The organism is Tsukamurella pseudospumae (genome assembly GCF_001575205.1).
Lineage (GTDB): Bacteria > Actinomycetota > Actinomycetes > Mycobacteriales > Mycobacteriaceae > Tsukamurella > Tsukamurella pseudospumae.
Genome location: NZ_LSRE01000011.1, coordinates 54,308 through 109,567, shown reverse-complemented (window position 1 = coordinate 109,567; position 55,260 = coordinate 54,308). Strand labels below are relative to the sequence as shown.

General features: G+C 69.4%; 48 protein-coding genes and 1 pseudogene (1 of these 49 running past the window's edge). 23 read left to right on the top strand and 26 right to left on the bottom strand.

The window, feature by feature from the left end:
• Together AXK61_RS24315 and AXK61_RS08865 are read left to right on the top strand one after the other, a co-directional pair.
• The coding region (locus AXK61_RS24315) for an ATP-binding protein (RefSeq protein WP_197466779.1) at positions 1 to 277 on the top strand (277 nt) is incomplete at its 5' end.
• Positions 278 to 578: 301 nt separating this feature from the next.
• The gene (locus tag AXK61_RS08865; RefSeq protein WP_231855490.1) at positions 579 to 2,030 is read left to right on the top strand and encodes a PepSY-associated TM helix domain-containing protein; all 1,452 of its coding nucleotides are present in this window, start codon (positions 579 to 581) and stop codon (positions 2,028 to 2,030) included.
• Between the two features lie 185 nt (positions 2,031 to 2,215).
• Here AXK61_RS08865 and AXK61_RS08860 read toward each other — a convergent pair whose 3' ends face one another.
• From AXK61_RS08860 to AXK61_RS08845, 4 genes are all read right to left on the bottom strand, one after another.
• A complete protein-coding gene (locus AXK61_RS08860; protein ID WP_068744871.1) occupies positions 2,216 to 3,460 on the bottom strand; it encodes an MFS transporter in 1,245 nt (414 codons plus the stop codon).
• Positions 3,453 to 4,262 (bottom strand): ABC transporter ATP-binding protein, encoded by an 810-nt coding sequence (locus AXK61_RS08855; protein ID WP_068744869.1) that lies wholly within the window; start codon positions 4,260 to 4,262, stop codon positions 3,453 to 3,455. The genes AXK61_RS08860 and AXK61_RS08855 overlap by 8 nt, the downstream gene beginning before the upstream one ends.
• Positions 4,259 to 5,251: a FecCD family ABC transporter permease gene (locus AXK61_RS08850; RefSeq protein ID WP_414929992.1), complete on the bottom strand. Its 993-nt coding sequence runs from the start codon at positions 5,249 to 5,251 to the stop codon at positions 4,259 to 4,261. The genes AXK61_RS08855 and AXK61_RS08850 overlap by 4 nt, the downstream gene beginning before the upstream one ends.
• A gap of 65 nt (positions 5,252 to 5,316) precedes the next feature.
• Positions 5,317 to 6,345, bottom strand: a complete 1,029-nt coding sequence (locus AXK61_RS08845; RefSeq protein ID WP_082789279.1) for an ABC transporter substrate-binding protein — start codon at positions 6,343 to 6,345, stop codon at positions 5,317 to 5,319.
• Between the two features lie 836 nt (positions 6,346 to 7,181).
• Here AXK61_RS08845 and AXK61_RS24890 point away from each other — a divergent pair.
• Complete coding sequence (locus AXK61_RS24890; RefSeq protein WP_156485617.1) at positions 7,182 to 7,346, top strand: hypothetical protein; 165 nt, start codon at positions 7,182 to 7,184, stop codon at positions 7,344 to 7,346.
• A 169-nt stretch (positions 7,347 to 7,515) separates the two neighbouring features.
• Here the strand turns inward: AXK61_RS24890 and AXK61_RS08840 are convergent, their stop codons facing one another.
• The 6 genes from AXK61_RS08840 to AXK61_RS08815 all read right to left on the bottom strand — a co-directional run bounded on the left by AXK61_RS08840 (position 7,516) and on the right by AXK61_RS08815 (position 14,531).
• Complete coding sequence (locus AXK61_RS08840) at positions 7,516 to 8,541, bottom strand: methionine synthase (RefSeq protein WP_068744863.1); 1,026 nt, start codon at positions 8,539 to 8,541, stop codon at positions 7,516 to 7,518.
• Positions 8,542 to 8,568: 27 nt separating this feature from the next.
• Positions 8,569 to 9,543 carry a putative oxygenase MesX gene (locus AXK61_RS08835; RefSeq protein WP_068744861.1) on the bottom strand — a complete coding sequence of 325 codons (975 nt, stop codon included), beginning with the start codon at positions 9,541 to 9,543 and terminating at the stop codon, positions 8,569 to 8,571.
• Positions 9,544 to 9,765: 222 nt separating this feature from the next.
• Positions 9,766 to 10,719 carry a LysR family transcriptional regulator gene (locus AXK61_RS08830; protein ID WP_068744859.1) on the bottom strand — a complete coding sequence of 318 codons (954 nt, stop codon included), beginning with the start codon at positions 10,717 to 10,719 and terminating at the stop codon, positions 9,766 to 9,768.
• A 374-nt stretch (positions 10,720 to 11,093) separates the two neighbouring features.
• Complete coding sequence (locus AXK61_RS08825) at positions 11,094 to 12,572, bottom strand: class I adenylate-forming enzyme family protein (protein WP_068570698.1); 1,479 nt, start codon at positions 12,570 to 12,572, stop codon at positions 11,094 to 11,096.
• Positions 12,569 to 13,699: a DUF5938 domain-containing protein gene (locus AXK61_RS08820; protein ID WP_156485616.1), complete on the bottom strand. Its 1,131-nt coding sequence runs from the start codon at positions 13,697 to 13,699 to the stop codon at positions 12,569 to 12,571. Before AXK61_RS08820 ends, AXK61_RS08825 begins: the two co-directional genes overlap by 4 nt.
• 37 nt (positions 13,700 to 13,736) lie before the next feature.
• Positions 13,737 to 14,531 (bottom strand): SDR family NAD(P)-dependent oxidoreductase, encoded by a 795-nt coding sequence (locus AXK61_RS08815; protein WP_068570694.1) that lies wholly within the window; start codon positions 14,529 to 14,531, stop codon positions 13,737 to 13,739.
• Positions 14,532 to 14,728: 197 nt separating this feature from the next.
• Here AXK61_RS08815 and AXK61_RS08810 point away from each other — a divergent pair, with 197 nt between their 5' ends.
• A complete protein-coding gene (locus AXK61_RS08810) occupies positions 14,729 to 15,415 on the top strand; it encodes a TetR/AcrR family transcriptional regulator (RefSeq protein WP_231855489.1) in 687 nt (228 codons plus the stop codon).
• Between the two features lie 301 nt (positions 15,416 to 15,716).
• Here the strand turns inward: AXK61_RS08810 and AXK61_RS08805 are convergent, their stop codons facing one another.
• The gene (locus AXK61_RS08805; protein ID WP_068570706.1) at positions 15,717 to 16,292 is read right to left on the bottom strand and encodes a TetR/AcrR family transcriptional regulator; all 576 of its coding nucleotides are present in this window, start codon (positions 16,290 to 16,292) and stop codon (positions 15,717 to 15,719) included.
• Between the two features lie 110 nt (positions 16,293 to 16,402).
• Between AXK61_RS08805 and AXK61_RS08800 the strand changes: the two genes are divergently transcribed.
• A complete protein-coding gene (locus tag AXK61_RS08800; protein ID WP_068744855.1) occupies positions 16,403 to 17,323 on the top strand; it encodes an oxygenase MpaB family protein in 921 nt (306 codons plus the stop codon).
• Between the two features lie 101 nt (positions 17,324 to 17,424).
• Complete coding sequence (locus AXK61_RS08795) at positions 17,425 to 18,039, top strand: DUF1345 domain-containing protein (RefSeq protein ID WP_068744885.1); 615 nt, start codon at positions 17,425 to 17,427, stop codon at positions 18,037 to 18,039.
• Positions 18,040 to 18,055: 16 nt separating this feature from the next.
• Here the strand turns inward: AXK61_RS08795 and helR are convergent, their stop codons facing one another.
• Positions 18,056 to 20,254 (bottom strand): RNA polymerase recycling motor ATPase HelR, encoded by a 2,199-nt coding sequence (gene helR, locus AXK61_RS08790; RefSeq protein WP_197466778.1) that lies wholly within the window; start codon positions 20,252 to 20,254, stop codon positions 18,056 to 18,058.
• 209 nt (positions 20,255 to 20,463) lie between these two features.
• On the opposite strand from helR, the gene AXK61_RS08785 reads away from it, so the two are divergent.
• The 6 genes and pseudogenes from AXK61_RS08785 to AXK61_RS25965 all read left to right on the top strand — a co-directional run bounded on the left by AXK61_RS08785 (position 20,464) and on the right by AXK61_RS25965 (position 25,023).
• Positions 20,464 to 21,108, top strand: a complete 645-nt coding sequence (locus AXK61_RS08785) for an ABC transporter permease (protein WP_068570691.1) — start codon at positions 20,464 to 20,466, stop codon at positions 21,106 to 21,108.
• Complete coding sequence (locus AXK61_RS08780) at positions 21,105 to 22,277, top strand: ATP-binding cassette domain-containing protein (protein WP_068744853.1); 1,173 nt, start codon at positions 21,105 to 21,107, stop codon at positions 22,275 to 22,277. Before AXK61_RS08785 ends, AXK61_RS08780 begins: the two co-directional genes overlap by 4 nt.
• Positions 22,274 to 23,107 (top strand): ABC transporter permease, encoded by an 834-nt coding sequence (locus AXK61_RS08775; RefSeq protein ID WP_082789278.1) that lies wholly within the window; start codon positions 22,274 to 22,276, stop codon positions 23,105 to 23,107. Before AXK61_RS08780 ends, AXK61_RS08775 begins: the two co-directional genes overlap by 4 nt.
• Positions 23,104 to 24,081, top strand: a complete 978-nt coding sequence (locus AXK61_RS08770) for a glycine betaine ABC transporter substrate-binding protein (RefSeq protein WP_068744851.1) — start codon at positions 23,104 to 23,106, stop codon at positions 24,079 to 24,081. The genes AXK61_RS08775 and AXK61_RS08770 overlap by 4 nt, the downstream gene beginning before the upstream one ends.
• 66 nt (positions 24,082 to 24,147) lie before the next feature.
• A pseudogene (locus AXK61_RS25670) lies at positions 24,148 to 24,645 on the top strand (cupin domain-containing protein); the annotation flags it as partial.
• Entirely contained in the window at positions 24,625 to 25,023 is a 399-nt protein-coding gene (locus tag AXK61_RS25965) for a rhodanese-like domain-containing protein (RefSeq protein ID WP_331710553.1), read from the top strand. The pseudogene AXK61_RS25670 and the gene AXK61_RS25965, both read left to right, overlap by 21 nt.
• A gap of 7 nt (positions 25,024 to 25,030) precedes the next feature.
• Here the strand turns inward: AXK61_RS25965 and AXK61_RS08760 are convergent, their stop codons facing one another.
• Entirely contained in the window at positions 25,031 to 26,197 is a 1,167-nt protein-coding gene (locus AXK61_RS08760) for a GAF domain-containing sensor histidine kinase (protein WP_068744844.1), read from the bottom strand.
• Between the two features lie 62 nt (positions 26,198 to 26,259).
• Between AXK61_RS08760 and AXK61_RS08755 the strand changes: the two genes are divergently transcribed.
• Positions 26,260 to 26,529, top strand: a complete 270-nt coding sequence (locus AXK61_RS08755) for a hypothetical protein (RefSeq protein WP_068744842.1) — start codon at positions 26,260 to 26,262, stop codon at positions 26,527 to 26,529.
• A gap of 5 nt (positions 26,530 to 26,534) precedes the next feature.
• Here the strand turns inward: AXK61_RS08755 and AXK61_RS08750 are convergent, their stop codons facing one another.
• A complete protein-coding gene (locus AXK61_RS08750) occupies positions 26,535 to 27,185 on the bottom strand; it encodes a response regulator transcription factor (RefSeq protein WP_068744839.1) in 651 nt (216 codons plus the stop codon).
• 195 nt (positions 27,186 to 27,380) lie between these two features.
• On the opposite strand from AXK61_RS08750, the gene AXK61_RS08745 reads away from it, so the two are divergent.
• The 4 genes from AXK61_RS08745 (at position 27,381) to AXK61_RS08730 (ending at position 32,424) form a co-directional block, all read left to right on the top strand.
• Positions 27,381 to 28,325, top strand: a complete 945-nt coding sequence (locus AXK61_RS08745; protein ID WP_068570311.1) for an acyl-ACP desaturase — start codon at positions 27,381 to 27,383, stop codon at positions 28,323 to 28,325.
• 23 nt (positions 28,326 to 28,348) lie between these two features.
• Positions 28,349 to 29,029, top strand: a complete 681-nt coding sequence (locus tag AXK61_RS08740; protein WP_068570246.1) for a TIGR00266 family protein — start codon at positions 28,349 to 28,351, stop codon at positions 29,027 to 29,029.
• A 107-nt stretch (positions 29,030 to 29,136) separates the two neighbouring features.
• Complete coding sequence (locus tag AXK61_RS08735; RefSeq protein WP_082777859.1) at positions 29,137 to 30,924, top strand: BCCT family transporter; 1,788 nt, start codon at positions 29,137 to 29,139, stop codon at positions 30,922 to 30,924.
• Between the two features lie 9 nt (positions 30,925 to 30,933).
• Entirely contained in the window at positions 30,934 to 32,424 is a 1,491-nt protein-coding gene (locus tag AXK61_RS08730) for a carboxylesterase/lipase family protein (protein ID WP_068570247.1), read from the top strand.
• A gap of 18 nt (positions 32,425 to 32,442) precedes the next feature.
• On the opposite strand, the gene AXK61_RS08725 is transcribed toward AXK61_RS08730, so the two are convergent.
• The 4 genes from AXK61_RS08725 to AXK61_RS08710 all read right to left on the bottom strand — a co-directional run bounded on the left by AXK61_RS08725 (position 32,443) and on the right by AXK61_RS08710 (position 43,056).
• The gene (locus tag AXK61_RS08725; RefSeq protein WP_231855488.1) at positions 32,443 to 33,027 is read right to left on the bottom strand and encodes an N-acetyltransferase; all 585 of its coding nucleotides are present in this window, start codon (positions 33,025 to 33,027) and stop codon (positions 32,443 to 32,445) included.
• A 28-nt stretch (positions 33,028 to 33,055) separates the two neighbouring features.
• Complete coding sequence (locus AXK61_RS08720) at positions 33,056 to 36,280, bottom strand: arabinosyltransferase domain-containing protein (protein WP_068744838.1); 3,225 nt, start codon at positions 36,278 to 36,280, stop codon at positions 33,056 to 33,058.
• Positions 36,281 to 36,289: 9 nt separating this feature from the next.
• A complete protein-coding gene (locus AXK61_RS08715) occupies positions 36,290 to 39,694 on the bottom strand; it encodes an arabinosyltransferase domain-containing protein (RefSeq protein ID WP_082789277.1) in 3,405 nt (1,134 codons plus the stop codon).
• Between the two features lie 110 nt (positions 39,695 to 39,804).
• Positions 39,805 to 43,056 (bottom strand): arabinosyltransferase domain-containing protein, encoded by a 3,252-nt coding sequence (locus tag AXK61_RS08710; RefSeq protein WP_068744836.1) that lies wholly within the window; start codon positions 43,054 to 43,056, stop codon positions 39,805 to 39,807.
• A 103-nt stretch (positions 43,057 to 43,159) separates the two neighbouring features.
• Here AXK61_RS08710 and AXK61_RS08705 point away from each other — a divergent pair, with 103 nt between their 5' ends.
• Together AXK61_RS08705 and AXK61_RS08700 are read left to right on the top strand one after the other, a co-directional pair.
• Positions 43,160 to 43,585, top strand: a complete 426-nt coding sequence (locus tag AXK61_RS08705) for an ImmA/IrrE family metallo-endopeptidase (RefSeq protein WP_156485615.1) — start codon at positions 43,160 to 43,162, stop codon at positions 43,583 to 43,585.
• Positions 43,582 to 44,634, top strand: a complete 1,053-nt coding sequence (locus tag AXK61_RS08700; RefSeq protein ID WP_068744831.1) for a hypothetical protein — start codon at positions 43,582 to 43,584, stop codon at positions 44,632 to 44,634. Before AXK61_RS08705 ends, AXK61_RS08700 begins: the two co-directional genes overlap by 4 nt.
• A gap of 21 nt (positions 44,635 to 44,655) precedes the next feature.
• On the opposite strand, the gene AXK61_RS08695 is transcribed toward AXK61_RS08700, so the two are convergent.
• Positions 44,656 to 45,060: a hypothetical protein gene (locus tag AXK61_RS08695; RefSeq protein ID WP_068744829.1), complete on the bottom strand. Its 405-nt coding sequence runs from the start codon at positions 45,058 to 45,060 to the stop codon at positions 44,656 to 44,658.
• Between the two features lie 120 nt (positions 45,061 to 45,180).
• Between AXK61_RS08695 and aroQ the strand changes: the two genes are divergently transcribed.
• Positions 45,181 to 45,624 (top strand): type II 3-dehydroquinate dehydratase, encoded by a 444-nt coding sequence (gene aroQ / locus AXK61_RS08690; protein ID WP_068744827.1) that lies wholly within the window; start codon positions 45,181 to 45,183, stop codon positions 45,622 to 45,624.
• Positions 45,625 to 45,669: 45 nt separating this feature from the next.
• On the opposite strand, the gene AXK61_RS08685 is transcribed toward aroQ, so the two are convergent.
• The gene (locus tag AXK61_RS08685; protein WP_068744825.1) at positions 45,670 to 46,251 is read right to left on the bottom strand and encodes a TetR/AcrR family transcriptional regulator C-terminal domain-containing protein; all 582 of its coding nucleotides are present in this window, start codon (positions 46,249 to 46,251) and stop codon (positions 45,670 to 45,672) included.
• A 40-nt stretch (positions 46,252 to 46,291) separates the two neighbouring features.
• On the opposite strand from AXK61_RS08685, the gene AXK61_RS08680 reads away from it, so the two are divergent.
• From AXK61_RS08680 to AXK61_RS08670, 3 genes are read left to right on the top strand one after another with little or no spacing between them, the layout of a single operon-like run.
• On the top strand, positions 46,292 to 46,867 hold the full coding sequence (locus AXK61_RS08680; protein ID WP_068744823.1) for a biotin transporter BioY: 576 nt from the start codon (positions 46,292 to 46,294) through the stop codon (positions 46,865 to 46,867).
• Positions 46,864 to 47,559 (top strand): energy-coupling factor ABC transporter ATP-binding protein, encoded by a 696-nt coding sequence (locus AXK61_RS08675; protein WP_068744821.1) that lies wholly within the window; start codon positions 46,864 to 46,866, stop codon positions 47,557 to 47,559. Before AXK61_RS08680 ends, AXK61_RS08675 begins: the two co-directional genes overlap by 4 nt.
• 7 nt (positions 47,560 to 47,566) lie before the next feature.
• Positions 47,567 to 48,142 (top strand): energy-coupling factor transporter transmembrane component T family protein, encoded by a 576-nt coding sequence (locus AXK61_RS08670; protein ID WP_068744817.1) that lies wholly within the window; start codon positions 47,567 to 47,569, stop codon positions 48,140 to 48,142.
• A gap of 24 nt (positions 48,143 to 48,166) precedes the next feature.
• Here AXK61_RS08670 and AXK61_RS08665 read toward each other — a convergent pair whose 3' ends face one another.
• The 6 genes from AXK61_RS08665 to AXK61_RS08640 all read right to left on the bottom strand — a co-directional run.
• Entirely contained in the window at positions 48,167 to 49,831 is a 1,665-nt protein-coding gene (locus AXK61_RS08665) for a TIGR03767 family metallophosphoesterase (protein ID WP_068744816.1), read from the bottom strand.
• Positions 49,832 to 49,917: 86 nt separating this feature from the next.
• Positions 49,918 to 50,940 (bottom strand): ABC transporter substrate-binding protein, encoded by a 1,023-nt coding sequence (locus AXK61_RS08660; RefSeq protein WP_068744814.1) that lies wholly within the window; start codon positions 50,938 to 50,940, stop codon positions 49,918 to 49,920.
• A gap of 75 nt (positions 50,941 to 51,015) precedes the next feature.
• A complete protein-coding gene (locus tag AXK61_RS08655) occupies positions 51,016 to 51,837 on the bottom strand; it encodes an SDR family NAD(P)-dependent oxidoreductase (RefSeq protein WP_068744813.1) in 822 nt (273 codons plus the stop codon).
• A gap of 3 nt (positions 51,838 to 51,840) precedes the next feature.
• Positions 51,841 to 53,724 (bottom strand): galactan 5-O-arabinofuranosyltransferase, encoded by a 1,884-nt coding sequence (locus AXK61_RS08650; RefSeq protein ID WP_082789275.1) that lies wholly within the window; start codon positions 53,722 to 53,724, stop codon positions 51,841 to 51,843.
• A 44-nt stretch (positions 53,725 to 53,768) separates the two neighbouring features.
• Positions 53,769 to 54,530 carry a decaprenylphospho-beta-D-erythro-pentofuranosid-2-ulose 2-reductase gene (locus AXK61_RS08645; RefSeq protein ID WP_068744810.1) on the bottom strand — a complete coding sequence of 254 codons (762 nt, stop codon included), beginning with the start codon at positions 54,528 to 54,530 and terminating at the stop codon, positions 53,769 to 53,771.
• Between the two features lie 28 nt (positions 54,531 to 54,558).
• Positions 54,559 to 55,260, bottom strand: partial view of an FAD-binding oxidoreductase gene (locus tag AXK61_RS08640; protein ID WP_068744805.1) — the 3' end only. The gene runs 723 nt beyond the window's last position; 702 of the gene's 1,425 nt are visible here — the last part of the coding sequence; the start codon falls outside the window, past its right edge; the stop codon is at positions 54,559 to 54,561.

The following is a 55,260-nucleotide window of genomic DNA, read 5'->3' as shown; positions in this document are numbered from 1 at the left end:
CGGCTACCTCCCCTTGCCCGCCGAAGCCGCATCAGCGTTGTTTCAGGTTGTCGCGCAACGGTATCTGAAAACATCGATCGTCATCACCACCAACCGATCGGTCTCCGAATGGGGCGAAGTCCTCGGCGACACCACCGTCGCCGCGGCCATGCTCGACAGGCTCCTACACCGCTCCGTCGTCCTCAAACTCGACGGCGACAGCTACCGACTACGAGACCACCACGCCCGCAACGAAACCCACCGCACAGCAATCGCACCCAGCCGCCGACCGCTATAATCCGACCGCACCCAGGTGAGGAATTTCAATGAGCATCACTGGGGACTTTCGATGAGCCTGATCAAGGACAGCGGTCAGTTCCCGGTCATGCCTACGCTCGCGAATCTGGCCGCCACTCGGACGACAGGTGCCGACGATGAGCACTCGTGCTTGCCGTTCCGGCCCTCACCGCAGGTGCGATCATCGGCGCTGCAGTTCCGCGAACCGGATTCGCTGGGAACTTTCACTGTCGGGCGCCCGACTAACGGTGCATGTACATCTGTCCCGCAGCCCGGGCAGCGTCAGAAGGGACACCGCATCCGTGGTCATTTCCAACAACACCGATGAACACACCGACCCGCCCGAATCAGAGTCAGCGCCTTCCGCTCGGCCGCCTACGCAGCCGGGCCCTGCAGCACTGTGGCGCCAACTGATACTGCGCTGGCACTTCTACGCGGGCATTCTCGTGGGACCGTTCCTGCTGATCGCGGCGATCAGCGGTGGCGCTTATGCAATTGCTCCGACGCTGGAGACGGTCATCTACCGCGCTGAGCTGCACACCGACAGCACAGGGGCGGCCAAGCCGATCGCGGATCAGGTGCGTTCCGCTATGGCAGAACGGCCCGATCTCACAATCGCGGCTGTGCGCCCCGCTCGCGATGCCGGCGAGACCACACGAGTGATGTTCACGGATACCTCGCTGGGTGAGTCGAAGCGCTGGGCGGTGTTCATTGATCCTGTGACGGCGAAGCCCCAGGGCCAGTTGGTGGTGTACGGGAGCAGCGGGTCACTGCCGATGCGCACCTGGATCGACGGCTTGCACCGTAACCTCCACTTGGGCGACTTCGGCCGAAACTACAGCGAAATCGCCGCCTCCTGGCTGTGGATCATCTCCCTTGGCGGGCTCTTCCTCTGGTACCGCCAGCAAAGGCAACGCCGCAGGGACGAGCGCTCGCTCCCCCGAAGGATGCTGACCATCGACCGAAAGGCCGCGGGACGTACCCGCACTTTGAACTGGCACGGTGCGGTCGGCGTGTGGATCGTGATCGGTTTGTTGTTCCTGTCCGCCACAGGTTTGACATGGTCAAAACATGCGGGCGGCAACATCACTGAGCTACGCCAGGCATTGCACTGGACTCAGCCGACAGTTGCCACCAGCCTCGAACCGGCGGCTGCGAAGTCGACGACGAAACCGACGAAGGCTGAGACCGCGGCACTCGTTTCGCACAACGTGGATCAACTTGACCGGGTCTACGACACGGCACTGGCCAGTGGAATCACCGATAAGGCCGAGATCGGGATCCCGAGTGTTGCCAACAAGGCATTCACGGTTACCGAAGTCCGGAACGCTTGGCAGTTCTCCCCGAACTCCATCGCGATCAACGGAGACACCGCATCCGTAACAAGCGCGCAGTGGTTTGCCGACTGGCCGATCGCAGCGAAGATGGCCAACCTCGGCATCGCACTACACATGGGTATCCTCTTCGGACTCGCAAACCAGATCGCGCTAGTGCTCCTAGCAATCGCGTTGGTCACCGTCATTGCCCGCGGTTACCGGATGTGGTGGCAGCGCCGACCGCGCACAGGTAGCCGCCCGGTGGGGCGAACTCCCGCCCGCGGTGCGTTCACCCGACTCCCAGCCAGTGCTGCAGTCGGCATCGCCACGCTGGTCATCACGCTCGGCTATGCGCTGCCGTGGTTCGGGATTCCGCTCGCCCTGTTCCTGGCGGTAGATGTAGCGCGCGGACTGCTCATGAGGGGGCGGCCGATCTAGCCTACTGCTACGGCACGGTGCCGCGCGGAGTCATGTGGATCGCGCTGGCACCGAGCGACTCTGACTCACCAATTCGGGGACGGAGACCCCGTGCGGATACGCCACCGTTGAACTACCCGGCTGTTGCACCCTGAAGTCGGTGGGAAGACTCGATCGTCGTCGATCGCGGCGCGGCGCCAATCAGGCTAAGCGTTACGGGCCTCGCGCTGCTTCCGGTTCGTCACCGTAAAGCACGCGCCGGCGAGGATCGCGCCCGCGGTTGCTCCGATCAGGGCGAGGGTGCCGTGAGGGGAGGTTGTGAGAGCGAGACTGGCGACGAGGGGGCCGATTGCGAAGCCGGCGGTTCGCGCCAACTGCATTGTGCCGGCGACGGTCGCGGTAGCACCGGCGGGCGCGCTGTTCATCACCCATGCCTGGGTGGGGCCTCCGTAGAGGCCCATGCCGACTCCAACCACGATCAGAGCGAGCAACACGACGAGGACGTCTGTACGGCCCAGCATCGCGGTCAGGGCCGTCAGCCCTACTACGACGGTCGTTGCGCCGGTGATCGCTACCCTCGCGGGGCCTCGTGCCTCAGCCAGCCGCCCGGCGAGCACCGATGTCGCCGCCATGACGAGAGCGAAGGCGGTCAGCACCAGAGCAGTTCGTGAGGCCTGCCACCCCTGGGTCTGGAAGACGTAGGACACGGTGAACTGCATGGCCTGCATCGCTGCGGCGAGCCCGAGCGTGCCCAGGAGAAGTCCGTGCAGAGCTCTGGTTGCGGTGATCGACCGTAGCCGCTGGGCCGACCGGAACAAGACGCCGCCGGAGCCATCGCTCGTGTCGGCGCCCGGAGGTGGCGCCGGTGCTCGGGCGGCGGAGGGCAGTGCCCGCAGGATCAGCAGTGCCGCGGCAATCGCGAATGGGATCTTGACCAGAAAGGCGGCCCGCCAACCGGCCGCATCGACGGCGAGACCGCCCAAGACCGGTCCGAGAACCGCCCCGAGAGGGCCGAGGGTGGCGGTCACCGACAGCGCCGTCGGAGCGCGTCCGGCAGGAGCGGACCGGATCGCGAGCATCGGCATCATCACGAACAAGATGGCACCGGCAGCGCCCTGTAGACCACGGACTGCAATGAGCCACCACAGGCCGTGCGCGGTGGGCGCCGCCCATGCAGCAATCCCGCTGAGCCCGAAGACGCCCAGCGCGATAAGCACTACCAGGCGCATCGGACGACGGTCGAGGAGGAAACCGACCGGGATCAAGAGCACCGTCAGCGGCAGCTGGTAGGCGAGAACCACCCACTGCGCAGCCGCGATGGACACACCGAGATCGGCCGCGAGAGAGGGGAGGGCGATGTTGACCACGCCCATCTCCGCCATCGCGGTCAAAGACAGCAATCCGGCAGCGGCCAGAAGTGGCCGGTTGAAACCGGTATCCGTGTCAGTCATGCGGTCCTCCCCGGTAGTCGACGGCGATGATCGGACGCCCGGAGCGGGTATCGGTGGAAACCGTTGCCGTGACCCCGAAGACGGCGTCGAGCAGGTCGACAGTGAGCACGTCGCTGGCTGCGCCGTGCGCGACGATCCGGCCGTGGTGCACGACGAACAGGGTGTCGCACGCCGCCGCCGCGGCATTGAGATCGTGCAGGGTGATCACCGTGGTCGCGGCTCGGCTGCGCAGGATCCGTAGCAGCTGGACCTGATGATTGATGTCGAGGTGATTGGTAGGTTCGTCCAGAACCAGGACCTCGCCGCCCTGCGCGAAGCATCGGGCGAGCAGGGCGCGTTGCTTCTCGCCACCGGACAGGTGCGCGAACGTGCGGTTCTCGAATCCCTCCAGTCCGACATCGGCGATCGCTCGGCGTACCGCGTCGGCATCAGTTGTGGTCGCGCCGCCGAACCGGCCCTGGTGTGGGATTCGCCCTAGCGCGACGACATCGCCGGTGGTGAAGTCGAACTCGGTTCCGCGCTCCTGCGGTACCGCGGCCACGAGGCGGGCTGCCTCTGCTGCGCCTAAGGAACGGATGTCACGGTCGCCCACCAGAACTTTGCCGGCGTGCGGTCGTAGATCTCGGTAGATGGTGCGAAGGAGCGTCGATTTGCCGCTCCCGTTCGGGCCGACGATCCCGGTGATCCGGCCGGGCTCGGCGACGACTGTCGCACCGTTGACGATGGTGGTGCCCGACAGGACTACGTCGACGTGGTCGAGGTGGACGCCGGTGAGTGTGGGCCCGGTCGTGGACGGTGTCACGCAGTCCTCCTCTGATGGCGGCTGACGAGGTAGAGCAGGGTGGGGGCACCTATTACCGCGGCGACGACGTTGATCGGCAGTTCCTGGTTGATGACCCTGGTGGCCAGCCGGCACAGGAGGTCGACTCCCGAGAGCAGCAGAGCCCCGCACAGTGCGGAAGCGGGAAGGAGCTTGCGATGGTCGGTACCCACGAGGAAGCGGGCGATGTGGGGGATGACGAGCCCGATGAACCCGATCGCACCCGAGAACGCCACCATCACCCCGGTCATCAGGCTGGTGATTACGAACACCTCCGTGCGCACCCGCTTGGGCGAGATCCCGAGCGAATTCGCGGTCTCGTCACCGACGATGAGCGCGTTGAGCGGCCGCGCGAGCGCGAACAGTCCGATCGCCCCTGAGACGACGACCGCTGCGACGATCGGGATCGCGGGCCCGATGGCACCCGAAAGACTGCCCATGAGCCAGTGGAGAATCCCCTGGGTGAGATTGATGTCGTCCGCCTGCAGCACCAGGAAGCTGGTGAACGAGGCGAAGATCTGCCCGATGGCCACGCCCGCGAGGATCAACCGCAGTGGCGCGACGGCGGCTCCCCGCGCCCCGATGAGCCACACCACCAGGAACGCTGCCATCGCGCCGAGGAACGCGGTGACCGGCAACGCGAAGGTCGTCGACACGAGGGCCGCGGCGGTACTGCCTCCGAGAACCAGAGTGGCGACCGCCCCGAAGGAAGCACCCGACGAGACCCCCAGCAAGTAGGGGTCGGCCAGCGGGTTACGAACGATCGCCTGCACCGCGACGCCCACCACACCGAGCCCCGCCCCGATCAGCGCCGCGAGAACCGGCCGGGGGAACCGGACACGCCAGATGATGATCTCGTGGCTTCCCTCGACCAAAGGGCGTCCTAGCAACTGATCGGTCAGTATTCGCCAAACATCCGACACGGCGATGTCGGTCGACCCGAACGTCACCCCGAGCACCAATAGGGCGATCAGCGCCGGAACGCCCAGACCCCACAGCAGCAGGCGTCGGGACCCTCCCGGTGCCGCGACGGCCATCATCGAAGCTTGGAAAGCTCTTGTGAGAGAGAACGGATGACTGTCGCGTTCTCCACACCCGGGAGTGTGAAGTCCTCGGCGTAGGCGCGCACGAACCTACCCTCTCGGACCGCGCGTAGGCCTGCGATCCGCGGATCACTCTTCAGCTGGTCGAGCAACGCCTGGTAGCTGCGGTCGACGGCGTCCCGAGACGACTGCCGTGTGACGGCGACGACGATCACGTCCGGATCGCCCGCAACCACGTCCTCCCACGAGCTCGCGAACTGCGCCTTATCGACTGCGCGGAAGATGTTCGTTCCACCGGCGAGCTCGATGATCGCGTTTCCGATCTGGCGGTTGCCGATGGTGCTCGCCTGATCGTTGTTGCGGGCCGACGTCAGGTACAGCACCTTAGGGCGAATCGCGTCAGCGGCTACGGGTTCGGTTCGCATCGACTCGACCAGCTTCTCACCCTCCTGCTGCCGCCCGACCAAGGCTGCCAGCGACCGGATATCGGCCATCACACCGTCGAGAGTGGTGACCGGTGCGGTGAGGGACGCTGTGCAGGCGGACGAGCGGAGTACGACCCGCTTCATCCCCGCTGCCTGGAAATCCGCTGCCGTGGGGCCGGTGATACCCATCATGGTCATGCCCTCATAGGGATCGATGTAGACCTGCGCGCCGGACTGCAGGAGCTTCTCCTTATCGGCTGCGCGGGCCCCCAGTGAGGGCACCTTCTCCGCCTGCGTTCGGACGTCGGCGGACAGCGCACCGGCCCCGTCGGACCACGCAGTACCCACAACCTTGTCGGCAGCCCCCAGACGAATGAGCAGTTCCAGTGCTGCGGTGTTGCCGGTAGCGATCTTCTCGACGGGACGATCGAACGAGACTTCCGTACCGTCGCACAACTCCATCACCGCCGGGGGTGCCGCGCTCGACGACTGCGGCCCCGACTCCACTGAGGAACAACCCGCGAGCGCAACTGTCAGTGCGAGTCCGATGGCCGCAGCGCCGACGCCCGTCCTGAAGAAGGTCCGTGTGCTTTGCATAGGTGCATTGAACACCAGCGCGCGCGACGTGTATACCGCGGTGGGGTAGCTGGCACAGAGGCGAAACAATTGGAGCGCCTTGAGGATAGGGCTGAAACTCGTGGGAACTTTTCGGCACCTTCCGACGACGCGGTAAGTTCCCGCGGCAAGTGATCGACGCGGAAATATCTATACCGGTTATGGAAGTGCTTGGTGGCCGTTGAGCAGTCATCGATGGCGGCGAGTCGTAAGAGATCCTGCCGGGGAACTGCTGGACTGAGATTCCGGCGATCGACGCCAGTGATGATTGACTGGACAAACCGGACGCGGCTCGAGCTCGACGACGTCGCCCCCTTGAGGGGCCAAACGTGGTCGCGGCTCGCTCAGCGATTCCGACGATGGCCCCGCGTTGGGTCCGTCTCTGTCAAGGCACGGGTGATCGAAACGATGACCGACGAACGCCTGAACTGCTCGGTGTCGAAGGGGCTGGCAGGGTCGTCGAACCAGACCAGCGACTGGTCTCCAACGCGGGGCCACCGGCTCACTCTCGTGATCCGGTGAGCAATGCCGTCGTAGTCGAAAGCCCCCGACGGGCTGGCAGGGCCAGGGAGGGCACCCAGCGCATTCTCAGAGAGCTTCTCGCGTCTCAGAGGCACTCGGCGGTAGCTGAGTACGCCCAGCGGCTGCTCCGCGAGGCGACGACGGTCCGGTGGGTTAGTCCGCGAGGACAAGATCCGCTGGGGCGATTACGTGCTCTACCAGACGGGGGGCACACCGCTCTGACGACTGAACTAATCGAAGAGGCCATAGAACAGGGCGAAGCAGCGTGGGAGAGGTGTCAGCCGGATCCTTGGAAAATGGTGCGCGGCAAGTACATCATGAGTGAGTTCGTCTCGACGCACACCGTGATGTCAAGCAAGGACGACTTCGTCACCGCGGTGCTCGCTCGCCAGCCGAAGCTTGCCGCCGTCACCGAACTTGGCGTATTGCTCGAATCCGCGACTCTAAAGGCCCTGCACTAGCGACGACTGGCGCGCTCTGGGCGGCGCAGAGGGACATTGTTGCGCTGGATGCGCTTGCTGCAAGATCGATGGATCTATTCGGCTTGCCCCTCGCGGTGGGCTCGCCCCGAGCCCGGGGTCGGGATGTGGCAACGAGGAGCTGCTGAGCTCAACGGGAACTGCCGTGCGGCTAAGAGATCTCTCGGCGTAGCAGGGAGGCGCCCTTGGCGAGGGCGACCATTTTCTCCCGCGCGACACTGCGGGTCAGCGGTGCCATCCCACAGTTGGTGCTGGCGTAGAGCTTGTCCACATCGACGTAAGGGAGGGCGTTGCGTAATGTCTCGGCGACCTCGTGGGGCGTCTCGATGGTGTCGTTGGCCACGTCGATTGCGCCGAGCATGACGGTCTTGCCGCGAAGGAGTTCGATCAGTTCGACGGGGACTCGAGAGTTGTGACTCTCCAGTGACACGATGTCGATCGACGACTGCTGCAGCAGGGGGAACGATTCCTCGTATTGGCGCCACTCCGAGCCGAGCGTGGCCTTCCAGTCGGTGTTGGCTTTGATGCCGTACCCGTAGCAGATGTGCACGGCGGTCCGGCAGTTCAACCCCTCGGTCGCCCGTTCGAGGGCCGCGACACCCCAGTCCTTGAGCTCGTCGAAGAAGACGTTGAACGCGGGCTCGTCGATCTGGATTATGTCGACGCCGGCTGCTTCGAGGTCGCGGGCCTCCTGGTTCAGGATCGTCGCGAACTCCCACGCCAGTTTCTCGCGACTGTGGTAGTGGGCGTCGTAGAGTGTGTCGATCATTGTCATCGGGCCGGGCAGGGCCCATTTGATCGGCTGATCGGTGGCTGCACGGAGACGCGCGGCATCCGCGGCGAACACGGGCCTCTCGCGGCCGACAGCGCCGACGACGGTCGGAACGCTGGCGTCGTAGCGGTCACGGATGCGCACGGTCTCGCGCCGATCGAAGTCGACGCCGGCGAGGTGCTCGATGAACGTCGTCACGAAGTGTTGACGCGTCTGTTCACCGTCGCTGATGATGTCGAGTCCGGCACGGCTCTGTTCGTGTACCGCGAGCGTCTGTGCGTCGAGCTTCCCGTCGCGTAGTTCGTCGTCGTGCAACTTCCACGGCGACCAGAGCTTCTCGGGTTCCGAAAGCCACAACGGTTTGGGCAGGCTGCCGACGATCGTGGTGGGGAGCAGGGTGTTCATTTGCTCGTCCTCTCGTTGCTTTCTCGATCAGGCGGACTGCTTGGCGGCGGCCCACTGCTTCAAGACGTCGCCGTAGGGCCTCATGAGGCTCACCTCGGTGAACTTCCCCTGCTCGCTCGCGAGCTGGGTGCGCTCGACACGGTCGTAGGTCACTTGTGGGAGCGAGTAGTCGCCGTTGTCGAGCGTCGGCCGGTACACCGCCGACGCGGCGGTGTTCGCGTTGTAGATCTCGGGGCGGTAGATCTTCTGGAACGTCTCCATGGTCGCGATCGTTCCCGCCAGCGCGAGGAACGAGTAGTCATTGAGCAGGTCTCCGACGTGGTAGAAGGCCAACGGGGCAACGGCGCCCCGCGGCATGAAGTAGCGCGCCCGCATACCCATCTTCCCGAAGTACAGGTCGGTGAGCGAGAGTTCGTCTGCGGCGTACTCCACCCCGAGGATCGGATGGTTGTTCGTGAGCCGCGTGTAGGTCCGCGCCGTCGAGACGCTGATGCAGATGACCGGTGGTTGCGAGAACCGCTTGCGGTACTCGTCCGACTCGATGAAGCGCTGGAACACCTGACCGTGCAACTCGCCGAAGTCGCTGAGGGCGCCCGTCGCCCGGTGCTCGGGGAGCCGGACGCTGAAGTCGTAGTCGCGGATGTAGGAGGAGAAGTTGTTGCCGACGATGCCCTCCGTGCGAATGCCCGTGGCGGTCTCGACGATGCCCACGTCTAGCACCTCGATCACGGGGAACACCGCATCGTCCGCGGCCGGACCCAGATGCAGGTCCACCGAGACGATGTCGAGTTCGAGCGCGTAGCGGTCAGCGCGCGGGTTGTCCCAGTGCACCAAGTTGTTCACGCGGGTGTTCATCATCGACACCGCTTTGCGCAGGTTGTCTCGACGATCCTCGCCGCGAGCGAGGTTGGCGAAGTTCGTCGTCCCCCGCGACGTGCTCGACGGAGCGTAGTGCTCGTCGAAGCGCGTGGTGCCGATGCTGAAGACGCATTCGCCCGTCATCGCCGTGTGGTTCCCCTCATCACTGTGCGGAGTCGATAGTGCGTGGTCCCGTACTATCCACTCGCTGAATCAACATGTCTATCCGAGCTTTTCGCGATCGAGCATGGAGCACTCGGCCGCTCGACGGCGTCCGGAAGGAGCCGGAGCAACTCGAATCCGAGTCTAGGGAGACGCGAAGCTATAGCCTAATTACCGTGCTTTATGGCTAGCCATAGGTATGAGCTATGGCAGCAGGGGGACCCCGAACTCCGAGACGACATCGCGCATCTCATCGACGAATCGCTGAGCCTGCGCAGTCAACGAGACCGCGGCGTGGCCGATCCAACCGACCTCGATGCGATCATCGACGTCGAGCGGAACGGCAACGATCGACGGGTCCAGATCGTCGGAAATGATGCCCGTGGAGATGGTGTACCCGCCGATCCCGATCATCAGATTGAAGATGGTCGCTCGATCGCTCACGCGAACTTCCTGTTTCGACGATCGCGTGGAGAGGATCTCCTCGGCAAGGAAGAACGAGTTGTTCACACCCTGGTCGAACGTCAGCCGTGGCAGGTCCTCGAGATCCTCGAGGGTCACCTTGTCCTTGACGGCGAGGGGGTTCGTGCGTGCGATGAAGATGTGCGGTGTGGCGAAGAACAGCGGTGTGAAGACCAGCCCGGCCTCGCGGACCAACTTGTTGATGACGTTCGCGTTGAACGCGTTCCGGTAGAGAACACCGACCTCGCTGCGTAGGGTGCGGACGTCCTCGATGATGTCCCATGTCCGCGTCTCGCGGAGGCTGAACGCGTACTCTGCGGCCTCGGAAGCCTTCACCATCCGGGCGAAGGCGTCGACGACGAACGAGTAGTGCTGGGTGGACACGGCCAGGAGCCGGCGCGACGGGCCGCGCCCGAGGTACCGCTGCTCGAGGAGCTCCGACTGCTCGATGACCTGGCGTGCGTAACCCAGGAACTCCGCCCCGTCGTCGGTGAGGGTCACTCCCCGGGGCGAGCGGATGAACAGCGTCCGTCCCAGCCGACTCTCGAGGTCCTTGAGCGCCGCGGACAGCGTCGGTTGCGCGACAAAGAGCTCGTCGGCCGCGGCACTGATCGATCCCTCCGCGGCCACCGCCGCGAAGTAGCGCAGCTGCTGCAGAGTGATTGCGCGCAACGCTCCTGCAGCCTGCCGTGCCATGGCCAAAGTCTATCGAGGCGGCGTTCGAGGCCGCCTAGAAGGGACGTCTCCGTCGAGTGGGCATTGCCGTCTAATCGAGATGTGTCGACTGTCTGAGGAGTCCGTGAGGCGCCGACGGCGGCAAGAGGTCCGCTCAAGCCAGGTCACGCCTCCCGCGCAGTGTCACAGTGATGAAAGGCGACAAGGGAACCCCGTCCCGGGCCGTCCAGGCCGGCATCGAGTCACCTCCCGCTCTGGCTGCTGGTGTAGGAAATGCCATATCTGTGGGACTGGCGACATGCCAAGTAGGTGAGACAGTCTGGATCGCCGCAGGTCAAGGGTTCTTGAGATGACAAGTTGAACGGGACCCTACAGCTGCCTGCCCTCGGTCCCGGTCAGCCCGACCGGTCGCGCCTCCGCAGTGTCGGTTTATCGATCTTCCCGACGGGGTTCTTGGGGATCTCGTCGAGCAGGATCAGGTCGACGGGGACCTTGACCTTCGCGAGTTCGCCGCGCAGGCCGTCGAGCAGTTCCTGGCCGGTCACCGTGGCACCCGCACGCAGCGACACGTACGCCACGGGCACCTCGCCCAGGACCTCGTGCGGCCGGCCGATCACGGCCGCCTCGAAGACCTGTGGGTTCCGGTACAGCTGCGCCTCGATCTCCTTGGGGTAGATGTTCTCCCCGCCGCGGATCACCATGTCCTTCACGCGATCCACGAGCCGCAGGTAGCCGTCCTCGTCGAGCAGGCCCACGTCGCCGGTGCGCAGCCATCCGTCCACGATCGTCTCCGCCGTCGCGTCGGGACGATTCAGGTAGCCGGCCATCACCACGTCGCCCGCGATGAGCACCTCCCCGGTCTCGCCGGGCGGGACGTCGCGGAGGGCACCGTCGACGATGCGGATCCGCTGGCCCGGCAGCGCGGGCCCGACGGTGCCGGGCTTGCGCGGACCGTCGAGCGGGTTGATGGCGGAAGCGGTGGTGGTCTCCGACAGTCCGTACCCCTCGACGATCGGCACCCCGAACCGGGACTCGAACCGCTCGATGAGGTCGACGGGCATCGGTGCGGCACCGCAGATCCCGAACCGCAGTGAGGAGGAGTCCGGCGCGACGTCCGAGGGCAGAGCCGTGAGCATCGCGTAGATCGCCGGGACCGCGGAGAAGTAGGTGGGACGGTGCCGCTCCACCGCGGGGAAGAACTCGTCCGGGCGGAAGCGGCCGACGATCGTGGTGCGCCCGCCCGCCCGCAGCGGGGTGAGCGTGCCGAGGACCACGCCGTTGGCGTGGAACAGTGGCAGCACCAGCAGGCTGTGATCGCGCTCGGTGAACGAGAAGTGCTCGATGAACGAGGCCGTCATCGCCGCGATGTTGCCGTGGGTGATCATGACCCCCTTCGGCTTTCCCGTGGTGCCGGCGGTGTAGATGAGCAGCGCCAGCCCCTCCCGCTCGACTGCGATCGGCAAAGCGTCCTCGCCGTCGGACTCGGCCAGCAGTTCGTCGCAGAGGAGTGCGGCGACGCCGTCGGGAGTCTCGACCCCTGCCTCGGCGACGAGCACCCGCGCCCCGGCATCCGCTGCCTGATAGGCGATCTCGGGCGGCGCGAGCGCCGGGTTGATCGGCGTGACGGCCGCGCCGAGCCGCCACGCGGCGAACACGGCGACGACGAGCTCGACCCGGTTCGGGAGCAGGAGGCCGACAACGTCACCGGCCTCGACGCCGTACTCCTCGAGCCGGGTGGCCGCCGTCCGGACGGCGGCCGCGAACTCGCTGTTGGACAGGTCGAGGCGGTCATCGGCGAGCGCCGGGTCCGACGGTGCCCGAGCCGCCCGGATCTCCGGGAGCCCGGGCACATCGGGGAGATCGCGCACCGTCATCGGTGCACCGTGACGATGGGCTCGGAGATCAGCCCGAAGGTGCGCAGGACCCCCTCCAGCTCGCGGTGCCCGAACGCCTGGCAGCCGGACGCGAGGCCGACGCGGCGCGGGGGTTGCTGCAGCAGCGAGTACGCGGCGTAGGCCTGCAGTAGGCCCGTCTGCTTGTAGTTGCTGTTGCCGTGGATCACCACGTGCGAGCGCCCGAGCGGCCCGGAGGCGTGCACCGAGTCGAGCGACTTGTTCACGCGGGGATTCTCGCGCGGTGGCATCGAATTCATGACCTGCGCGGCGACGGCGTCGAGCGCATCTGCACGCTCCTCCGGCGACATGTCCTTGGTGGCCTCCAGGGCCTGGGCCACGATCACCGGCACGTTGTTCATCAGCGCTGCGTTGAACACACCGCCCTGCGCCTTGCAGTTGGCCACGCGCGGATCCCGCTTGAACCACACGGGATGCGAGGTGCCGCCCCACGGGAGCGACTGCGCCAGCTCGTGCTGCCCGGGTACTACGAGGGGGACGAGGCCCTGCGCCGGGTCGAACGGGACGTACTGGTTCTGCTCGAGGTAGAAGGCGTCGCCGCCCGCCGCGTTGACGAGGATCGTGCGGGTGGAGGCGATGGTGGGGCTGCCGCCCCAGAAGACCGCGATGTCGAGGGTGTCGAGTCCTGGTGTCTCCAGCGCGATCTGCGCCGCGATCTCGCCCGTGGTGTACATCTGGGCGATGCCGGGCGCGAGCAGCAGGCCCGCGTCGGCGTACTGCTGGTGGAAGGCCTCGTCGCAGTGGATCATCCAGTCCTGTTCGCCGTTGGTGTCGCTGTAGTGCGCGCCGGCGTTCAGGCAGGCCTCGACCACCGCGTCGCCGAACTTGATGAACGGTCCCACGGTGTTGAGGACCACCTTGCTGCCGCGGAAGAGTTCGGTCAGGGAGGCGACGTCGTGCTCGACCTGGACCACCTCGTAGTCGGCGGTCTCGATACCGGCGACGTTCTTGTCCATCGACTCGGTCAGCCTGTCCTCGTCGCGGCCCGCCGCGGTGAAGGGCACGTTGTACTCGCGCAGGTACTCGCAGATGAGGCGGCCCGTGTAGCCCGAGGCGCCGTACACCACAACCGGCTTGTTGCTCATGATTCTCCTAGTCAGGTTCGGTTTCGAAGGATTGGACGGGTCACATGCCCATGCCGCCGTCGACGGGGAGGCCCGCGCCGTTGACGAATCGGGCCGCGTCGGAGGCGAGGAAGACGACGCCGTCGGCCATGTCCCGGACCTCGCCGAGGCGGCCGCTGGGGGTGAGGCCCACGACGGCCTCGACCGCCTGCTCCGGCGATTCGAACAGCCCGATCTTCGCCATGTCGACGGCCAGCCCGGTGCCCATCTCGGTGGGGACGAGGCCGGGGTAGATGCAGTTGACGCGCACCCCGTAGCCGAGCTTCCCGGACTCCATCGCGGCCACCCGCGTCATGCGGTCGATCGCGGACTTGGTGGCCGAGTAGATGGCGATGCCGGGGAAGGCGATGGTCGCGGCGACGGATGCGACGTTGACGATGGCGCCGCCGGCACCCGTGGCGCCGCCCGGGCGCATCGCCCGCAGTCCGTGCTTGAGGCCGAGCGCCGTGCCGAGCACGTTCACGTCGAGCTGGCGACGCACGTCGTCGACCGAGATCTCCGTGAGCAGGCCCGTGATCTCGACGCCGGCGTTGTTGACCAGCACGTCGAGGCCGCCGAGCTGCGTGACGGTCGCGTCGACGGCGGCGGACCAGCTGTCCTCCGACGTGACGTCGAGGTGGACCGAGCCGTGGCCGGCCCCGAGTTCGGCAGCGACGGAGGCAGCTCGCTCCGTCTGCAGGTCACCGATCACCACCGATGCCCCGGCCGCGGCCAGTGCCCGCGCCATGCCCTCGCCGAGCCCCTGGGCCCCGCCGGTGACCAGGACCCGCCGTCCGGTCAGATCGAATGCGCTCACGACTACTCCTTTGCTCGAGGTGGAACGGAGTGCGGGACGCTCTGTGGCGCGCCCGTCACAGATCAGAATCTAGACGACTGTCAAGAAAAATGTTGGACAATCGTCAAGAGAATGATTCGGGGGTCGTGCTGTGATCCGCGGCACGGGGGTTATCCTGGGGTGATGTCGGCACAGGGTCGGCGGCGAAAGGGGGCGAGGTGACCGATCTGATCGCGAACCCGAGCGTCCTCGGCGCCCCGAGTGCTGCCACGCCCGCGAGCGCCCCCGCTGCGGTGGGTGCCAGCAAGCACGCCACCAAGGTCGCGGCCAAACGGGACGAGTTGGCCCGCGCGGCCCTCAAGACGCTCTCGGAACTCGGCTACGCCCGGACGAGCCTGCGCGAGATCGCGGCGAACTCCGAGTACAGCCACGGCGTGCTGCACTACTACTTCGCGGATCGGCTCGAGCTCATCGCGCACTGCGTGCACCTCTACAAGAGCGAGTGCATCGCCTCCTACGACGACGTGCTCCGTCCCGACGACGATGCGCCCGCGCTTCGGGCCCGATTCGCCGAGCGGCTGGCCGCCACGATGGAGCACGACCTGCCCACTCACAAGCTCTGGTACGACCTGCGGTCGCAGGCGATGTTCGAGTCGGCCCTCGTCGACGACGTGCGCGAGATCGACGGCGATCTCGAGGCCATGATCTGGCGGGTCGTTCGACGGTACGCGGAGCTGTCCGACGGTGCGCCGCTACTGGATTCGGCCGGCACCTACGCCGCGCTCGACGGCCCCTTCGAGCGTGCGGTCCGTCGCCGGGTTCGCGGCGACGAGGCGGCCGGTGCCGACCTCACCGCGCAGGTCTTCGCCCTGCTCGACGCGCTCGTGGTCCGCCCGTCGCCCTGATCGACCACGATCCCCCTCGGCGATATCACCACCGACGACCGCTGGACACCATGCGCGTCGTCCCCCGTGCCACGCCGTCGTCCCCCGCGCCACGCCGGCTCCGCTCACCCGGTGCTCGGCGGTCTCTGCCGCGGTCCCATCGACGAGATTCCCGCGAGCCATGCGCGAAACGCATGGCTCACGCCCTAGATATGGCGTTTGACCTCGAACGATGCGGCCATGCGTCGGACGCATGGGTTTCCTGATCGCCCACACGCCCGGAACGGCGGAGCCCCGCCCACTCCAACACCCCGTCGGGGGATCAGCGTGGGGCGTCGTCCCCGCTGACGCCGAGGGCCTGCTCGACGAACGCGCGGAAGCTGAAGGCGAGCGTGTCGAGGGACTGCAGCGTTCCGCTCTCGTAGCCCACGAGCAGGTACATCGCGGTCGTCGCGTACTGCCGCGCGAGCTCCTCGTCGCCGAGCAGCTCGACGTAGGTCTCGGCGATCACGTCGCGGCGCTCGGCGTCCACCTCGCGCTGGTGTCGGGCGACCTCGGGGTCGTGCGCGGCCCAGACGCGGATCGCGGCCTCCGTTGCGTGGGGCAGTGTCATGCCGGTCTCGATGAGCGACACCAGCCGATCTGCGGCGTCCGGGACCTGGCGGGCGGCTTCGATGATCCGGTTGCTCTTCACGTCGCGCCAATACCGGATCAGCTCCGAGGTGAACTCGGGCCAGCTGGGGAAGGCGTGGTAGAAGCTCCCGGTCGAGGCGCCGGCCGCCTCGCACACGGCGGCGAGCTTGAGTGCGGCGTGCCCGCGGTCGGCGAGCACCGTCATCCCCGCATCCAGGAACCGCAGCTGGGCGTACCGGGACGGCGTCGAGCGGGCGGGCTTCATGCAGGCGATGGTAGTGCCGGACGTCGGCAGCCGGGACATCGTTGTGTGACCTCTTGCACACTACTAGAAGTCGACTTATAGTCGAGGTCAGCCCACCGAGGAGAATCGACATGCAGTCACAATCAGCCCGCTCGTTGCGCTCCCGGCGCTGGAAGATCGACCGCAATAGCGATCTGGACCCCGAGACCGACTTCGAGCTGATCGCCCGGAATCTTGCGACCTTCGACTTCCCCTGGGACATCACCCAGGCGCTGAGCTTCGCGCTGTTCCGCACCTACGCCGTGCCCAGCATCGGCAACCTCCTGGACCGCACCGGCGAGTTCACGCAGCGCGTCCAGAAGCGGTACGACGACACGGCGCTCCTCCTCGACGAGCCGCTCATGCACGGATTCGGCAGCGCCGAGGGCAGATCAGCGATCCGCCGGATCAACCAGATGCACAAGATGTACGACATCACCGACGACGACATGCGCTACGTCCTGGCCACGTTCGTCGTGGTCCCGGTGCGGTGGATCGCGGACTACGGCTGGCGCGATCTCACGCCCGACGAGATCCGGGCGACGGTCCGCTACTACCAGGCTCTCGGCAAGCACATGGCGATCCCGGACATCCCCGCGACGTACGACGGGTTCGCCGACCTCCTCGACGCGTACGAGGCGGAGCACTTCGCGTTCGACCCCGGGGCGCGGCGTGTCGCGGACTCCACCCTCGAGCTGATGACCACCTTCTACCCGAAGCCCGCGCGCCGCGCCGTCGAGCTGTTCAGCCGCGGCCTCATGGACGAACCCCTGTTGCACGCCTTCCGGTACCGCGTCCCGAGCCCGCTCGTCCGGCGGCTGTCCGTCGGTGCGATGAAGGCCCGCGGCCGCCTGCTCGCCGTCCTGCCCTCGCGCCGGAAGCCGGCCCTCGTCCGCGACAATCATCGGATCCGCAGCTACCCCCGCGGTTTCCGGACCGAGACGATGGGAACCTTCGCGCCCGGCTGCCCCGTGCACCGCACCGACTCCACGCGTCCCACCCCCGCCGCGTAACCCCCTCGCGCGCACGCATCGCCGACGGTGCGCCGCGGGCCGCGCACGCCCGTCCGCGCGGCACGGGCCGTCTGCGGCCGCCGCGTGAAATGCTGATCACCATGCGCCGTTCGGTCCTGGTTCCGCTGCTCGAGGTGGTGCTCACCCTGCTGGGCATCGTGTGGCTGGTCGTGGTGGTGTTCTTCGGACGGTCCGCCGTGTGGCTGCTCCTGGTCTGGGACGCGGCGGCGGTCGCGTACATCGCGGCCGGTTCGCTGCTGCTGCGCCGTCGCATTCCCGACGATGCGTCGGTGCCGGCGGAGCTCCTCGCGCCGCGCTGGCAGACCACCCTGTTCGCGTTGGTGGTCAGCGGCTCGGGACTCGTCGGCGGCCTCCTCATGATCGCCACCCGCGGCGAGGACCCCGACTCCCTGTTGCAGCCGGTCGCGGCCGCCACCGTCCTCCTGTCGTGGATGTTGCTGCACACCGCGTTCGCACAGATCTACGCCCGCGACTACTTCGCGGGCGACCCAGGCCTGGTGTTCCCCGACTGCGAGCACCCGCAGATCACCGAGTTCGTGTACTTCTCGATCACCATCGGGACCTCCTTCGCGGTCTCCGATGTCACGGTCACCAAGCGGTCCACGCGCCGGCTCGTGATCGCGCACAGCGTGCTCAGCTTCTTCTTCAACGCTGCCGTCGTCGCCATCGCGCTGGACTGGATCAAGGGCGGCTGAGCACGCCGCGCGCGGATCACGCGGTGGCCGTGCGCGCCTCGATCGGAACCAGCCCGGACAGGCACGCCGGCAGAGGCGCGCGGTGCAGCACGCCGAGCCGCTGCGTCGCCCGAGTCAGTGCCACGTACAGCTCGGCCGCGCCGCGCTCACCGTCGGCGAGGATCAGTTCGGGATCGACCACCAGCACCGCGTCGAACTCGAGCCCCTTCGTCTGCGCCGGCGGGACGGCGCCCGGCGTACCGTCGGGCCCGATGACGACGGACGTGCCTTCCCGGTCCGCCTCCTCGCGGACGAAGTCCGCGATGGCGCCGGGCAGCTGCTGCTCGTCCACCTGTCGGGCCCATGGACGTACTCCCGAGGCGCGCACCGATTCCGACGGTACGACACCGGGTGCGAACTCGGCGAGAACCCCCGCCGCGACGCCCATGATCTCCGCCGGGGTGCGGTAGTTCACCGTGAGCGCGGTGTAGGCCCAACGCTCGGCGACGAACGGGTCGAGCATCTCGCCCCACGACCGCGCCCCCGCCGGCGCGCTGCGCTGCGTGAGGTCGCCGACCACCGTGAACGAATGGGACGGGCAGCGGCGCATCAGCGCCCGCCAGTCCATCGCCGAGAGCTCCTGCGCCTCGTCGACCACCACGTGCCGGTACACCCAGGTGCGGTCCGCCGCGGCGCGTTCCACCAGGTCACGAGTGTCCCGCTCGTCGAACCGATCCGCGAGGTCGTCCGCGTACAGCAGGTCGGTGGCGAAGAGGTGGTCCTCGTCGTCCATCGAATCCGACCGGGAGACCAGCGAATCCAGCACGCCCTCCGCGAACTCCGCCTGCTCCCTGCGTCGTTCGGCCGCCGCCGCGTCGTCCGTCGCCTCGTGCGGGCCGAGCAGTTCGGCGAGCTCGTCCAGCAAGGGCACGTCCGAGACGGTCCAGGCGGCACCGTCGGACCGGAGCAACGACCGGTCCGCGCCCGCCGCGGCCAGCCGCTCCGGTGAGCTCAGCAGGTCCGCGAGCAGGGCCTCGGGGGAGAGCACGGGCCAGAGCTGCTCGACGGTGCGCCGGAAGGTCCCGTCCACGGCGAGGTCGGCGAGCATGCTGCCGCGCATCTCCTCCCACGCCCGGGTGTCCTCGCGGCGCAGCCACTGCTGCCCGATCCGTCCCAGCGCTCGTTCGGTGATCGCCCAGGTCAGAACGTCGAGGAAGACGGTGCGCGCCTGGTTGTGCGGCTGGCCGCTGTCCCGGGCCTCGTCGCGGGCCCAGCCGACCACGTCGGCCTCGATCCGCACCGTGGCGTCGCCGAGCCCGATGGACACGGGCGCCTCCGGCAGGGTCCGACGGTCCGCCACCGCCGCGGCGAGCACGTCGGCCATGGCCGCTGCGCCCTTGATCCGCGCGACGGCGGGCGTGTCCTCGCGGCGGGCGGTGACGCCCGGGTACAGCGTGCCCGGCGTCGCGAAGACGACATCGGACTCGCCGAGCGAGGGCAGCACCCGGCTGATGTGCTGCAGGAAGGACGTGTTCGGGCCCACCACCAGCACGCCGTGCCGCTCGAACCGCGCTCGCTGCGTGTACAGCAGGTAGGCGACGCGGTGCAGCGCGACCACCGTCTTGCCCGTGCCCGGGCCGCCCTCGATCACCGTCACGCCCGGATCGTCGGAGCGGATGATCCGGTCCTGATCGGCCTGGATGGTCGCGACGATGTCGCGCATCCCCTCGCCGCGCGGCGCGTTCACGGCCGCCAGGAGCGCCGCATCGCCGCGCGCGTCCGCACCCGGCCGCCCCAGCATCTCGTCGGTGAACTCCATCAGTTCCCGCCCGCGGCTGACGAACTGCCGCCGCCGGTGCACGCCCTCGGGGTGCGCGCCGGTGGCGGTGTAGAAGGCCCGCGACGCCGGGGCCCGCCAGTCGAGCAGCAGATCCCGCTCGTCGTCGTCGGGGTCGGACAGGCCGAGCCGGCCCACGTACCGCTTCTCGACGGTGCCGTCGGCCCGCGGGTCCCCGTCGAGTCGCCCGAAGGCGAGCCCCTCCTCGGCGACGCCCAGGCGCCGCACCTCGCGCGCCGAGGTCATCACGTCGCCCTCCCGGTCCACCGCCCGGCCCTCGTGATCGCGCAACGCGTCGGCGTACCGTCGACCCGCCCGGGCGCGCTCCGCGTCCAACCGTCCGTACAACCCCGCCACGTACTCGCGTTCCGATGCCAGCTCGTTCTCGTATTCGGACATGCACCCACCTCGCTGAAGAATCGGATCCGGCCAGCGAGTATGCGCCAGCACCGGGGCCTTGCGGCAAGCCCCGGGGTGCGTTATAAGTTGAAGAGGGAAAGAGATTCGGGCGCCACACGTGTGCCCGGCGGGGTCGATGCCGGTCTCCGCCTTTCACGCACTCTGACGCGAACCGCGCGCAAACCCGGTAACGACTGTAGGTTCGATCCGTGGACCTCCGAAGATTCCTCGACGGACGTGGGGGTCAGCTGGCCTTCCTCACGTACCAACACGCCTCGCTGGTGATCCAGTGCGTGCTGGTGGGCGTCGTCATCGCGCTGGTGGTCGCGGCCCTGGTGTACCGGTCGCGGGCGGGGGCGGCGTTCGCGACCGCCATCGCCTCCGTCGGGATGACGGTGCCCTCGCTGGCCCTCCTCGCCCTGCTGCTCATCGTGTTCGGGCTGGGCGTCACGCCGTCCGTGACGATGCTCGTGTTCTACGCCACGCTGCCCATCCTGACCAGCGCCATCGTCGGCCTGCAGGCGGTTCCGGCGGCGCTCGTGGAAGCGGCGCGCGGACTGGGGATGTCGCGCTGGCGGGTGCTCGCCACCGTCGAGCTGCCGAACGCGTGGCCGGTCATCCTCACCGGGATCCGGGTGAGCACCCAGCTCGTCGTCGGTGTCGCGACCGTGGTCGCGTACGTCCTGGGGCCAGGTCTCGGTTCCCTGATCTTCTCCGGCCTCGCCCGCCTCGGCGGCGCGGGTGCCCTCGAATCCGCGTTGGTGGGCACCGTTCTCGTGGTGGCCGTCGCGCTCGTACTCGACGGCCTGCTGGTCCTCTTGGGCCGCTTCACCGTCTCGAAGGGACTGCGATGAGTCAGACGACGGGCGTATCGATCGAGCTGGAGAAGGTGATCAAGCGCTACCGCGGGCAGGACAGGCCGGCGGTGAAGGAGCTGTCCATCGCCATCGAGGCGGGGGAGACGGTGGCCATCGTCGGGCCCTCGGGCTGTGGGAAGACCACCACGCTCAAGATGATCAACCGGCTGATCGAGCCCACCTCGGGGCGGGTGCTCATCGGCGGCACGGACGTGACCAAGGCGGACGCCGACGCGCTGCGCCAGGGCATCGGTTACGTCGTCCAGGCCGGCGGGTTGTTCCCGCACTGGACGGTGGAGAAGAACGTGGCAGCGGTGCCCGGCCTGCTGGGCTGGGACAAGGCCCGCACCCGGGCCCGCGTGACCGAGCTGCTCGAGCTCGTCGGCCTCGACCCGGCGGAGTTCCGCGGAAGGTTCCCGAAGGAGATGTCCGGCGGGCAGCAGCAGCGCGTGGGCGTGGCTCGTGCGCTGGCGGCCGACCCGCCGGTGCTGCTCATGGACGAGCCCTTCGGCGCCGTCGATCCCATCACCCGCGTGCGCCTGCAGGACCAGCTGCTCGCGATTCAGGAGGAGCTGCACAAGACGGTTGTGATCGTCACCCACGACGTGGACGAGGCCATCAAGCTGGGCGATCGGGTGCTGATCCTCTCGGAGGGCGGCCAGGTGGAGCAGTTCGGCACGCCCGAGGAGATCCTCACGGCGCCCGCGAACGACTTCGTCCGGGAGTTCGTCGGCTCGGGCGCGACTCTCAAGCACCTCTCACTGACCTCGGTCAGCGAGATCCCCAGCGCGCCCGTGGTGCTCGCCCGCCCCGGCGACCGGTCCGAGGAGGTCGCCGCCCGGGCCCGGGAGGCCGGCCTGAGCTGGGTGGTGGTGGTCGATGACGGCGACCGGCCCCGCGCGTGGCCCTCCGTGACCGAGGTGCTCAGCAAACCCGAGGTGTCGACCTACGTCGATCAGCGGCTGCCCGTCGCCGAGCGCACCGCGACGCTCGCGGACGCGCTCGACGTCATGCTGGCCGCGAGCCAGGGCGGCGTGCTGGTCACTCAGCGCGGCAAGGTGATCGGTGCACTGACCATCGAGCAGGTCGCGCAGCGGATCCGGGAGCGCCAGGCGATCGCCAACCCGGAGCAGGCCGCCGACACGTACCGGGCGGCGCCGTCATGACCGCCGCGGCCGGGCGGCCCGACCTGTCGAAGCCGGCGAAGAACCCGAAGAGCGGGCGGCCCCAACGCGTGGGGCCCACACCGCGGTTCGCCGGCGGCGTGCCCATCGACCTGATCCTCGAGCCGCTGCTCGTGGTCGTCGGCGTCGTCGGATACCTGATCTGGCACGCCGCACAGGACTTCACGGAGACCGAGGCCGTGCAGCTGCAGTGGTCCGCGCTCGGGACGTCGGTGTGGCAGCACATCCAGCTCACCGTCGTCTCCGCCGTGCTGGTGGTGCTGATCGCGATCCCGCTGGGGATCCTGGTGACCCGCAAGCGGTTCGCCCGGGTCTCGCCGGTCATCGTCGGGCTGGCCAACGTGGGGCAGGCCGCCCCCGTGCTCGGCATGGTCGTGTTGTTCGCGATGTGGTTCGGCACCGGATTCCGCACCGCCGTTGCGGCGCTGGTGGTCTACGCCGTCCTGCCGATCCTGCAGAACACCGTCACGGGGCTGCATCAGGTGGACGAGCGGATCATCGAAGCCGCACGCGGGCAGGGCTTCTCCGCGTTCGCGACGCTGTTGCGGGTGGAACTTCCGCTCTCGGTGCCGGTGATCCTGCACGGCGTCCGGACGGCGCTGGTCATCCTCGTCGGCACCGCCACCCTGGGCACGTTCATCGGGGCGGGCGGCCTCGGCGTGCTCATCACGACGGGCGTCACGCTGTACCTGCCGCCGCTGCTGTTCACCGGCGCGCTGCTCGTGGCCCTGCTCGCCCTCGCGATCGACTGGCTGGCCCGGCTCGCCGAGTACCTGTTGGCACCGCGCGGCCTGCGCGGGGTGAGCGCATGACCGCGCGGGCGGTGCGGCTGCGCCGCGCATTGATCCCGCTGGTGGCCACCGCCGCCCTGGTGCTCAGCGGATGCGGGCTCGAGAGCTCGTCCGGGCACTTCGTGCACGCGGAGTCCGCCGACGGGCAGCGACCCCTGGCCGGCGCGAAGATCTCCGTGACCTCGAAGTCCTTCACCGAGGGAGTTCTACTCGGGAAGATCAGCGCGACGATCCTGCAGGCCGCCGGCGCGGACATCACCGACCTGACGAACGCGCCGGGTTCGATGTCCTCGCGGCAGGCGATGGTCAGCGGTGCCGCGGATGTCTCCTGGGAGTACACGGGCACGATCTGGGTGAGTTACCTCCAGAAGACCGAGACGATCAGCGACTCGAAGGAGCTCTGGACCAAGGTCCGGGACGCTGAGCGGGCCAACGGCATCGAGGTGCTCACTCCCGCACCCTTCAACAACACCTACGCCTTCGCGGTCACTCCCGCGCAGAAGCAGCAGAGGAACCTGCACACCCTGAGCGATCTGTTCCGGTTGCCGCCTGCGCAGCGCAGCCTGTGCGTCGATCCAGAGTTCCAGTCGCGCCCCGACGGCCTCGGCAGACTCCTGGAGAAGTACGAGGTGCCGCTGGGTTCCGGGACCCCGCCGAACACGGTGACCACCATGGACGCCGGCGTGATCTACTCGGCGGTGTCGGGGAACACGTGCCTCGCGGGCGATGTGTACGCGACCGATGGCCGGATTCGGAAGCTCGGCCTGCAGCTGCTCGACGACGATCGGAAGTTCTTCCTGCCGTACGAGGGTGTGCCGGAGGTCCGTTCGGATGCGCTGGCGAAGTATCCCGCGATCGCAGATGTCCTCGCGAAGGTCGGCAAGCTGCTCACGAACGAGACCATGCAGGAGCTCAACGGGCAGATCGACATCGAGGGCAAGGATCCGTCCGACGTTGCGGTGACCTGGCTGCGGAAGGTCGGGCTGGTTCGCTGAGTGGTCCTTCCGGTCGCGCTGAGCGGAAGGGTTCTCCCCGAGGACGTGGCGTCCGACACTGAGCGCATGACCGAGAACCCACCGGACCTGTTGGCGCTCACCGCGGCCGAGGCCGCGAAGGTGCGCGCGGGCGACTACGACCGGGTGATCCCGGCGCAGTGGCCCGTCGACGAGCGGTGGGCCACGCGCCTGCGGGGCGACGACGAGGTGGATGTCTGGCTGATCAGCTGGGTGCCCGAACGCTCCACGGAGCTGCACGACCACGCCGGGTCGCTCGGCGCGCTCACCGTCGTCGACGGTGCGCTCTCCGAGTGGAGCTGGGATGGTGAGGCTCTGCGGGAGAGGCGGATCGGGCCGGGCGAACATGCCTCGTTCGACCGCGGCTGGGTGCACGACGTGACCCGGCATCCCGAGGCGCACGACGCCGCATCGGGCGAGGCGGCCGCGCCGACCCTGTCGGTGCACGCCTACTCTCCGCCGCTCACCGCGATGTCGTATTACGAGGTCACACCCGGCGGTAGGCTCCGCAGGGTGCGCAGCGAACTGACCGACGAACCCGAGGGTCCTACCGGCGGGCGTGGTATCGATGTCCTCCTGGCGAGCGCGAGGGACCGCATCGACCGCGTCGAGGCGGCGGACCTGCGCGCGGAACTGGACGCGGGCGCGATCCTGGTCGACACCCGCCCCGCAGCGCAGCGCGCCGCCGAGGGCGCGGTCGAAGGGGCGTTGGTGATCGAGCGGAACGTGCTCGAGTGGCGCCTCGACCCGACGTCCGACGCCCGCATCCCCGAGGCGACCGGCTGGGACGTGCGGTGGCTCGTGATGTGCCAGGAGGGCTACTCCAGTTCGCTGGCCGCCGCCGCCCTGCGCGACATCGGACTGTACCGCGCCGCCGACGTCACGGGCGGGTACGCCGCCCTGGCCGCGGCGTCGGTCGTCTGAGCGTGCGCTAGGGCGCGCGGGGTACCGACCACCGCACGACGGCTCCGGGCCGCTCGGCGTTCGCATCCGCAGGCAGTAGTTCGACGGTGCCGCCGCGCAGTTCGGCTCTCGTCGCGAGGTTCCGCAGGCCGCTGCGCCGGCCACCGTCGGGAATGCCGGAGCCGTCGTCGGCCACCTCGACCGTGACCGCGTCGCCGCCGGCGATGACCGTGACCGAGACTCGCGTGCCGCCGGAGTGGCGCATCGCGTTGGAGACGCTCTCCATCACCACGGCCTCGATGTCACGGGCCAGGGCGTCGTCGGACACCGCGCTCTCCACCGGTCCGGAGAAGCCGACATCGACGGACAGGTCGCCGCCGTGGGCGACGGCCCGCACCGCCCGGACCAGCCGGGTGCGCAATCCGCTCTGACCGGTGGACAACTCGAAGATCGTCGAGCGGATGTCGGCGATCGTGCGGTCCAGTTCACCGATCACGGAATCGAGCCGCTCGCGGACTGGCTCGTTCTCCGCGGTGGAGCGGGCGACCTGCAAGCCCAGCCCGGCGGCGAAGATCCGCTGGATCACGTGATCGTGCAGGTCCCGCCCGATGCGTTCGCGCTCTTCGATGACCTGCAGCTCGCCGAGGCGCTCCTGCTGCCGCATGGCCGCCGAGTGCATCTGCGCGTTGTCGATCGCCACCGCGGTCGCCGCGGCGAAGATCTCGATGGCCTTCGCGTCGCTGGCCGTGAAGGCCAGCCCGTCCGCCTTCTCCGACAGGTAGATGCAGCCGAACAGCTCCCCGCCCACGATGATCGGCGCGCCCAGGAAGCTGTGCATCGGAGGGTGATTCGGCGGGAATCCCACAGAAGAGGGATGCTCGGACAGTTCGGCGATCCGCACCGGTTGCTGCACCTCGAGCAGATGCCCGAGCAGTCCGCGACCGCACGGTGGGTCGCCGATCCGCGCTGCTGTCTTCGCATCGATGCCCACGTAGATGAACTCCTCGAGCGAGCCGTCGTCACTGCTCACGCCCACTGCGCCGTAGCGCGCGTCCACGAGCGCCATCGCCGAGGTGACGATGCGGCGGACCGTCGCGGGAAGATCCAGGCCCTGGGCGACGACCATGACCGCACTGAGGATGTCCTGCAGGTCGGTGTCCGGCCGCTGCGTGCCGGTCCGCTGCTCGTCGGTCACAGTTCCACGCCTCGAGGAAGGGGGAGTGTCGTCGGGACGGAAGTCCCTGGCGCGCAGCCACGATGATCGCGAAGCTGGGCACCGTGAACGCCATCGACACCGACCCGCTGGACAGCTCGGACGTGCGCGCGCTCGTCGTCGACCTCGCCGAGGCCGCGTACACCGGCCGGTTGACCCGCTGGAACGAGGTGCGTACGACTGCGACGGTCGACGAGCTCGACTGGGAGTACCTCGTGTGCCGGCTCCTGGGCCGATTGCTCGCGGAGCGGGCGGTGCAGCGTGGCACGCCCGCCGTCGACGCCTGGCAGCAGGCGCGCGCCGCCCTGGCCTGAAGCGCTCATCCGCGGGGCCTGCCGGAGTCGCGCCACTGTGCGGCCCGCAGCGCCGCCTGCACGCGATTCTCGACCCCGAGCTTCGCCAGGATTCCGGTCACGTGGTTACGGATGGTCTTCTCCGCCAGGAACATCCGCTCGCCGATCTGCCTGTTCGTCAAGCCCTCGGCGAGGAGCGTCAGTACCGCCTCCTCCTGCCCCGTCAGCCCGGCGGGGATCGCGGACGAGGCCTCGTCCGCCCGGCGGATCCGCTGCAGCACACGGGCGGTGCTCGCCGAGTCCAGGAGCGAGCCGCCGCTCGCCACCGTGCGGATGGCGGACACCAACTCCGTGCCGCGGATCTGCTTGAGCACGTAGCCCTGTGCGCCCGCGGTGATCGCGTCCAGCAGGGCGTCGTCGTCCGAGTAGGAGGTGAGCACGAGGCAGGGCAGGCCGGGAAGGTGGCCGCGCACCGTCCGGATGAGGTCGATGCCGGACCCGTCGGGCAGGCGCACGTCGACCACCGCGACATCGGGCCGTACGGCGGGGATGCGCGCGAGGGCCTCGCGGACCGTCGACGCCTCGCCGACCACGGTGTGGGTGCCGTCCGTGGCGAGGAGATCGGCCAGTCCGCGCCGGACGATCTCGTGGTCGTCGACGAGGAATACCGAGGGCATGCACCCAGCGTAGGCCCGTGTGGCGGCCCGGCCCCCGCTGCGGGACGGCCGGGGACGGATCTCGGGACATCTGTCCCGGTCCGTCCAGTACGCACGTCCTCACCTGCGCAGACGCACCGTCGGGGCGGGCGGCGGGACGTTCTCGGGGACGATCGCCACTGCTCCGTCGGCCTCCTCCCGAGCAGGGTGGAGGCCATGAACGACCTGACCGATCTGGAACTGCTGTACGAGCTGTCGGACACCGCCGAACGGGAGGTCGACCGGCACCTGCGGCAGGCGGTGGACTGGCACCCGCACGACTACGTGCCGTGGAGCCGCGGCCGGGACTTCGCGGCGCTCGGTGGCGAGGACTTCCGCGAGGACGACTCCGCGCTGTCACCCGTAGCGCGCGCGGCATTGGTGATGAACCTGCTCACCGAGGACAACCTGCCCAGCTACCACCGCGAGATCGCCGCGAATTTCACGCTCGACGGGGCCTGGGGCTTCTGGGTGCACCGCTGGACGGCGGAGGAGGCGCGGCACTCGATCGTGTTGCGCGACTACCTGACCGTGACGCGCGGCGTGGACCCCGTCGAGCTCGAGGACCTCCGGATGACGCAGATGCAGCACGGATTCGCGCCGGGGATGAACTCGATGCTGCTGTCGGTGAGCTACGTGACCTTCCAGGAGCTCGCGACCCGGATCAGCCACCGCAACACCGCCGCCGCGTGCGCCGACCCCGTCGCCGACCGGATGCTGGCCCGCGTCGCGGCCGACGAGAACCTGCACATGCTCTTCTACCGGAACGTTCTCGGCGCAGCGATCGAGGTGTCGCCGGAACAGGCGCTGACCGCTATCCACGCCGTGCTCACCAACTTCCAGATGCCCGGCGCCGCGCTGCCGCACTTCCGGCGCGACGCGGTTCTCATGGCCAAGAACGGCATCTACGACTTGCGGCAGCATCGCGACGCGGTGGTGGTGCCGGTGCTGCGCCACTGGCGCCTGCTGGAGCGGACGGACCTCACCGGCGAGGCCGCGCGGATGCGGGATCTCATCGGCGCATTCGTGGACGAGCTGGAGGTCGGGGCCCGGAGGTTCGAGGCGGCGCGCGATCGCGCCCTCGAGCGGGACGCGCGGCGCCTCGAGCGGGCGGCCTGCTGACCGGATTCGGCTAGGTTGGAGGCATGCAGGTACAGCTCCGTCACAATCCCTCGTTCTCGATGGCCCGGTGCCAGCTGGCGCCCAACGAGCCCATGACCGTGGAGTCCGGCGCGATGGTCGCGCACTCGGCGGGCATGAACCTCCAATCGCAGGCGCAGGGCGGCATCATGCAGGGCCTCAAGCGCAGCCTCCTGTCCGGCGAGTCCTTCTTCGTCTCCACCTTCACCGCGCCGCCGTCGGGCGGATGGGTGGACATCGCGGGCACGCTCCCCGGCGACATCGCCGTGCTGCAGATCCAGCCCGATCGGCCCTACTACGTGACGCGCGGCGGCTGGCTCGCCAGCTCCTACGGCGTGCAGACCACCACCCAGTTCGGCGGCGCCAAGACCTTTTTCGGCGGCGAGGGCGCGTTCGGCCTGCAGGCCGCCGGCCAGGGCGAGGTGCTCGTCGCCTGCTACGGCGCGATCGACGTGATCGACCTGCAGCCCGGCGAGCAGGTGGTGATCGACACCGGTCACGTGGTGGCCTACGACCTGAACATGCAGTTCACCATGCGGCGCGCCGTGCAGGGCAAGTGGATCCAGTCCATGAAGTCCGGCGAGGGCATGGTCTTCGAGTTCACCGGGCCCGGCCGGGTGCTACTGCAGACGCGCAACCCGCGCGGTCTGGAGGGCTGGGTGCGGTCGGTCGTGCCGTCGGCGTGATGCGAGTGCGAACCCGCAGGTCGCGCAGTCTAGTTCGCCGCTTTGCGCGCCGGGGAGGTTCGCCGGAGATTTGACCAGTGCCATGACCACTGTGATCTAGTGGGATCATGGCTACTGCAACTAATAAGACAGGAGACCATCGCCGGACGACCGACTGGGTCGTGTTCGGCGTGACGGCCGCTGCTGTTCTGGCGTTCGTCCTCTGGGGTTTCCTGGATTCGGATGGGTTGAAGAAGACGACCTCCGATGTCCTCAATTGGATCATCACGGACCTGGGCTGGCTGTTCCTCATCGCCGCCAGCTTCTTCGTCCTCTTCGCCGCCTTCCTCGCCATCTCCCGATTCGGCCGCATTCCGCTGGGCCGGGACGGCGAGAAGCCCGAGTACAAGACCGTTTCGTGGATCGCGATGATGTTCAGCGCCGGCATGGGCATCGGCCTGATGTTCTTCGGCGCTGCGGAACCGATCGCCCACTTCGTCGGTGCACCGCCCGGCATGAACAGCCACGACGTGGCCGTCGCGATGGCGACCACGATGTTCCACTGGGGTTTCCACCCGTGGGCCATCTACGCCGTGGTCGGCCTGGCCATCGCCTACAGCACCTACCGGTGCGGGCGCAGCCAGCTGATCAGCTCGGTGTTCGCGCCGATCTTCAACCGCACCGGCGGGCACGGCGTGGGCGGCCGGGTGATCGACATCCTCGCCATCTTCGCCACGCTGTTCGGCACCACCGCGTCCCTCGGCCTGGGCGCCGCGCAGGTGGGCGCCGGATTCGAACGGCTCGGCTGGGCGGAGAACGGTTCCAGCAAACTGCTGCTGGTCGGCATCATCGCCGTCCTCACGCTCGCGTTCGTGGCCTCCGCGGTCTCGGGCATCGCCAAGGGTATTCAGTGGCTGTCGAACACCAACATGGTGCTCGCCCTGATCCTCGCGGTGTTCGTCTTCGTCGTGGGCCCCACCGTGTTCATCCTGAACCTGCTGCCCACCTCGATCGGCGCGTACTTCGCCGACTTCATGGACATGTCCGCGCGCTCCGCGGCCAACGAGCCCGACGCGGGCAAGTGGCTCGCCACCTGGAGCATCTTCTACTGGGCGTGGTGGGTCAGCTGGACCCCCTTCGTCGGCTTGTTCCTCGCCAAGATCTCCAAGGGGCGCACCATCCGCGAGTTCGTCATCGGCGTGATGTGCGTGCCGACCCTGGTCTCGTTGGTGTGGTTCGCCATCTTCGGCGGCACCGCGATCCACCAGGAACAGGCGGGTCTCGGGGTCAGCAAGGCGGAGAACGAGGAGGTACTGCTCTTCGACTCGCTCGGTCACCTCCCGTGGCCGACGATCACGGCCTTCCTCGTGGTCCTGCTGGTCGGGATCTTCTTCGTCTCCGGCGCGGACTCCGCGTCCATCGTCATGGGCACCCTGTCCCAGCGCGGCGCGGAGGAGCCGAATCGGCTGATCACCATCTTCTGGGGTGTGCTCACCGGAACCGTTGCCGCCCTGTTGCTCTGGGTCAGCGGCGACGACGCCCTCACCGGCATCAAACAGATGGCGATCATCGCGGCGGCGCCCTTCCTGGTGGTGATGATCGGCATGTGCGTGGCGCTGATGATGGACCTCTGGCACGACCCGCTGATCGTCGCGGAGCGCACGCACCGCGAGGAGCTCGGCGAGCGCATGCGCTGGCACGCCAACACCCTCGCCGTCACCGACGACAGCACCGACGTACTTCCCTCGGACGACCTGCCCGTCTACTCCGACGGCGAGGTCCCCGAGGACCTGTACCACCCCCCGCACACCGGGGAACTGGTCACCGTCGAGGCCTACGACGCAGATCATTCCGGTCCGATCGACATCGATCCGAAGGCGATCGAAACCGATCCGAAGGAGGAGCTCGCCCGGTAGACAGGAGGCATGACCGACTTCGTCACCGCAGAGACCCGTTCCGGCCGCGTGCGCGGCACCGTCGAGCGGGGTGTGGCCCGGTTCCTGGGCCTGCCCTACGCCGCCCCGCTCGACGGTGCCGGCTGGTTCCTGCCCGCCACGCCCCCGGAACCGTGGGACGGGGAGCGCGACGCCACGGTTTTCGGACCGACGGTGCCCAAGGCCGCGTACGACCCCCCGATCAACGAGGTCCTCGCGGACGAGCCGGACTTTCCGGGGGCGGAGTGCCTGAACCTCAACGTCTGGACCCCGGACACGGCGGGGAGCGCGCCGGTCCTGGTGTGGATCCACGGCGGCGCCTTCCGTGCGGGCACCGCGCGGATCCCCACCTACGACGGTGCCGCCTTCGCCCGGGACGGCCTGGTGTTCGTCTCGATCAACTACCGCCTCGGCGCCCTCGGCTTCCTCGACCTCGGTGACGATCACACCAATGTCGGCCTGCGGGACCAGATCCAGGCGCTGCACTGGGTGCAGGACAACATCGCGGCGTTCGGCGGCGATCCGGCGCGGGTGACGATCATGGGTGAGTCCGCGGGTGCGATGAGCGTGGCATCGTTGCTGAGTTCGCCTCTGGCGCAGGGACTGTTCACCCAGACGATCCTGGAGAGCGGTGCCGGGCACCACGGTCTGCGCCGCAGCACCGCGCAGACGGTCGCCCGCGCGCTCGCCGCGAAGCTCGGCGTCGATCCCACCCGGGAGGCGCTCGGCGCCGTACCGATCCTCGAGGTGGTGGCCGCCTCCAAGGCGCTCTCCGCGGAGATCGCCGCCCAGCCCGATCCCGGCCGCTGGGGCGAGGTCGTCGCCGACACCATGGCCTGGGAGCCCACCGTCGGAGACGATGTGCTGCCGGTGCTGCCGATCGAATCCCTCCGCGACGGCACCGGTTCCGATGTCCGGATGCTGATCGGACGGAACCTCGAGGAGGGGCGCCTGTTCATCGTCCCCGGTGGCGTGATCGATCACATTCCCGAACCCGCGGCGCTCGGCGCTGCCGCGCTCTACGGCTTCCCCGATCCCCAGGCGGCCGTCGAGGCCTACCGGGCTCGCGGGGCGCGGACGTCCGGCGAGCTGTTCACGCTCCTGCTCGAGGACCGGACCTTCACCGTGCCGGCCAACCGCCTCGCAGAGGCGCGGGACGGCGCACCGTCGGACACCTTCGTCTACCGCTTCGACTACCGCTCCACCGCCCTCGGGGGGACGCTGGGGGCGACGCACGCCGTCGAACTGCCCTTCGTGTTCGACACGCTGCAGCGGACCACGGCCCAGGCGCTCACCGGGCCGAACCCGCCGCAGGCGCTCGCCGACGAGATGCACGGCACCTGGGTGCGCTTCGCGCGCGGCGAGGATCCCGGGTGGGCGCCGTATGCGGCCGGTCGCCAGGTGCGGGTGTTCGGCGGCGACGAGCCGCTCGAGACCGACCCGGATGCGGCGATCATGGCGGTGTGGGAGGGCGTGCGCTGACCCGCCCCGGTCCGAGCGCTACCGCGCGGGCCGGAACATCGGGATGAGCTCCGGGCCGCCGGGCAACCGGATCGGCGCGAGGGGCTCGAACCCGAAGCGCCGGTACAGCGGTACGTTGCGCGGGTTGCTCGACTCGAGATAGGCCGGGCCCGAGACCTTGTCGAGGCCGTGCCGTAGCAGTGCAGAGCCGATACCGCGGCCCGGGATCACCGCGCCCAGCGTGGCCAGGTACCAGTGCGGCTCCGTCGGTCTGCGCTCCTCGAGCGCCTGCACCAACCGTGCCCCGCGGCGCAGCCCGGTGGTGATCCCTGCGATCAGGACGGGCAGCGACGCGACCTGGCGCGCCACGGGCGGCTCGTAACCGGGCGGATCCCAGTACGCCGCGCCGACGGGGACGGCACCGTCGAACAGGAGATGGCCGGTGCCGGGCGCCCCGTGGGAGGCGATGTGGATCCCGGCGAAGACCGCCGCGTCGCGACCACGGCGCGGCTGGACCCACCGCAGCACCGGATCGTCGGTGAAAGCGCGGGCGAGCACCCCGAACGACGCCCGCAGCGTGCGCCGGGTGACGTCCTCGATGCGGTGTCCGGTGAGCGGTTCCATACCTCCGACGGTACGCCCGCCGGGCGGATCAGTACGGGGCCGAGCGCATCGGTCCGGGCGTGTACCAGCCGCTGCGCGTCGTCGAGCCGATCTCCAGCTGCGCGGGTTCCGCGGGCGTCCACGGCGTGAACTTCGTCAACGTGCCCCAGTCCATGGCCCACTTGCCCCGCAGATAGGTCGGAACGACCTGCTCGTGGTACACGGCATCGGTCACGCCGAGCGGACCGCCGGTCTTCCAGCCCTGCCACGTGTTCGAGGTGTTGATCGTGGCGAGGTAGTCCGGCGAGATCCGGTACTCGGGGCGCTCGAAGACGCCGTTGAGCGCGCGCACCTGGTGCTGGCACGGGAAGGCGAAGGCCACCATGAAGTCCAGCGAGACCACGGTGTTCCGGCCCAGCAGCTCCTGCGCCGTCTTCATCGTGGTCAGGCGCGGGGGCGTCAGCACGACGGGGTCCGGCGAGGGCACCCGGTCGTCGATCACGACACGCACCGTGTCGGTGCCCTTGGGCAGATCGGCGGTGGGGAACCGCAGGTTCCGCCAGTTGTTGTTGGTCCACGCGTCGATGGGCGTCATGCGGCCCAGCGGCTGCACCGCACCGTTCGCGGAGCGGTGCCCGGCCTCCAGGTACAGCGTGCGGCCGTCCCGCTTGACGCCGTTCAACCCGGTCGCAGCGATGGAACCCGCGACCGACAGGGTGACCAGCGGCGTGCGGTCGGTGACGGCGCCGAGCGTGTACCAATCGGTGGTGAGGTTCGCCAGACCCGTCGCGCCGCCGGAGCCGAGGACCGGCGTGGTCGCCGGGTTCAGGCCGAACGGGAGGGGCACGCCGTCGGTCTTGTAATCCGGATCGCGCTTGCCGCCCACCGTCTCCGGCACGTCCTGGTTGGTCGAGTCGGTGTTGTGGCCGGGATCGGACAGCACCGGCGAGACCCAGCTGGGAACGCCGGTGGGGGTGAAGCCCGTGGACTTCCCGGCGAGGGCCTGGGCGGCGGTGGGCACGGAACCGTCGGGCCGAGGGGCCGGCTTGAGCTGCCCGGCGTTCGGGTCGCCCTCGACGAGGACGTAGTCCGCCATCGAGCACGTGTCGCCCTGCAGCGCACGGGCGTTGGACGCCGTCCAGGAGAAGCTGCCGCGCTGGGTGTAGGCGCCCTTCGCCATGGTGGTGATGTCGAGCAGCACCATGAGCATGGTGAGGATCGCCAGCGTGGGGATGGCGCGGCCGCCGGGCTTCGTCGGCTCCGGTGCGTAGTCGCGGCGGTAGTGCAACCACAGCCCGTACAGCGCGGTCAGGACGGCCGCGGCGAAGAACACCCAGGAGAGCTGCAGCCCGAACAGCTGCGGCGGCATGGTGTTCCACGGGATGCCGTAGGTGCCCACCCAGTAGTAGCCGATGCGGGCCGCGAACGAGATCCCGACGATGAACAGCGCCGCGGCGGCGAAGAAGACGCGGTTGCGCTTGGAGCGCATCATCGGCGTCATCGTCAGCGTGGCCGCGACGGCCGCGATACCGGCCGCGTAGCCGGCGAACAGGCCCAGGTGGTGCGTCCACTTCGTGGGAGTGAAGGCGAGCAGCACGATCGTCGCGAAGAAGACCGCCATGAGCCGCCAGACCGGGCCCGACGCGATGCCTGCGGGACGCTTGCGGCGCAGCATGAACACGAGCACCGTGAGCAGGCAGAGGAAGGCCGTCAGCACGCCGATGCGGCGCACCAGCGAGCCGTCCTCGGTCTCGAGCATCAGGTAGTAGTAGCGGACGCCTTCCTCGTACCACTGCAGCGTGGGACCGGTGACGCCCTTGACCGTGATGGCCTCGCGCAGCGAGGCGAAGGTCGGGCTGAAGAAGGCGTAGAACAGATATGCCGTGCCGGACGCGAGGATGGGCGCGACGAGCGGCAGCAGGCCGTCCCGCTTGCGGCGCTTGACGATCCGCGTGACGATCTGCCGCGACGCCGCGAGCAGGGCCGCGACGGCGATCAGGCCGCCCGGGGCGGCGCCCAGGCTCAGCGCGGCGCAGGGCACGGCGATGGCCACCGGGAGCAGCCGGCCGGTGGCGATGGTGCGCTCCACCGACACCCAGGTCAGCAGCGAGAAGAAGACCACGGCGGGCTCGGGGCGCAGGCCGTTGTTGAGCGGCAGCCAGATCAGCAGGAAGCCGCCGGCGCCCGCCCACATGGCGGCAGGGTTGTTGCGCACCGCGCGGCCGAGCCGGGGGATCATCTCGCGGGAGATCACAAGCCAGGTCAACAGGCCGAAGACCAGGCCGGGGATCCGCATGGCGGGCGCCGCGGTGGTGACGTGCGAGATCAGCGTGAACAGGTAGTCGTTCCAGCCGAACGGATTCTCCGGCACGCCGAAGCTGCGGAAGTAGTTGATCATGTACCCGCTGTGACCGGCCTGCGTGGCCATCGTCAGCTGGTAACCGTCATCGGAGGTGTTCGGCCCGATCAGCCACCAGATGCCGAGCGCCGCGATCACGGTGAAATCCACCGGCCGGGGGCGCAGCCAACCCGGCGGCATGATCCGGACGTGGCCGCGACCGTCGCGCAGGTCGAGGAAGCCCAGCGCCACCATGGCGAGGATCGTCGACGCGATCCCGATGATGATCGCGGCCAGCTTGATCGGCGACGGAGAGCTGTTGTACCGGGTGTCGACCTGGGTCTTGACGTCCATACCGGCGACCGGGGTGGTCGCGGGCAGGTCCGAGTAGAAACCGGTGATCTGCGGGCGCAGGTTCGGGTCGGCGACGGTGTTGGAGAGCTGGTTCGAGGTCTGCGCTCCCGCGGGCATGCCGTTGAAGGACGCGGTGGTCGACTCGGGCGTCGAGACGAAGCCGATGACGCACCCGGCGCCGCCGCGGGCCACGTCGGCGCGGCTGGCGGTGGCCAGCGCCACGTCGCGGTCGGCCACGATGACGTTCTTCGCGTCGGCGCGGATCACCAGGCCCTGGCGGCTCGAGCGCGGACCGTCCTCGGGCAGGGTGCGCAGCAGCGTCCCGCCCTGCGGCGGCAGCTCGTTCACCAGGGTGCAGGGCAGCGACACGTCGAGCCGGACGGGCGTGTACGAGACCAGCGGCGCGTCCACATTGCTCACGCGGCCGTTCTGCGGCCAGTGGATCGCGGTGGTGGTCTCCTTCACCGGCAGGAAGGGCGTCAGGATCGCCAGGACGAAGCCCAGCACACCGGCCACCGCGGCGACGATGCGCCACTTCCCGTAGCGCCGCTCCGGCGGGACGGTCGAGTTCTCGCGTGTCATGAGACGTTCCTAGTTCTTCACGGTCTGGTTCGTCAGCGCCCGGATCGGGCCCTGGCGCCACCATCCGGACCGCGTCTGCGTGCCGACCGTGAGGGCGGCAGCGGGGGTGTCGTCGGCGATGGGCGTGTACTTCTGCAGGTCGCCCCAGTCCCGGGCGAGGTCCCCGGTCATGTACGTGGGCAGGGTTGTCGTACTCAGGAGGGTGTCGGGCACCGTCAGCAGGCCGCCGGCCTCGCGCGCCTGCCAGGTCGACGACGTCGACAGCGCGTCCTTGCGCGTCGGCAGGATGCGCCACTTCGGGAGCTCGTACACGCCGTTGCGGATCGCCATCGGGCGCTGGCACGGGAACTGCTGGCCCACGAGTAGGTCGAGCAGCACCGGGTCCGTGCTACCCACGACCTCCTGCAGCGTGCGCAGGCGCGGCACCCGCGGCGGCGTCACGGCCACCCAGTCCTGCGCGCCCAGGTTCGGATCGCGCACGTGGATGCGGACGACGTTCGCGGCGGCCGGAATGGCCTCCACCGGGAAGCGCAGGTTGCGCCAGGGCTTGTTCGGCCCGGGATCGATCGGATCCAGCGAGCCGCGGGCGCCGAGCGAGCCGTCGGGACGGCGCTCCGCCCACTCCAGGTTCACGGGCTGCCCGTACTCCTTCTTGCCCGTCGGGCCGACCGAGGCGATCGAGCCCGACGCCGCGAAGGTGACCAGCGGCCGGTCCTTCGAGCGCGCGGGCAACGAGTACCAGTCGGTGAACAGCTCGGCGGGCACCGTGTTCTGGCCGTACGAGCCGACCACCGGGGTGCGCGCGGGGTCCAGGCCGTAGGGCAGGGCCGCGGTGCTGCCGTTGATCGTCTTCGGGCCGGTGCCGCCGCCGGTGCCGGCCGTCGCCGCCGTCGAGGTGAAGGGCTGCGTGATCGGCGAGGCCATGTTGATCTGGCCCGGCGCCGAGCTGATCGGGAGTGGCTTGAGCTCGGTCGCGACACCGTCGGGCGTGAAACCGTGCGAGCCCGCCCCGACCAGCGCCTGCTCGGCCGGACGGCCGTCGGCCGAGGTCAGCATGTCGGCGTTGGGGTCGGTCTCGACGAGGACCTTGTCGGCCATCCCGCAGCTGTTGCCCCGCAGCGCGTCCAGGTTGCCCTTCGCCACGGTGTAGGTCGACGGGTTCGAGACCATCGCCTTGGCGAAGATCGCGCCCTCGCCGAGCACCAGCAGGCCCAGCACCACGACGAGCGGCAGCGAGGCCAGCTGCAGTCGCCGGCGGCTGCGCACCGCCTGGTCGTGGTCGGCGCGGGTGTGGGTGGCGAGATCGGCGTCCTCGAGCGCGGCATCGTCGACGGTGCCGTCCTCGACCAGGCCGCCCTCGCCGCGCCGGCGGAAGTCCATCCGGAAGTGCTGCCAGGCCGCGAGGGCGCCGGTCAGGCCCGCGAGGACCAGGAGCGCCCCGCTGAAGCTGATGCCGGCCAGCACCGGCTGGCGGTCGAACCAGGGCACGCCCCACAGGTACGGCCACGCCCACAGGTTGTACCCGGCGAAGGCCGCCGCCAGCGCGAAGATCATGCCGCACAGGAAGAAGGTGAAGTTCCGGACGGAGGTGCGCGCGGCCTCGACCACGGCCACCGTCGTCACTGCGGCGAGCGCGGCGGCGAGCCCGGCGTACACCCCGAAGTGCACCGTCCACTTGGTCGGCGTGAGCGTGAGCAGGGCCGCGCCGATGAACACCGCGCCCACCAGGCGCCACACGGGACCCGGAGCGATGCGCGGGATGCGGTGGCCGCGCAGCATCATGAACAGCGCCACGAACAGGCACATCACGAACAGGTAGACCGGGACGCGGCGGACCAGCGAGCCGTCGTTCGTGTTCACGGTGAGGAAGAAGAAGCGCAGGTACTCCTGGGTCCACGGCGCCGCCGGACCCACCTCGAGCCGGATCCGGATGGCCTCGGCCACCGACGCGAGGGACTGGTCGCGGAAGGCGATCGGCACGATCACGGCGCCCGCCGCGAGGATCGGCAGCACCAGCGCGGCCAGGCCGGCCTCTCGCCGCCGCGCGATCAGCACCCGCAGGATCGCCGCCGACGAGGACAGCAGCAGTGCCGCGGCGATGACGCCCTGCGGCGCGAGGCCCAGCGTGAGGCCCGTGGCCAGCGCCGCGATCGCCGCCGGGAGCGCCCGGCGCGTCGCGACGGTCCGCTCCACGGCCGCCCACGTGACGATGGTGCCGAGCACGATGATCGGCTCCGACCGCAGGCCCGAGTTCAGCGGGAACCAGAAGGCCAGCAGCATCGCGCCGGCCGCCCAGGTCGCGAGCGGGTAGCGCCGGATCGCCGGCCCGAGCCGGGGGAGCAGCACGCGGCTGAGCAGCAGCCAGGTGACGACGCCCGCCGCGAGCATCGGCAGCCGCATCCACAGCGCGTTGGACGAGACCGAGGCCCAGTGCGAGAGGAAGGAGTAGTACCAGTCGAAGGGCGCCTCGGGCGCGCCGAAGAATCGGTAGTAGTTCGCGGTGTAGCCGGCCTCGGGGGCCACCTTGCCCATCGACAGGATGTAGCCGTCGTCCGAGCTTCCGGCGCCCAGGAAGGTCCACAGCACGAGGCCGCCGATCACGGCGACGTCGACCAGGCGGGGCAGGACGAGCTGCCGCAGCGTGCGGTGCGGGGTCCGGCGGTGGTGGCCGAAGCCCCGGTCCAGCAGCCACAGCGCGACCAGGGCGGCGAGCACGCACAGCAGGCCGATCGTCATCGCGACGGCCTTGAGCGGCGCGGGATGCAGCTCGAACCGGGTGTCGATCTCGGCGTGCAGGCGCAGGCCGGGGCCGGCTGCGGCGACGTCCGCGGGGCTCAGCGAGGTGAACACACCGCCCATCACGGGGCGGTTCTCCGTCGGGACGGTGCTGGCGATGTCGGTGCCCTCGAACCGCGCCCCCACCTCGGTGGGGCTCGACCAGATCCGGAGCTGCGAGCAGGTGCGCGTCCGGTCGATCGGGGCGGCGGCGATGACGGTGTTGCGGGAGGCCACCGTCACCGACTGGCCGGGACCGGGAGCCCCGACGGTGACCGTCAGCCCCAGGTCACGAGCCGGGCCGGTGCCGATGGGCAGCGTCGAGAGCACGGTGCCGCCGGACTGCGCGGCGCGCGCGATCACTGAGCACGGCACCGTCGCCGTGAGGTCCGCGGGGGACTGCGCGACGAGGGAGGCCGTGACGTTCGCGCTCTGCGCGGCGGGTTGCAGTTGCGGCCAGTCCAGCGAGGCGGTGGTCTGCTGGACGGGCAGGAGCGGGGTCAGCAGGCAGAGCAGCAGGCCGACGGCGCCGGCGACGAGCGCGGCGATGCGGGCGATGCCGACGCTGCGAGGCGCATCGACGACGGCTCGCCGCTGCGGCGCGGACTCCGACTCGGAGCGGGACGTAGGCACGGGCACGGGTGCTCATGGTATTCGAGTCGGCTGTGAGAACCGATTCGCCCGCCGGTGTTCGTCCGATCGCTTACCGGATTCTCAGTCGGTGCGATGCCGCAGGTCAGGAAACGCGGTCACGAATCCGTCTTGTCCTTGCGGATCGGCGCCTCGACGTGCGTCCCCCAGACGGTGCGGGTGCCCAGTGTGAGATCCGCCGCACGAGCCTGCGAGTACGGCACGAGCCGCATCACGTCGCCGAAGTCCTGTCCCAGATCCCCCCTGAGGTAGGCGGGGATCTTCTCCTGTTGGAGCAGCATCTGCGTCCAGCCGAGCGGGCCGCCGCCGAGCGTGCCCTCCCACTCGGTCGTCACCGGCGAGAGGTTCTGGTCCGGGGTGATCCGCCATTGCGGGATCTCTGCGACCCCGTTGCGATGCGTGAACGGGCGCTGGCACGGGAACGCCAGGCCCGACGTCCAATCCAGCAGCACCGGCTCGGTGGAGCCGATCAACTGCTGCGCGGTGACCAACTTGGACACCCGCGGCGGCGTCACCGCCAACCAGTGGTCGATGGCCAGGTCGTCGTCGACGGCGACCACCCGGATCGCCGTGACATCGGCCGGCAGATCGGTGCGCGGGAGCCGCAGGTTCCGCCAGGCGGGCTTGGGCCCGATGTCGATGAGGGCCTTCTTACCCGCGACCTTCGGATCCGCGCCGGGGGCGGTGCGGTCGGTCGTGTACTCGAGGTAGAGCTCGTCGTCGGTGAACCGGCCGGCCGCGGACAGGGTGATCAGCGACTGGTCCGCAGCGGCGGCCGGCAGCGGGTACCACTTCGAGACGATCTTCGCCGGCGACTGCGCCTCCTGCGAGTACGAGCCCAGGACGGGGGTCTGCGCCGGGTCGAGGCCGTAGGGCAGCCGCATGTGCGAGCCGTTGATCCCCGCGGTCGCCGTCCGACCCGAGGTGGTGTCCTGGGGCAGCCGCGCCATCGCGTCGAGCGAGGTGCTCGAGTCGTCGGTGTTCGAGCTGGTGGTGGCGTTGATGATGGTCGGAACCCCGTCGGGTGAGACACCGGTGGTGCCCGGCCCGGCCAGCCCGTCCCGCGTGTTCCCGTCCAGCGGGAGCAGCAGGCCCGACGTGGGGTCCGGCTCGGTGAGCACGAAGTCGGCGAGGTTGCACTCCTTGCCCGCGAGAGTCTGCAGGTTCGCCTTGCCGTTGGAGAAGGACGAGAACTGCGTGAGGGTCGTCGTCGCCACCATCGAGCCGATGCACAACACGACGACCGCACCAGCGGCCCACGTCAGCGGCGACTGCCGGCCGGCGGCGCCGATGACGCGTCGCAGCGGGCCGGGCACCGGAGCGGGCTGGGGCTCGTGGAAGTGGATCCAGCCCGCGGCCAGCACGGACGCGCCGCACGCCGCGAAGAAGATCCCGCCGAGCGCGAGCACCGTCGACTCGCCCCACGGGACGCCGTAGTTGCTGGCGTACCACCAGCCGTTCGGGCCGCTGAAGGACAGCCCCAGGACCAGGAAGACCGCGGCCGCGGTGAGCGCGCGGTTGCGGGGGCTCCGCATCGCGGCCGGCGCGACGGCGATCGCCGTCAGGGCCGCCAGGGCGCCCGCGAGCCCGGCGAACGCACCGAACTGGTGCGTCCACTTGGTCGGGGTGAACATCAGCAGCAGCAGACCGCCGAAGGTGACGGCGAGGAGGCGTCGGCCGGGGCCGAGGCTCGCGCCCGGAATGCGGCCCTTGCGCAGCAGCACCGCGCCCGCGAGCAGCAGGCAGAGGACGGTGACGAGGACCGCGAACCGTCGGGCGACGCCGCCGTCGGCCGTGAACGTGAACAGGGCCGAGTACCGGTCGATCTCGTTGTACCACTTCTTGGTGTCGACGACGGTGCCCACGTCGGACTGCATGAGGGTCTTGGCCACGAAGGCCGAGGCGGTGAGCTTGGAGAAGATGATCGGCACCAACAGGACGCCGCCGGCGAGCACGGGCGCGACGTACGCCGTGACGACCAGGCGGCGGTCGAGCCCGCTGCTGCGGGCCCGCGCGAGGATGCGCCGTCCCACGGGGCGGACCCCGGCGAGCAGCGCCGCGACCGTCATGATGCCCGTCGGACCGGCGGCCACCGTCCAGCCCGCGACGATCGCGGCGGCGGCGAAGGGCAGCACCCGGCCCGTGGCGATCGCCCGCTCGACCGAGCACCACGTCAGCAGTGCGCCCAGCGCGATGACGGGCTCCGGACGCAGGCCGTTGTTGAAGGCGAACCAGTACACCAGGAAGACGCCACCGGCGGCCCACAGTGCGAACCGCGACCGCGCCGCCCGGCCGAGGCGCGGGACGACCTCCCGGCTGATGATGAGCCAGGTCGCGATCCCGCAGATCAGCGCGGGCAGCCGGACCCAGGGGCTCGCGGTCGAGAAGTGCGCGAGCCACGCGAAGGCCTGGTAGTACCAGCCGAACGGGGTCTCGGGTGCGCCGTACCAGCGGTAGTAGTTCGCCGTGTAGCCCGCCTCGCTCGCCGTCCGCGCCATCGTCAGGATGTAGCCGTCGTCGGAGGTGTTCGCCCCGATCACGTGCCAGGTCACGAGCAGGGCGATGACGGTGCTGTCGATCCTGGTGGGCCGCCACCAGCCGTCCGGCAGGACCCGACGGTGCCGCCGGCCGTCCGCCGCGACGTCCAGCCGGTGCAGCGCGACCAGGCTCGCCAGGATCAGCACGACCGCGAGGACGATCACCACCCAGCGGGCAGGGGCGGGCACCGTCGAGTAGCGGGTGTCGATGTCCGCGTGAAACTGAATTCTCGTGGCGTCGGCGACCGTGCCGTGCAGGCTCGTGAACACGCCGACCATCTGCGGGCGGTAGTCGAAGCCGTTGTCCTTGCCGCCGCGGATCGACTGCCCGTCGGGTCCGGTGATACCCGTGACCTCGGCCTTCACCGTCTTCGAATCACCGGTGAAGACGATCGCGCCGCAGCTCGGTGCGGCGAGCGCCGCCACGTCGACCGTCAGCAGCGGCGTGTTGCGCACCACCACCTCGAGCATGCGCCGCTGGTCCGGCAGCGTGTTGACCGCGATCGAGAGGCCCCGTCGGAGAGTGTCCGGGGAATCGACGGGTCCGGTCGCGACCAGGGTCCCGGTACCGCCGGGCAGCTCGGCGACCGCCGCGCAGGGCACCGAGACGGAGACCCGATCGGGGACGTAGGAGACGAGCGGTGCGGCCACCGGGTCCAGGGAGCCGCTCTGCGGCCAGGTGAGGGCCGCGGTGGTCTGCTGCACCGGCATGAATGGCGTGAGCAGCGCGAACAGCACTCCGAGGGCGCCGGTGATCGCGGCGGTCCGGGCTGTGGTGCGGGCCGCGCGGGCCGAGGCGGACGGTTCGGGCACTCCGCGAGTCTAGACGCCCGCGACCTCGTGGATTTGCCAGTGACGGATCACTACTGACCGCTTGGTGTACAACGAACCGACGAACCGACGTATCGTTTCGTGCATGAGGGGATCCGACCGACCGACGAGGGCCGTGCGCTCCGTCGTGCGCGCGGTCACCCCGTCGTCCGGTTCGGGCCCCGTCACGATCGCCGAGGTGGTCGCCGCCTACGCCGATTACCTGGGCCGACGGATCGATGTGCAGCGGATGACGATGCCGGTCGGGGTCTTCGGAATGTGGCTGCGGTCGGCCGAGCGCGACCTGCTGGTCGTGTCCACGGGCGTCGCGACCTTCGAACAGACCCTGGCCCATGAGCTCGGGCACCTCGTGCTGGGGCACGACGAGGGGTGCTCCGCCGATCCGGACAGTGGCAGGGCCGCGAAGCGCGAGGAGGAGGCGGAGTCCTTCGCCACGCTGCTGGTGCGCCGCGTCAAGGCCGGTCACACGCTCACCCGCGTCGACTCCGTGGTCGACGAGCTGCTCGGATGATCGCCTCGCTCGTCACGCCGATCCTCTGGCTCGGCGCGCTGGAGAGGTTCAGCAGGTGGCAGACCAACCGGAATCCCCCCGCCGGCGGCGCCCTCCTCACCGCGATCGCGCTGGCCGTGATGGTCACCATCGACACGCCCGTCATCCGGGACTGGATGATCGGCGGTGGGCTCGACGAGCTGGAAGTGGTCACGATCCAGCGGATGCTGCTGCTCGTGGCCTGCTTCGGCGCGCTCGTGTTCGCGTTCGCGCTCGACGGCGTGCTCACCCGCGCCAGGATCACGGTGTGGGGGCTGGCGCTCGTCGTCGTGGGAGTGGTGATCGGCACCGGGAGCGTGCTGGGCCGTCTCGGGGACCCGACGGGGCTCGGCTTCGGCCGGACGTTCGGCCTCGCGGTCGAGACTGCCCTCGTCTACACGTGCCTGGGGGTGACCTCGCTGATCGTGGCGGTCGCGGCGTGGCGAGTGTCCAAGCGCACCCGCGTCCATCGCGTCCAGCTGCGCATCCTGGCGCTGGGCGGCGTGATCCTGGCGGTGGTGGCGGTCGCGAACGTGATCGCGGGCGGATTCCTGCTCCAGCGGGTGCAGGTGGGCGTGTGGGTGCTTCGGCTCAATCGGTTCATGCTCGACGCCGGCTTCGCGAGCTGGACGCTCGTGTTGATGGCGTCGTGGCTCGCGTCCATGCTCATCGCCGCCCGGGAGTGGCTGCGGTTCCGTGCGGCCTACGAGCAGGTCACTGAGCTCTTCCCGGACCTCGAGGCAGTGGTACGGCCCGGTGGCGGATGGGTGGAGACGGCCGAGGCGCGGGCGGTCGTCGTGCTCGACGGCTGGGCGATGCTCGCGAGCCCGGGCGCCGGCATGCTCGCGGACGCGACCCCCGCCGAGCGGGCCGCGGCGGTGGCCCGTTGGCTGGACCGGACGGCGCCCTACGGTTCGGTGCACGCGGTCGATCTCGAGCCACCGTCGGGCTGGCGGACCGCACGCTGGACCGCTGCAGTGACGAAAAGGGCCCAGCACACCCCGTCGCCCCTGTTGGAGCGGGTGCGCTGAGCCCTCGACGTCGGGAGCGACCTAGCCGGCCGCGCCCTCCGTTCCGTCTTCAGCCTCGAGCTCGGCGAGGAGCCCGGCGAGCGCCGCACGACGATCCGCCGACAGCTTGGTGGAGCGACGTGCCATCTCGAGCATCCCCGACTCGCGGAGCTCCCGGGTCAGCTCGAGGTCGGCGAGGATCTCGCGCTCGTACAGCGGGTCGGAGAAGTACTCGGCGCGCACCCCGAAGGTCTGCGCGATCGACGCCACCATGTCGTACGCGGGGCGCGAGCTCCGGCCCGAGCGCAGCTGCGACAGGTACGGCACGGACAGCTTGCCGCCGCCCTCCTCGACCATCCTGCAGAACTCCGAGGAGGTGTAGGGCCCTCGGTCAGCGGGGTGTACGACCTCGAAAAGTCGGTTCAATTTGGCCGCGAACGTAGTCATCAGGCCCTCCCTTCCAGATTGCGAATACGTCGAACATTACATGATCCACGGGGTGGATGCGCACGCCGTGGGACAACGATCTCAATTCCGAAGTATTCAGGACGACTAGGCTGTCGACCCATGGGACCTCGCATTCTGGTGCTCAACGGACCGAACCTGAACATGCTGGGTGTGCGCCAGCCGGAGGTGTACGGACACAATTCGTACGCCGATATCGTGGACCTTTGCAGGCGCACTGCCGCCTCTCGTGGCGCCGAGGTCGATGTCCGGCAGACCAACGACGAGGCGGAGCTGATCGGCTGGATCCACGACGTCGCGCGGAACCGGGACTTCTCCGCGATCGTCATCAATCCCGCGGCGTGGACACACACCTCCGTCGCGGTCGCCGACGCGCTGGTGATCCCCGAGGTCCCCGTCCTCGAGGTGCACATCTCCAACGTGCACGCCCGCGAGTCCTTCCGGCACCACTCCTATGTCTCGCCGATCGCGGCCGGCGTGATCGCGGGGTTCGGACCGGCCGGCTACGGCTACGCCGTGGACCGCGCGGTCGACCTGTCCGCGTAGCGGGGCCCGGTCACCGGGCGGTTCCGGGGGCCGACGGTGCCCGGCTCAGGCCGGTGCGGCGACGCGGGCGCGCAGGCCGTCGACGATGAGGTCGACGCCTCCGGCGAAGGCGCGGTCGGTCGCGGTCCGGTCCAGCTCGCCGGCGGCGGCGCCTGCGAGAGTCATGGCCTCGCGGGTCTGCTCCTCGAAGGTGAAGCCGACGACGAAATGGGTCAGGGCCAGTGCGACGGCGTTCGCGTCCGCCGCGCCGGCGCCGGCGGACACCGCGATCTCGGCGATCTGCGACTGCAGGTTGCTGGTTCCCAGTTGCGAGGCCAGCGACGCGGACACGACCTCGGCACCGTCGCGGTGCTTGCGCAGGACGGACCGCAGGGCGTGCGCGTACCCGGTCAGCTGGCGGTCCCACCGCATCCGCGACTTGGAGGCGGCGGCCGCCAGCGACGGGTCGGCGAGGATGGTGTCGGCGATGCCGGCGAGGAGCGACTGCTTGTTGGGGATGTGCCAGTACAGCGCGCCCGGCGCGACGCCCAGATCGGCCGCCACTCGCCGCATCGTCAGATCCGGCAGTCCCGACCGGTCGAGGACGCCGATCGCGGAGGTCAGCACGTCCGAGCGGTTGATGGCCACGGACTTGACTCTAGCCGAGCACCCCGATACTTCTTGAACCGTGTTCAACGCCGCCACCTATCGCGCCACGCCGCGCGACCTCGCCCTGATCGCCGTGTTCACCGCCCTCACCGCGGTGCTCGCGCTCCCCACCGTGACGATCAGCGGCATCGCGCCCATCACCCTGCAGACGCTGGGGTTCATGCTCGCGGCCTCGCTGCTCGGCTTCCCCTGGGGCGGCGCGTCGGTGGCGCTGTACGTGCTGCTCATCGTGGTCGGCCTGCCCATCGGCGCCGGCGGCCGGGGCGGCCTCGCCGTGCTCACCGGCCCGACCGGCGGCTTCCTCATCGGCGGCATCGTCGGGGCCCTGGTGACGGGCTGGCTCGTCGACAAATGGGGCCGCACCAACCCGATCCTGATCGGCCTCGCGAACGTCATCGGGCTCATGGTGATCGTCTACGCCATCGGCCTGCCCTGGCTCGGCTGGCGCACCGGCTCGGGCCTGTTCGCCAAGCTCACGCTGGGGTTCCAGTTCGTGCCAGGCGACCTGATCAAGGTCGTCATCACCGCGCTGGTCGTGGTCACCGTGGTGCGGGCCTATCCGGCCATCGCGAAGCGGGCGCCCGGCCCCCGATGATCCGCCTCGACGATGTCCACCACGCCTTCGACGACCGTCCGGTGCTCAAGGGCATCACCGCGGTGCTGTCGGAGCGACGGATCGGCATCATCGGCGCCAACGGCTCCGGCAAGTCGACGCTGGCCCGCACCTTCAACGGACTCGTCGTCCCCGACGGCGGCACCGTCGAGACCCTGGGCCTGGACGTGCGCGCGAAGCGGTCCGAGGTGCGCCGGAAGGTGGGCTTCATGTTCGCCGACGCGTCCGCGCAGATCGTCATGCCGACACCCGCCGAGGACGTCGCTTTGTCCCTGCGCCCGCCGGGTCGCTCCCGGCGCGGTGGCCCCGACGGTGCCGAGGTCTCCCGTCGCGTCGCGGAGATCCTCGGAGAGTTCGGCCTGGCCGACCATCTCGATGCGCCGGCGCAGCTGCTCAGTTCGGGCCAGAAGCAGATGCTCGCCTTCGCCTCGGTGCTGGTCACCGAGCCGGAGATCCTGGTCTGCGATGAGCCCACGACGCTGCTCGACCTGCGCAACGTGCTCAAGGTCCGGGATCGGCTCGCCGCGCTGGAGCAGCAGGTGATCCTCCTGACGCATCACCTGGACATGCTCGAGGACTTCGACCGCGTGCTCGTCATGGACGACGGTGCCGTGGTCCACGACGCGGCCCCCGCCGACGCGATCGCCTTCTACCGCGAGCTGGCGGGGCGGTGACGCGCCCGTGATCGGTCGATATCTCCCGCGCGACTCGCCACTGCACCGCACCCCCGCGGCGGCGAAGCTGGTCGCGATGCTGGTGCTGGTGACCTTCCTCGCGATCCTCCCGCGGCCCCTGCCCCTCGCGGCGGCGGCGGTGATGGTCGCGGCGCTCTTCCCGGTCGCGCGGCTGCGGCCCGTGCACCTGTGGCGGGCCCTGCGCCCGGCGCTGTTGTTCGCCGTGGTGCTCACCGTCTTCTACCTGCTCAGCCAAGGGCTTTCCGACGGTGCCCGGGCCGCGATCGGCCCCGTCGGGCAGCTCGTGGTGGGCGTCCTGGCGGGCAATCTGCTCGTCTTCACCACCCGCGCGAGCGACCTCGCGGCGCTCGCCGGGCGGGTCCTCGGGTGGCGTGTCGAACTCCTCGTCGCGCTGACGATCCGCTCCATCCCGACCGTGATCGCCGTCGTCCGGCAGACCCGTGAGGCGGCCTGGGCGCGAGGGCAGCGCGCCTCCCTCGTCCGCGTCCTCCCGACGGTGCTGGTCCGCCTGATCCGCGACGCGGACCTGCTGGGCGAGGCCCTCGCCGCCCGCGGGATCTAGGCCCCGCCCGGTCGGAGCAGCGAGTCAGCGGAGCGGGTGCGTGAGCAGCAGCTCGCAGTTGCGGTCGGCCTCGGCGCCCAGCAGGGCGTCGTCGCGGTGGACGTCGTTGTAGGACAGCTCGCGATAGAGGCTGGCGAGGCCCTTCGCGCTGAGGTCCGACGGGTTCGCCGTGGCCGGGCTCGCGGCCTCGATGAGCGGGGTGAACAGGCTCAGCGTGCCGTCGCGGTTGTCGGCGACCTCGATGATCCGGGCCAGCTGCGGGAAGTCGACGTGGCTGGCGGTGTTGATCTCCCAGAAGCTCTGCTTCGGCGTGGGGCCGGTGTGCGCGATCATCTCGTCCTTGTGCGTGTGCCCGTTCACCCACGCGATCACGTTCGGGTGGTCGGTGAGCGTCTTCACGACCACGCCGCCGTCGTACTGCTTCTCGCCCGGCTCCTCGGGGTCGGGCAGCTTGGCGCCCATGGTCTTCGAGGTGTGGTGGCTGAACACGATCACGAGCTGGTCCGGGTGGGCCGTGAGTTGTGCGACCAGCCAGGCCAGCTGTCGCTCGCCGATCGACCCGTCGGCCAGTCCGAGGTTGTTGGTCGTGTCGAGAGAGATCCCCAGCACGCCCGGCGCGAGCTGGAACGTGTACCAGGTGGGACCGTCGGGGCTGGAGAAGCCGTGCCCGACGGGGCCGGGCCCGGTGACGGCGGGGTCGAAGTGGCGGCGCACGAACTCGCGGGGGCTGAACGGCGAACGCTTCGGATCGACGGTGGCCGGGATGACCGGTCCGGACAGCTTGAGCTGCGCGAGCATCGGGCCGAGCTGCGCCGGGTCGGAGGTGATCGCGCGGGCGATCGCGAGGGCCGCCGGGTCGGTGTGCGGGATGTCGAACTTGATCGGCGACAGGTAGAGCCAGTCGGCGATGCCGTTGGGCAGCGTGCCGAGCAGACCGTCGTCGTGGTTGCCGACGACGGCGTACCAGGGCATCGTCAGGCCCGGACTGGTGTGGGCGCCGATGGCTGCCCGGAGGAAACCGGGGATCTGCTGGAAGCCCTTGTCCTTGTACGTGTCCCAGTACGGAGATTCGGGTTGCCAGTAGAGGGCCGCGCCGTGCGCCTGGAGCCCCTCGAAGCGGTCGGGCGCGCCGGTGTTCGGCACGATCGTGCCGCCCGAGAGCACCGTCTGGAACCAGTTGAGCTCGGCGAGCTCACGGTTGTCGGTGTTGTCACCGGTGGTGATCACGCAGTCGAACGGGCGTCCCGTGAACGGGCCGGACCGGAGCGCGTTGATTCGCTCGACGAGCGACACCGCGCCCTGCGTGGTGAGCGTTTCCTGCGGGCGGAAGGCCGGCCCCTGGAACGGGTGGATGAACTCGAACCGGGCGGGACTCTGCGCGTCGACGATGTGCATGTCGGTCAGCTGCACGAAGGAGGCGAGCGGTGCGCGCGTGGTCTCGCGCGCACCGCCCGCGGTCGCGAGTTCCTGCCGGACGTACAGGGGCCAGCCGGTACCGTCGACCAGCGGACGGTACCCGCCGGACCGGGCCGCACCGGGCACGCTCACCCGCTCGAGGGTGGTGCCGGAGACGTTCGCGGAGACGGTGGTGCCCGGTAGCGCGTGCGCGATCCGGCCGGTGGCGGCCGCAGTGGCGGTGGCGAGCGCGGCGGCGGCGCCCGCGCGCAGGAATCCCCGGCGTGTGGTCATGGGTAGAGACCCTAACCACTAACCCCATGAGACACATGAACAACACGCGTAACAGTGGTAACCGCTGGGCGGCCTTTCGGTGCCGCCTACTTCGCCAGGTACTCGCCCAGCTGCTTGACGATGAGGTTCGCTCCGGTCGGGCCGAGGCCCAGGTACCAGACGTCGTCGTCCACGCGGAAGGCCTTGCCCTTCTGCACGCCGCTCAGCTGCGCCCAGCCGGGATTCGCCAGAGCCGCGGTCTCGCCGGTGTTCTCGGGCTTGCCGTAGCTGGAGTAGAAGATGTAGTCGCCGTCGGCCTGGGAGATGTTCTCCAGCGAGATCTCGGTGGCCAGCTCGTCGATGCCCTGCTTGCCGGCGCGCGGCAGGCCCGCGTCCTGCAGGATCACGCCGATCAGCGACTTGTTGCCGTACAGGCGCAGTCGGTTCGGCATGAACCGGACCAGGGAGATGGTCGGCTTGGCGCCGGTGAACTTCGCGCTGAGCGCCTTGGCGTTGTCGGCGTACGAGTTCAGCGCGTCCTTGGCCTTCTGCTCCTCGCCGACCGCCGCGCCGATGAGGCGGAAGTTCTCCTTCCACGGGAAGCCCGGGCGGATGGAGAAGACGGTGGGCGCGATCGCCGAGAGCTGCTCGTACTGCTTGTCGACGCGCAGCTGGCTGCCCAGGATCAGGTCGGGCTTGAGCTTGGCGATGGCCTCCAGGTTCAGCGTGGTGTTCTTGCCGACGGTCTCGACGCCCTGCACCTTGTCGGCCAGGTAGGTCGGGACGGGGCTCGCGCCGTCGGTGACCACCATGCCGACGGGCTTGAGGCCCAGCGAGATCACGGAGTCCAGCTCGCCGCTGTCGAGCACGACGATGCGCTCCGGCTTCTTCGGGATCTCGGTGACGCCGCGGGCGTGCTTGATCGTGCGGGGGAACACGCCGGGCGCGGCGTCGGTGCCGAGCTTGGCGGTCTCGGCGTCGGCCGTGCCGAACCGCTCGCCGCCGGTCGCGACCTCGGTGTTGCCCGAGTTCTTCGCGTCGTCGTTCGAGTTCGAGCAGGAGCTGATGCCGACGGTGGCGGCCGGCAGGACGACAGCGGGCGCGAGTCGTCGGGCGAGGGATCGTGTCATCACCTGCGGAATCCTAGCGGATGATTTAGGTGAGGCATATCAAAGTTTCCCCGGGTAACCGCCGAGGCCTCGAGCTCAGGTCAGCGACGCGATGGTGCGGTCCGTCGTCGCGGGGGAGAACAGGTCGACGACGGGGAGCAGCGCCCGCAGCGCGGCGGGGGAGACCTCGACGGGCTGGTGGGTCACTGCCCGGACCAGCCACCGCCCGGCCTCGTCGGGCTCGAGGGCCGAGGCGCCGGAGTACTCGGCCGTCGGCGCGATCATCTCGGTGCGGACCAGCGGGAAGTACACGTTGGTCGCGTGCACGCCCGGGTGCGGTCGCTCCGCGTTCAGGCTGCGCCCGAAGATCGACAGCGCGTTCTTGGACGCCGCGTAGGCGGAGAACTTGGGAAAGGTGTTGGCGAGCAGGCCCCAGGTGCACACGTTGACGATCTGGCCGCGGCCCCGCTCGATCATCCCCGGCAGCACGCCGAGCGAGAGCTGCACGGCCGCGAAGTAATTGAGGTTCATCGTGCGCTGATAGTCGTGGAACCGGTCGGTGGAATCGGCGATGGTCCGCCGGATCGAGTGGCCGGCGTTGTTGATGAGCACGTCCACCTCGCCGAGATTGGTGAGCAGCCCGTCGATCGAGTCGGAGTCCGTCAGGTCGCACAGGCGGTATTCGCCGCCGGTCAGTGCGGTGAGCTCCTCGAGCTCGGACTCGCGCCGCGCCACGGCGATCACGTGGGCGCCGCGCCCGGCCAGCTGGAGCGCCGCCTCCCGCCCGATGCCCGACGATGCCCCGGTCACCACGATCCGCAGGCCGCGGACCGTCCGCCCCGGGCCGGACAGGACGTTGTCGAGCGACTCGGGCAGCAGACTCCGGCGCTGCATGAGGTCACGCAGAGAGATCGACATCGGTCACTTCCTCACGATCACGACGAACGGGCCCGTCTCGGTGACGGCGAATCTCGGGTCCTCGAACAGCTTCTCGGGGAACACGACGGTGTACCGGCGCACGTTCGGGTCGTTCGGGTAGACGTCCTCGGCCAGGCGCAGGGACAGGCCGTCGGCGGACCGTCGGAACACGAACGCGGTGGGGGCGCGCCAGGGCGTGGTGTCGAGCGCGTGGATCAGCTCGTCGGGGGTGTCGAGCTTCGCCCACGATTCGATCGCCGCGGACCGGGCGCTGAAGTGCGCCAGCGGGTTCGCGTAGTTCGACGTGAGGTTCTGGAAGCCCCAGTACGGGTAGATCGCGAGGAAGCCGTAGTCGGCGGTGAGCACCACGGTGTCGGTCCGGGGTTTCCCGGTCGCGGCCAGGATCGCCGCGTCCACGTCCTTGTACGACGATTCCGCGCCCGCGGGGCGTCGGTCGCCGCGGTGCCCGTCACCGTCGGTGTCCGAGTAGGCGACGGCGATCTCCCCGGCCAGCTGCGCGGGGATCGTCTGCGCCACACCGACCGCGGCGAGCGCGCCGAGCACGATCCCCGCCTGCCGGTACCGGGGGTAGCCGTCGCCGAGCGAGCCGACGAGCGAGACCGCGCCGAGGGCGCCGGCGGCGGCGAGCAGGATGTGCAGCACGGGCTCGGTGCGGAAGCCGAGCAGTGTGGTCCCGGCGGGGGCTGCGACCATCGACAGCAGCGCCCAGAGGTACACCCCGCCGACCGCGAGGCCGAGCGCCTGCGCGTGCAGGCAGGTCCTGGCGCGCACCAGGATCCAGACGATGCCGATCAGCGCGAGCGCCCCGAGCAGCGAGAAGTGCAGCATGGGGAAGGGCAGGACCGAGCCCTGCTCCGGCAGATAGTGGAAGGCGGAGCCCTTGGGGTCGGTGCCGTCGCGGAGCGCGCGCAGCAGGAACGGGCCGTACGCGGGCGTGCCGATGACGATGGCGATGACGCCCATCGCGGCGACGCGCACCGGGTAGCGCCACTCGAGCCGGCGCTCGCGCACCCACGCGGCGATCAGCGCGACCGCGCCCATCAGCACGACGACGAAGGCGGCGACCCCGAGGTAGAGCGTGTAGAACCAGACCGCCACGCCGAGGTACGCGCCGACCAGCGCGATCGCGCCGCGATGGCCGCGCAGGATCGCGTACCAGGCGATGATCAACACGGGCGGGAGCACGATCGCGACCGCCGCGCCGTAGGGCTCGGCCGACCCGTAGAGCAGCATCGCGACCGTGGTCGCGAGCGTCGCGGCGACCGCGCGGGCGGGGCTCCACACGGCCAGCCAGAGGGCGAGCGCGATCGACGCCGCCACCGCGAGGGAGATGATCGCCCAAGGCTGGTACGCCTCCCAGCCGTCCATCCCGAACGCTTTCGCGAACCGCCCGCCGAGCCAGAACCAGCCGGGCGAGTACAGCGGCGGCATGTCCGCGTAGGTCATGTCCGCGAGCCGCGGTGAGCTCGTCAGGCGCGTGAGGTACTCGGTGCGGAACTGCTGGTCGACGGAGATGCCGCCGAGGTACAGCTTCGTGCCGCCGAGCGGCAGCGCCAGGGTGAGCGTGACGAATCCCGCGACGGTCGCGAACGAGACGAGCCGGGCGAGACGGGCGGGCCACCGTCGGGCGTGGGACAGGACCAGAGCGCAGGCGGTGAGCACCGCGATCGCGGCGACCTGCCCGACGGTCGCGAACGCCCGCGTGACGTTCGAGCTGCTGTAAGCGGGCCAGTCGACCGAGCGGATGGCGAGCCAGCCGACGACGCCGACCGCCGCCGCGAGGATCACGGCGGCGGCGAGGTCGAGGGCCAGGTCCCGGGCCCGGACGGGGGCCGCGGGGGCGTCGACGGTGCGCTGTTCAGTCACGCGGTCAGACTAGATGGGAGGGTTCGAGAACGGCCACGTGCGTGCTAGATCGGCAGGCGCTTGAAAATCGGCTGGGGAATGTTCTTGAGGCCGAAGCTCACGAAGCCCCACGGCGCGGGCGCGTAGATGAGTGACTTGCCGGCGATCGCGGCGTCGACGGCGAGGCGACCGATGACGTCCTTGTCGATCGTCAGTGGGGCCTCCTTGACGTGTGCCGAGAACTTGGTGCGCACCATGCCCGGGCGGACGACCAGCACGGAGCCGCCGAAGGGCTCGAGCGCCTGGCCCAGGTTGAGGTAGAAGCCGTCGAAGCCGGCCTTGGACGAGCCGTAGACGAAGTTGCTGCGGCGGGGACGCAGGCCCGCCACCGAGCTCATCGCGATGATCTGGCCGTGGCCCTGTTCCTTGAACCTCTGGCCCAGGAGCACGCCCACGGACACGGCGCCGGTGTAGTTGACCTGTGCGAGGAGCACGGCCTTGCGCTGGTTCTGCCACAGCTCCTCGGCGTCGAAGTCGAGGGCGAAGGCCACGATCGCGACGTCGATGTCGCCGCCCGCGAAGGCGGCGTCGATGGTCTTCTCGTGACCGTCGAAGTCGGTGGCGTCGAAGTCGACGACCTCGACCGAGGTGGCGCCCGCCGCCTCGACCTGGGCGACGGCCTGTTCGCGCAGCGGGTCGTTCGGCAGCGCGGCGAGCACGACGCGGATCGGGCCCTTCGCGAGGTACTCCTCGACGATCGAGAGGCCGATCTCGGAGGTGCCGCCGAGCAGCAGGATGGACTGGGGGACGCCGACGGCGTTCTTCATGGGGTGTGCTTCCTTGCGGTCGTGAGGCTCAGGCGAGTTCGAGGCGGCGGCCCATGTCGGACATGAAGACGCCGGTGGGGTCGATGCCGCGGCGGGTGGCGATCCACTCGTCGACTCGCGGGTACATGGCGTGGAACATCTCCGCGGTGGTCCGCGAGTCCTTCGCGGTGTACAGGCGCCCGCCCATGGCGAAGACGCGCTTGTCGAGTTCGGTGACGAACTCGTGCAGGCCCTTCTTGATGGGGAAGTCCAGGCACACGTTCCAGCCGCGCATGGGGAAGCTCAGCGGCGCGTCGTTGCCGTCGCCGAAGAGCTTGATCACGTTGAGGAAGCTCACGTGACCCGAGGCCTGGATGTCGCGGATGATCGCCTTGAACTCGTCCTCGTTGCCCGGCGGCACCACGAACTGGTACTGGATGAAGCCCTTCGGCCCGTAGAGCCGGTTCCAATCGCCGAACAGGTCGAGCGGGTGGTAGAACTGCGTCAGGTTGGCGATCTTGCCCTGGTAGGTGCTGCCGGTGACGCGGAAGTACGCCTCGCTGACCAGCGCGAAGTCGAACTTGTTCGCCAGGCCGTGCGGGAAGATGTCCGGGAACGTGACGAGATGCGGGGCGTCGAACTTCAGCGGGTCCTTGGCCAGTTTGTCCGGCAGGTCCTCGAGCTTCGCGAGGCTGCCCCGCGAGAACGTGCCGCGCCCCAGCTTCTTCTTGGAGATGGAGTCGAACCAGCC

Excerpts from the sequence above, each read along its gene's own strand:
- AXK61_RS08860 (WP_068744871.1), bottom strand. The coding sequence starts at position 3,460 with ATGACTGACACGGATACCGGTTTCAACCGGCCACTTCTGGCCGCTGCC.
- AXK61_RS08845 (WP_082789279.1), bottom strand. The coding sequence starts at position 6,345 with ATGCAAAGCACACGGACCTTCTTCAGGACGGGCGTCGGCGCTGCGGCC.
- AXK61_RS24890 (WP_156485617.1), top strand. The coding sequence starts at position 7,182 with ATGGTGCGCGGCAAGTACATCATGAGTGAGTTCGTCTCGACGCACACC.
- AXK61_RS08840 (WP_068744863.1), bottom strand. The coding sequence starts at position 8,541 with ATGAACACCCTGCTCCCCACCACGATCGTCGGCAGCCTGCCCAAACCG.
- AXK61_RS08835 (WP_068744861.1), bottom strand. The coding sequence starts at position 9,543 with ATGACGGGCGAATGCGTCTTCAGCATCGGCACCACGCGCTTCGACGAG.
- AXK61_RS08830 (WP_068744859.1), bottom strand. The coding sequence starts at position 10,719 with ATGGCACGGCAGGCTGCAGGAGCGTTGCGCGCAATCACTCTGCAGCAG.
- AXK61_RS08825 (WP_068570698.1), bottom strand. The coding sequence starts at position 12,572 with ATGACGGTGCGCGATCTCCCCGATGTGCCCGGGCTCCCGGAGATCCGG.
- AXK61_RS08805 (WP_068570706.1), bottom strand. The coding sequence starts at position 16,292 with ATGAAGCCCGCCCGCTCGACGCCGTCCCGGTACGCCCAGCTGCGGTTC.
- AXK61_RS08800 (WP_068744855.1), top strand. The coding sequence starts at position 16,403 with ATGCAGTCACAATCAGCCCGCTCGTTGCGCTCCCGGCGCTGGAAGATC.
- AXK61_RS08795 (WP_068744885.1), top strand. The coding sequence starts at position 17,425 with ATGCGCCGTTCGGTCCTGGTTCCGCTGCTCGAGGTGGTGCTCACCCTG.
- helR (WP_197466778.1), bottom strand. The coding sequence starts at position 20,254 with ATGTCCGAATACGAGAACGAGCTGGCATCGGAACGCGAGTACGTGGCG.
- AXK61_RS08780 (WP_068744853.1), top strand. The coding sequence starts at position 21,105 with ATGAGTCAGACGACGGGCGTATCGATCGAGCTGGAGAAGGTGATCAAG.
- AXK61_RS08775 (WP_082789278.1), top strand. The coding sequence starts at position 22,274 with ATGACCGCCGCGGCCGGGCGGCCCGACCTGTCGAAGCCGGCGAAGAAC.
- AXK61_RS08770 (WP_068744851.1), top strand. The coding sequence starts at position 23,104 with ATGACCGCGCGGGCGGTGCGGCTGCGCCGCGCATTGATCCCGCTGGTG.
- AXK61_RS08755 (WP_068744842.1), top strand. The coding sequence starts at position 26,260 with ATGATCGCGAAGCTGGGCACCGTGAACGCCATCGACACCGACCCGCTG.
- AXK61_RS08750 (WP_068744839.1), bottom strand. The coding sequence starts at position 27,185 with ATGCCCTCGGTATTCCTCGTCGACGACCACGAGATCGTCCGGCGCGGA.
- AXK61_RS08745 (WP_068570311.1), top strand. The coding sequence starts at position 27,381 with ATGAACGACCTGACCGATCTGGAACTGCTGTACGAGCTGTCGGACACC.
- AXK61_RS08740 (WP_068570246.1), top strand. The coding sequence starts at position 28,349 with ATGCAGGTACAGCTCCGTCACAATCCCTCGTTCTCGATGGCCCGGTGC.
- AXK61_RS08735 (WP_082777859.1), top strand. The coding sequence starts at position 29,137 with ATGGCTACTGCAACTAATAAGACAGGAGACCATCGCCGGACGACCGAC.
- AXK61_RS08730 (WP_068570247.1), top strand. The coding sequence starts at position 30,934 with ATGACCGACTTCGTCACCGCAGAGACCCGTTCCGGCCGCGTGCGCGGC.
- AXK61_RS08725 (WP_231855488.1), bottom strand. The coding sequence starts at position 33,027 with ATGGAACCGCTCACCGGACACCGCATCGAGGACGTCACCCGGCGCACG.
- AXK61_RS08720 (WP_068744838.1), bottom strand. The coding sequence starts at position 36,280 with ATGACACGCGAGAACTCGACCGTCCCGCCGGAGCGGCGCTACGGGAAG.
- AXK61_RS08705 (WP_156485615.1), top strand. The coding sequence starts at position 43,160 with ATGAGGGGATCCGACCGACCGACGAGGGCCGTGCGCTCCGTCGTGCGC.
- AXK61_RS08700 (WP_068744831.1), top strand. The coding sequence starts at position 43,582 with ATGATCGCCTCGCTCGTCACGCCGATCCTCTGGCTCGGCGCGCTGGAG.
- AXK61_RS08695 (WP_068744829.1), bottom strand. The coding sequence starts at position 45,060 with ATGACTACGTTCGCGGCCAAATTGAACCGACTTTTCGAGGTCGTACAC.
- aroQ (WP_068744827.1), top strand. The coding sequence starts at position 45,181 with ATGGGACCTCGCATTCTGGTGCTCAACGGACCGAACCTGAACATGCTG.
- AXK61_RS08675 (WP_068744821.1), top strand. The coding sequence starts at position 46,864 with ATGATCCGCCTCGACGATGTCCACCACGCCTTCGACGACCGTCCGGTG.
- AXK61_RS08665 (WP_068744816.1), bottom strand. The coding sequence starts at position 49,831 with ATGACCACACGCCGGGGATTCCTGCGCGCGGGCGCCGCCGCCGCGCTC.
- AXK61_RS08660 (WP_068744814.1), bottom strand. The coding sequence starts at position 50,940 with ATGACACGATCCCTCGCCCGACGACTCGCGCCCGCTGTCGTCCTGCCG.
- AXK61_RS08655 (WP_068744813.1), bottom strand. The coding sequence starts at position 51,837 with ATGTCGATCTCTCTGCGTGACCTCATGCAGCGCCGGAGTCTGCTGCCC.
- AXK61_RS08645 (WP_068744810.1), bottom strand. The coding sequence starts at position 54,530 with ATGAAGAACGCCGTCGGCGTCCCCCAGTCCATCCTGCTGCTCGGCGGC.